The 40,952-nt window shown below is 48.9% G+C and carries 32 protein-coding genes and 1 tRNA gene; 19 read left to right on the top strand and 14 right to left on the bottom strand.

Features of this window, described 5'->3' with window-relative positions; translation table 11 throughout:
- Nucleotides 1–166 precede the first annotated feature (166 nt).
- Nucleotides 167–1,114 carry a hypothetical protein gene (locus IM638_12575; protein ID MCA6363866.1) on the bottom strand — a complete coding sequence of 316 codons (948 nt, stop codon included), beginning with the start codon at nt 1,112–1,114 and terminating at the stop codon, nt 167–169.
- 157 nt (nt 1,115–1,271) lie between these two features.
- Here IM638_12575 and IM638_12570 point away from each other — a divergent pair, with 157 nt between their 5' ends.
- The 4 genes from IM638_12570 (at nt 1,272) to IM638_12555 (ending at nt 9,988) form a co-directional block, all read left to right on the top strand.
- Complete coding sequence (locus tag IM638_12570; protein ID MCA6363865.1) at nt 1,272–2,093, top strand: phytanoyl-CoA dioxygenase family protein; 822 nt, start codon at nt 1,272–1,274, stop codon at nt 2,091–2,093.
- 240 nt (nt 2,094–2,333) lie between these two features.
- The gene (locus IM638_12565; GenBank protein MCA6363864.1) at nt 2,334–4,094 is read left to right on the top strand and encodes a T9SS type A sorting domain-containing protein; all 1,761 of its coding nucleotides are present in this window, start codon (nt 2,334–2,336) and stop codon (nt 4,092–4,094) included.
- A gap of 657 nt (nt 4,095–4,751) precedes the next feature.
- Entirely contained in the window at nt 4,752–5,564 is an 813-nt protein-coding gene (locus IM638_12560) for a lectin ESA-2 (protein ID MCA6363863.1), read from the top strand.
- Nucleotides 5,565–6,058: 494 nt separating this feature from the next.
- Nucleotides 6,059–9,988 carry a hypothetical protein gene (locus tag IM638_12555; protein ID MCA6363862.1) on the top strand — a complete coding sequence of 1,310 codons (3,930 nt, stop codon included), beginning with the start codon at nt 6,059–6,061 and terminating at the stop codon, nt 9,986–9,988.
- Nucleotides 9,989–10,289: 301 nt separating this feature from the next.
- Here IM638_12555 and IM638_12550 read toward each other — a convergent pair.
- The 3 genes from IM638_12550 to IM638_12540 form a co-directional block, all read right to left on the bottom strand.
- Nucleotides 10,290–10,361, bottom strand: a tRNA-Glu gene (locus IM638_12550).
- Nucleotides 10,362–10,472: 111 nt separating this feature from the next.
- Nucleotides 10,473–11,171, bottom strand: coding sequence for a hypothetical protein (locus tag IM638_12545; GenBank protein ID MCA6363861.1), 699 nt, complete (start codon nt 11,169–11,171; stop codon nt 10,473–10,475).
- A 229-nt stretch (nt 11,172–11,400) separates the two neighbouring features.
- On the bottom strand, nt 11,401–12,876 hold the full coding sequence (locus IM638_12540; GenBank protein MCA6363860.1) for a proline--tRNA ligase: 1,476 nt from the start codon (nt 12,874–12,876) through the stop codon (nt 11,401–11,403).
- 416 nt (nt 12,877–13,292) lie between these two features.
- On the opposite strand from IM638_12540, the gene IM638_12535 reads away from it, so the two are divergent.
- The 4 genes from IM638_12535 (at nt 13,293) to IM638_12520 (ending at nt 19,875) form a co-directional block, all read left to right on the top strand.
- Entirely contained in the window at nt 13,293–15,101 is a 1,809-nt protein-coding gene (locus IM638_12535) for a Na+:solute symporter (protein MCA6363859.1), read from the top strand.
- Between the two features lie 171 nt (nt 15,102–15,272).
- The gene (locus IM638_12530) at nt 15,273–16,118 is read left to right on the top strand and encodes a hypothetical protein (GenBank protein ID MCA6363858.1); all 846 of its coding nucleotides are present in this window, start codon (nt 15,273–15,275) and stop codon (nt 16,116–16,118) included.
- A gap of 20 nt (nt 16,119–16,138) precedes the next feature.
- The gene (locus IM638_12525) at nt 16,139–16,567 is read left to right on the top strand and encodes a hypothetical protein (GenBank protein MCA6363857.1); all 429 of its coding nucleotides are present in this window, start codon (nt 16,139–16,141) and stop codon (nt 16,565–16,567) included.
- A 164-nt stretch (nt 16,568–16,731) separates the two neighbouring features.
- Nucleotides 16,732–19,875: an ATP-binding cassette domain-containing protein gene (locus tag IM638_12520; protein MCA6363856.1), complete on the top strand. Its 3,144-nt coding sequence runs from the start codon at nt 16,732–16,734 to the stop codon at nt 19,873–19,875.
- A 77-nt stretch (nt 19,876–19,952) separates the two neighbouring features.
- On the opposite strand, the gene IM638_12515 is transcribed toward IM638_12520, so the two are convergent.
- From IM638_12515 to IM638_12500, 4 genes are all read right to left on the bottom strand, one after another.
- On the bottom strand, nt 19,953–20,333 hold the full coding sequence (locus tag IM638_12515) for a DUF1987 domain-containing protein (GenBank protein MCA6363855.1): 381 nt from the start codon (nt 20,331–20,333) through the stop codon (nt 19,953–19,955).
- A gap of 18 nt (nt 20,334–20,351) precedes the next feature.
- Entirely contained in the window at nt 20,352–20,915 is a 564-nt protein-coding gene (locus tag IM638_12510; GenBank protein MCA6363854.1) for a hypothetical protein, read from the bottom strand.
- A gap of 132 nt (nt 20,916–21,047) precedes the next feature.
- Nucleotides 21,048–21,854: a hypothetical protein gene (locus tag IM638_12505; protein MCA6363853.1), complete on the bottom strand. Its 807-nt coding sequence runs from the start codon at nt 21,852–21,854 to the stop codon at nt 21,048–21,050.
- Between the two features lie 128 nt (nt 21,855–21,982).
- A complete protein-coding gene (locus tag IM638_12500) occupies nt 21,983–23,389 on the bottom strand; it encodes a M20/M25/M40 family metallo-hydrolase (protein ID MCA6363852.1) in 1,407 nt (468 codons plus the stop codon).
- Nucleotides 23,390–23,505: 116 nt separating this feature from the next.
- Between IM638_12500 and IM638_12495 the strand changes: the two genes are divergently transcribed.
- Both IM638_12495 and IM638_12490 read left to right on the top strand, forming a co-directional pair.
- Nucleotides 23,506–24,807 carry an NAD(P)/FAD-dependent oxidoreductase gene (locus IM638_12495; protein ID MCA6363851.1) on the top strand — a complete coding sequence of 434 codons (1,302 nt, stop codon included), beginning with the start codon at nt 23,506–23,508 and terminating at the stop codon, nt 24,805–24,807.
- Nucleotides 24,791–25,369 (top strand): hypothetical protein, encoded by a 579-nt coding sequence (locus tag IM638_12490; protein MCA6363850.1) that lies wholly within the window; start codon nt 24,791–24,793, stop codon nt 25,367–25,369. Before IM638_12495 ends, IM638_12490 begins: the two co-directional genes overlap by 17 nt.
- Nucleotides 25,370–25,389: 20 nt before the next feature.
- Here the strand turns inward: IM638_12490 and IM638_12485 are convergent, their stop codons facing one another.
- The 5 genes from IM638_12485 to IM638_12465 all read right to left on the bottom strand — a co-directional run bounded on the left by IM638_12485 (nt 25,390) and on the right by IM638_12465 (nt 28,992).
- A complete protein-coding gene (locus IM638_12485) occupies nt 25,390–25,824 on the bottom strand; it encodes a GNAT family N-acetyltransferase (protein MCA6363849.1) in 435 nt (144 codons plus the stop codon).
- 4 nt (nt 25,825–25,828) lie between these two features.
- Entirely contained in the window at nt 25,829–26,734 is a 906-nt protein-coding gene (locus tag IM638_12480) for an outer membrane beta-barrel protein (GenBank protein ID MCA6363848.1), read from the bottom strand.
- Nucleotides 26,735–26,819: 85 nt separating this feature from the next.
- On the bottom strand, nt 26,820–27,902 hold the full coding sequence (locus IM638_12475) for a CoA transferase (protein MCA6363847.1): 1,083 nt from the start codon (nt 27,900–27,902) through the stop codon (nt 26,820–26,822).
- Nucleotides 27,899–28,240: a translation initiation factor gene (locus tag IM638_12470; protein MCA6363846.1), complete on the bottom strand. Its 342-nt coding sequence runs from the start codon at nt 28,238–28,240 to the stop codon at nt 27,899–27,901. Before IM638_12470 ends, IM638_12475 begins: the two co-directional genes overlap by 4 nt.
- 77 nt (nt 28,241–28,317) lie before the next feature.
- Nucleotides 28,318–28,992, bottom strand: a complete 675-nt coding sequence (locus IM638_12465) for a DUF5011 domain-containing protein (GenBank protein ID MCA6363845.1) — start codon at nt 28,990–28,992, stop codon at nt 28,318–28,320.
- A gap of 144 nt (nt 28,993–29,136) precedes the next feature.
- On the opposite strand from IM638_12465, the gene IM638_12460 reads away from it, so the two are divergent.
- The 8 genes from IM638_12460 to IM638_12425 all read left to right on the top strand — a co-directional run bounded on the left by IM638_12460 (nt 29,137) and on the right by IM638_12425 (nt 37,615).
- Entirely contained in the window at nt 29,137–29,469 is a 333-nt protein-coding gene (locus IM638_12460) for a hypothetical protein (protein MCA6363844.1), read from the top strand.
- A gap of 153 nt (nt 29,470–29,622) precedes the next feature.
- Complete coding sequence (locus tag IM638_12455; protein ID MCA6363843.1) at nt 29,623–29,877, top strand: hypothetical protein; 255 nt, start codon at nt 29,623–29,625, stop codon at nt 29,875–29,877.
- A gap of 185 nt (nt 29,878–30,062) precedes the next feature.
- On the top strand, nt 30,063–32,063 hold the full coding sequence (locus IM638_12450) for a dehydrogenase E1 component subunit alpha/beta (GenBank protein MCA6363842.1): 2,001 nt from the start codon (nt 30,063–30,065) through the stop codon (nt 32,061–32,063).
- Nucleotides 32,064–32,074: 11 nt separating this feature from the next.
- The gene (locus IM638_12445; protein ID MCA6363841.1) at nt 32,075–33,790 is read left to right on the top strand and encodes a glycosyltransferase family 39 protein; all 1,716 of its coding nucleotides are present in this window, start codon (nt 32,075–32,077) and stop codon (nt 33,788–33,790) included.
- Between the two features lie 65 nt (nt 33,791–33,855).
- Complete coding sequence (locus IM638_12440; protein ID MCA6363840.1) at nt 33,856–34,545, top strand: hypothetical protein; 690 nt, start codon at nt 33,856–33,858, stop codon at nt 34,543–34,545.
- 451 nt (nt 34,546–34,996) lie between these two features.
- Nucleotides 34,997–36,037 carry a histidine kinase gene (locus IM638_12435; protein MCA6363839.1) on the top strand — a complete coding sequence of 347 codons (1,041 nt, stop codon included), beginning with the start codon at nt 34,997–34,999 and terminating at the stop codon, nt 36,035–36,037.
- Nucleotides 36,034–36,804, top strand: coding sequence for a response regulator (locus IM638_12430; GenBank protein ID MCA6363838.1), 771 nt, complete (start codon nt 36,034–36,036; stop codon nt 36,802–36,804). Before IM638_12435 ends, IM638_12430 begins: the two co-directional genes overlap by 4 nt.
- A gap of 16 nt (nt 36,805–36,820) precedes the next feature.
- Nucleotides 36,821–37,615 carry a hypothetical protein gene (locus IM638_12425; GenBank protein MCA6363837.1) on the top strand — a complete coding sequence of 265 codons (795 nt, stop codon included), beginning with the start codon at nt 36,821–36,823 and terminating at the stop codon, nt 37,613–37,615.
- Between the two features lie 15 nt (nt 37,616–37,630).
- On the opposite strand, the gene IM638_12420 is transcribed toward IM638_12425, so the two are convergent.
- Nucleotides 37,631–39,871, bottom strand: coding sequence for a TonB-dependent receptor (locus tag IM638_12420; GenBank protein ID MCA6363836.1), 2,241 nt, complete (start codon nt 39,869–39,871; stop codon nt 37,631–37,633).
- A gap of 83 nt (nt 39,872–39,954) precedes the next feature.
- On the opposite strand from IM638_12420, the gene IM638_12415 reads away from it, so the two are divergent.
- A complete protein-coding gene (locus IM638_12415) occupies nt 39,955–40,611 on the top strand; it encodes a metal-dependent transcriptional regulator (GenBank protein ID MCA6363835.1) in 657 nt (218 codons plus the stop codon).
- The last annotated feature ends 341 nt before the right edge of the window (nt 40,612–40,952 follow it).

Raw genomic sequence — 40,952 nt, 5'->3', positions numbered from 1 at the left:
TGAGATTTGTTATGAGTTCATTTTTTCTCAGACAAGGCGGGGTTTGCAGCAGATACTTGGAGAGTATCAGCAAAAACTCCAACGAAGGATGAGATAAAATGAGACATAACAAAGCCGAAGGATAAAATTTGGACAGCTTCTAAAGGAAACCTCATTTAACGGGTGCTTATTCTCCCGCCGTCTCTTTAATTTCTTTGCGGAAGTTGACTAATTTTTTCAGCAACTGAAACCAGAACGGTGAACCCATTGAAAGTAACAACGCGGTAACAACCCAGCCAAAAGGTGTGGTCCAGCTCAGGTCGTTGTCGTTAATATAATCGCTGAGGTTGTGATGTACGTCAGCGTTGGGCTTTTCCCAGCCAATGGGTAAATCAAAAATGTCAAGTTGAGTAAAAGTATTGTCAACCTGACTAATCATTTTACCCAGCGAGTCAGGATGATTCGCCATACTATCGTGTGAAGCGATGAACTGATTGGCTGCTTTTGTAATTTGTGATGCCAGCATATTGTCGTGCTGCAGTTCTTCAAGCAGGCTGAAGGTATCGGTGTTTGAAAAAACAGCTATGCCAAGCCCGATGAAAAATAACATGCGCTGAATGCGTTGTTTGTACCAGATTGAAACGCTGAGCATATACTGATCAAACCATTTACCAATGTTTTCAATAAGTTGCTCACCGTTATCGGAGAACTGAGCCAGATTCTGTAAAATGAGTTTCGTATCGCCTTCAGGCATGGCTGTTACAGCCTTATTGAATTGTTCAAACGCATTTGTTTCAGCTGTTTCTGTTCCTGATGTTTGGCTTTCCTGAGCAGGTAGTGTGGAATTAACAGCATCAGTAAGTGCAATTGAAAAAACAGATGTAGGAATATGTGAAGGCTTCCGGCCTTTGGCGCTGATAAGTGATTTGACCTGCGGATGCGAATATATTTTATCCAGCAGCGTATTCCCTGCAGATGTATTGCCCAGTAAGCTGGTAATTCCATTCACCAGAAACTTGCTGCGCAGTTTAAACAGATAAACAATAATCTCATTGATTGCTGATGTAGCTACCGAAAGAAGAAGCAGAATAAAAAGAAAGGAAATGCCGAGTTCGATGTAGCCTGATTCTGTCATGATGCGCAGTTTTTACAATTTTATTGCGTGAGACTCATTCGTAAGTAAGTATAATTGCCTGAATTTTGAGCGATCCTGTTTTTTGCAGGTAATGAGTGATACATTTAACGACTGTTTGCTTTTGCAGAAAACGGTTTAATCTATATCCTGCTAATTTATGTTTGAGACTCCCCGATTACTTGAAGCGGAAGAACTTGCACATTTTCATGCGCAAGGCTGGCTTCGCCTTTCGGGATGTGTAAATCGTGAAAAGCTCGAACAACTTGGCAGTGCGGTGGATGCACTTTGCCGCAATCCCGAAAATCAGAACGAGTGGGCCATTGTACAGGGGCTGCATGGAAAAGAGTATGTGATAGGAATAAACAGCATAGTCCCCAAATCAGCGCCTGTGTTTACTGAAGTACTGGCATCGGACTGGCTGCGCGGCATTGCGCAACGTATTTGCGGCGACGATTTTTTTCTGGTGCAGGATTTTGTGGTGGTCAAAAATATTGGCGATAATTCGCCTGTAAACTGGCACCAGGACGTGGTTTCGCCGCATCCCGGCAAAGCAATTATGATTGGCATTTACCTCGATGCGTCTGACGATGACAACGGTGCACTGCGCATTATTCCGCAAAGCCACCTCAGCAAAGTCAGCATCTGTGAACTGGAAAAAATGCCTTATCAAAGTTTGTGCATGCAGCCCGGTGATGTACTTGTACATGATCTCATGCTGGCGCATAGTTCGGGTGTGCTTACCACACAGCCGCAACGCCGTGTAGTGTATTTCGAATTTATGAGTGCGCAGTATGCGGTGGAGCAGGGCATTTACCCGCCATTATTTGTTGAGCAGCGCAGCCGCGTAGTGCCTGCATCCATGAAAGCCGCGCAGGGCGATGCGGCCGCAATAAACGAATTGCAGCAGGTGTATGAAAAAAAACTCAAGGTAAAAGCCGCGTCCTATTGTTTTGAGGCATTTACAGATGTAATGCGATAGGCCGTAGTATGATTGGTTTTCGTAATTTAATGGTCGCAACCATTCAGCCGGTTCATCATGCGTCTCCTTGTTTCTCTTTGTATTTTACTCGCCCTTCCGCTCGCCGCGCAAATTTCGCCGCAAGCTCAGTTGCAAATTAATAGTCAGCTGACTGAAGGTTTTACCCGCACGATTGCTGCTCCTTCATCACCTTCATCTGCACAAACGAATTATATGCCTGTGTGGGAAAAATCGCGGCAAATGAAGGCATTATCCCCCGAAGCATTTATCGCTGCACAGACTCCGCAGCAGCTGCTAAGCACCGATACACTTATCGTAGGACTTGTGGCCAACGACACGCTGGTGATAACCGGAAACTGGACACATACCGGCCCGATCTGGGTGTTTAATGACGGGGTACTTATATTTAATAATGCCACAGTTTCGGATACCGGCGATATTTACGTGTGGGGACAGGGAAAACTGTTTGCACAAAATTCCACACTCAGTTTTCCGCAGGCTTTTTTCTACGAACGTGGTATGTATGCCTTTCAGCAGGGCGAAATTCATTTGCAGAATTGTTCGCTCAACTACAGCGGTATGTCGCACTACCTCGGCCTGGCGGGCAATGTGGTGCTGGAATGGAACAATGTGCACAATACCGACTGGACCACCGCTTCGGTTGTAGGGCAGTCAACAGTAAACATCAGCGGCAGCAACCTCACCGGCGAATACATTTTGCAGGACAGCATCAATGTGCAGTTTACGCATGCCGATTCGGTGATTCTCTGGCACCAGTTTCCGCCCGGCGCGGTAATCAATTACAGCTTTCCGCCCGGCGATACACTTTATAACTACGTATTCAACAATACGCTGCCGGGCATTTCAGGCATAAACTACAACGCCGCTGCCGACTCGTGTACCAATGTACTGTGGGCACTCATGCCGGTAAACGGATCGGATGTCACCATCAGCAATTCCGATTTGCGCCTCATTGGCTGCTGGTTTCAGTATGGCGATACGGCGCTGGTACAAGGCATTTTCAATAACACAAACTACAGCAGCTACACCGCGCCGCTGGCCGACCGCAATCTCCAGCTCAACAATACTTCAGTAGAAACATGGAGCATGTATGTGTTCGATTCGTCGGCTGTGCTTATTGACAGTTGTGTGCTTGGCGAAGTAGGCGCGCAGCAGCATGCCGCTATTCAGGCCGGTAACACGGTGGTTGACGGCAGCGGCGGCTATTTCTGGTCAACCGATTCGACTACGGTCTTTGGCATTGGTACAATCTGTTATACCACCTGCCGCAGCGAAAAACAATCGACCTTTGTGCTGGGCTACAGCTGGCTGCCGTTTTTACCGCCCACGGCTGTGCAGCAAAGCACACTCATAGCCGTGCAAAACAACCTGGCATTTGATCCGCTGCCCTACAACGGCGGCGTGGTGTGGATGGCCGCCCTTGAACAGCCCGACACTGCCGCTGTAAACATGCAACTGCCCGTAACCGGCTCGGCCTGGATTGATCAGGGCCCCGACGGAAATCCCACCGCTTTCGGCAGCTACAGCCTGGCGTATCAGTTCCCGGCACAGTCGCTGCAATGGAACGCCATCACCACCAACATAGCTACCGAAGTACGTCACGCCCCGCTCGCCGTGTGGAACACCACAGGGCTGCAGCCCGGCACTTACGTGCTCAAACTCACGCTCTACACCGCCGCCGGCGACAGTGTGGAAGCGCTCAATCCCATTGTGCTTTTAGCTAATCCGCTTTCGGTGCCGCAAACTGATGCGGCCGCAACCACAGTGTATCCGAATCCGGCGCAGGATATTGTCTGGCTTACCACTGCAACACCGGTTGAAGCCGGATTTCTGCGTGTGTATGATGTGCGCGGACGCGAGGTGCATGCACAGGCATCAGGCAGCGGTACACAGTTTTCTGTTAATCTCGGTGCGCTTGAGGCGGGTGTGTATTTTATCAGGCTGAGCAATGCGGGCTTTGTGCGGGTGGTGAAGGAGTGATAAACCTGTAGCTATCCCAAACACGCCGTTTGCATTGATTTGTTTCACACTTTATGTATAGATAATATGCACATGAAACATGCTGCATGAATTCTTCTTCCCTAGCTAACTCTGGATTCCCGTTATCTGGTTCAGCCCGTTGAACGTCTTTCTTGACCGGCTTTGTGTTGCTTTAACGCACCATTTCAAGCATGAATTGATTTGTTGCTTACAGGCGGCTCTAAGTATTTATGCCCGTTTTCTTGAGTTCATTTTTGGGCTTTTTTCCACTCAGGTTGTATAAATCAGCAAGGTTGAAATTTGCTGGTTTTACGCCTGTTTATGATGCTTTTTGCTTTGTTGGATTGTATGATTTTGGGTGAATAGTGGTTTTTTCTCCTGCGTATTCGGTAATAATCTTGTCATGTCAATTTTTTCATCACCACAAAAACAGTCTCTCAGGCTGATAGAATTTTTCTAAAGACGCTAATTGCTTCCGGTATTTCTCAAGCGGTTCATTTTCCGAAGGTTTTCGGGGCGGAAGAATATTGCCAGAAATAAAGCACGTGCGGAATCGTTTGCCGCCTGGTTACAAACGAATCGGGGCAGTGCCGGTAAACAACACTGCGGCGGTTTCCGAAAAGCCTGCGAGTAGGAATCATTTAATTCATCAAACCCATGTCAACCAACAAATCAAACAACAACCTGCACCTTGTACAGAACCAGTGGGGTGGTTCTTCAGCTCCGTGGAATCCGGGCGGAATTTTCCTGATCGGTTCAAGAGATGGTCAGAATGTGGTAGCACTTAATGTGACCTCAGCCGATGGTGGCAAAACACTTACAGGCACCATGACGTATGCCAGAGAAGGTCAGATCGGGTTCCGGGCCACCATGACGCTGTGCAACAATTATGCAGTGGAAAACCAGTGGGGCGGAAGTTCCGCACCGTGGAATCCCGGTGGCACCTTCGTACTCGGAAGCCGTGGCAACCAGCGTGTGGTAGCCATCAACATCAGTTCTGCCGACAACGGCAACACCCTTACGGGCAGTATGACGTATGCCGGCGAAGGCCCGATCGGGTTCAAGAGTCAGCTTGTGGATGGCGGTGCCTATTCGGTGCTCAACTCCTGGGGAAGTTCAAAAGGTAATCCCGGCGGTATTTTCATCATGGGCGGCCGCGCCGCTCAGAATGTGGTGGCCGTAAACATATCGTCAACCGATGGCGGCAATACACTTTCCGGCACCATGACATACGCCGGCGAAGGTCCGATCGGTTTCACCGGTAAATTGTATGGCGCTAATAACTACGTAGTGGAAAACTCGTGGGGCGGTACATCCGGTCATCCCGGCGGCACATGGCTCATCGGTAGTCGCGAAAGCCAAAACGTGGTGGCCCTGAACATCAGCTCTTCCGACGGCGGAGCCACACTCAGCGGCGATATGACCTATGCCGGCGAAGGTCATATCGGGTTTATCGGCAACCAGCTGTAAGCAGTTTATCCGATGCACCAGCTCCCGAAACTAAACATCGGGAGCTGGTGTTTTTTTGGATATAGGTAAGTATGAAAATTCTCTAACAGTTACTCAGAAGGTATGTGCGTAGATGGGAAATCGAGTGATTATTTGCCTGCTTCAAAATTATCGCCGATGTGTTAACCGATACGATTATTACGCCGAAAATTTCCTGGGTTTCGTTCAACTCGCTTGCACAATTATTCTCGTGCGGGAATTTTGAGATAGGTGCTGGTTATTGCGTTGGTGTAAGTTAAAGATGGGCGAAAAATGCTTGTTGCGTGTTTTAATTGCGGGCTTTTATGTTTGTGGTTTTTGGGGGGCGTATTGGTGATGCTTAGTAATTAAGGATTTGTACCTCCGCAGAGATTGGGAAATTGAGGTTTATCGTAAATCAGTTTTAAGTATTATTTTTGAAGACCCCATCTTTCAATTATATGACACCCCACAATTATATGACACCCCTCAAGTATATGACACCCCTCAAGTATAGCCTGTCAATTTTATTTATGGTCGTGTATTATCTGGCTTATTCCCAAACTCAGTTTTGGGGAACCACAAGCAGAGGAGGCGAGTCAGGTACCGGTACTATTTTTAAAACCAATAACAATGGTAATGCACATACCAGAGCCTATAGTTTTAATGTGCAAAACGAAGGGTTTAACCCACAGTACAATACTTTGCTAAACGGGCAGAACGGTAAGCTTTATGGAATGGTGCCAGCGGGTGGTGCTTACGGTATCGGGGTATTGTATTCATACAATCCAACAGATTCTACATATCAGAAACTACACGATTTTTCAATTAATGACGGATACGGTCCTCAGGGTGCATTGGTACAATTGCCAAACGGGTTGATTTATGGTTTAACCAACAATGGCGGGGCAAATTCACTCGGTACTCTTTTTAGTTTCAATCCGGCCACCTTAACCTACACAAAGTTGCACGACTTTACTGGATTAACTACAGGCAGCAGACCTCAGGGCGGTTTATTATACGCATCAGACGGAATGCTTTATGGTGTTACCAGAGAGGGGGGAACTAGTAACATTGGCACCATTTTCCAGTTTAACCCATTAACAAATGTATTTACCAAGAAATACGATTTTTCAAATACTACCGGTTCCTCCCCCATGGGGACTTTAACTCAGGGAACAGATGGTAATTTATATGGAACTACCCAGCAGGGCGGTCTTTCTTTTACAGGAACTATTTTTAAGTTCGATCCTGTAACATCTGTTTTTACCCACATTACATCGTTTAACGGTGCTTCAAATGGTGCTTTTCCTTACGACGGGATGATTCAATTGCCAAATGGATTATTTTATGGGTTAACTCAAACCGGTGGTGTTAATGGTGCCGGAGCAATTTATCAGTTCAATCCTACTACTCAAACCACTACGCTGTTGTATAGTTTTTCTATTCCCGGAGGTGGTGGTAACATGCCCATGGGCAAACTTATTTTGCATACAAATGGGAAACTTTATGGCACTACGGGAACCGGAGGTGCAAACAATAACGGGACAATTTTTGAATTTGACCCCGTGACGCTGATTTACACAAAAATTGCTGATTTTAACGCCTCTGTAATCGGTAAAGCTCCGTTAACAGGACTTACAATTGCCAATAATGGATTGTTGTATGGAGTAACCAGTGTCGGTGGATTTTATGATTTTGGTGTTTGCTTCAGAATTAATCCAACCACACAGGTGTTAAATAAATGTTTTGAATTCGGACAAATTCACAACGGACGCAATCCTACAGGGTCGTTATTATATGCGTCTGATGGAATGCTTTATGGAATGACTGAAAGCGGCGGTACAAACAATGCAGGTATTATTTATAGGTTTAATCCCGGAACCAATCAGTTTACCAAACTTTTCGATTTTAATCCGGTTGTTTCAGGTAAAACACCCACTTCTTCACTAATACAAACTCCTGACGGGAAATTGTATGGTATGACAAGGCGGGGCGGAAACAACGATTTGGGTGTATTGTTTCGGTTTGACCCGGTAACACTTGCTTATTCAAAACTCGTTGATTTTTCGGGAACCAGTAATGGTGCTTTGCCTTCCGGATCGCTGCTACTTGCTTCCAATGGACGATTGTATGGCACAACAATACAAGGTGGAACTAATAACCGTGGAGTACTCTTCGAATATAATCCTGCAAATAATTTATTCACAAAACGCTGCGATTTTGGCACACCTGCAGTAGTTGGAACCGGCCCCAGAGGAACACTTATTCAGGCATCAAACAACAAACTCTATGGAGTAACTTCCGGAAGTTTTTCAACCATAAATACAGGATATATATTTGAATTTGATTATTTGACTAATTCCTATACTGCCTTGTATCAGTTTCCATTATCTACATTTTTTATGTCTCCCGCGCCTATTCTATCTCAGGCACCCAACGGAAAATTTTATGCTCTCACTGCCACTGGCGGTTTATACGGTAACGGTACTTTATATGAATACAACCGTACCACCAATACGTTAAATTTTAAGCATGATTTCTTTACCCCTGATTCGGGTAATGAGCCAGACGGCGGTTTGATGCTGGCCAGTAATGGTAAATATTACGGAATAGCGTCGAAGGGGGGAAGTGCCCAAAATAATACATTTGGAACTTTATTTGAATATGATTATCTGAGCGATACATTAATTGTAAAACATGTTTTTGAGGGACCAGACGGGGCATTTCCCGGCTATCTGAAATTGGTTGAAATTCCTTTTGTATTCTCTGTCGGAAATATTCCTGCTTCAATTTGTGCAGGAACTACTACCGCTTTACCATTCTTTCTTAACGATAGTTGTGATGCGGGAAACTCCTTTACTGCTCAGCTATCCGATTTAAACGGCTCTTTTGCTTCACCAATAAACATAGGCTCACTGAGTGGTCGTACATCCGATACTATTCAGGTAACGATTCCCGCCAATATGCCTGCAGGAAATAACTACCGGATTCGAGTAATTAGCTCTATCCCTTCTATGATAAGTGCTGTAAGTTCAACTCCTTTATCAATTTTACCTCAACCGCTTTTAACCGTTTCAAACAATATTTCAATCTGTAGTGGCGACAGTGCCCTGCTTGTTGCCAGTTCGTCTTTAAATAACTTTGTATGGCAACCCGCAATAGGACTAAACACAGTCACCGGCGATTCTGTAATTGCATTCCCTCTCAGTACTACCAGTTATTCGGTTTCGGTAACAGATAATAATGGATGCACAGGAGTGAGAACACTGAATGTTACAGTTAATCCTTTACCCATAACCATAGTACCCGATACATTTATATGTGCAGGCAGTTGTATTAGCTGGAATGCCAACGGTGCCAGTACTTACAGTTGGACTCCCGCTACAGGGTTAAGCAGTACTACTTCTGCCAGTCCGCTTTGTTGTGCCAATGTAGCAGGTATTTATTTTATTACAGGTACAGATAGTTTGGGCTGTAGTTCAGTTGACACGGCCACACTGGCAATTAGAGCCATTCCCTCTGTTCAGGCCGGAAGTGATACCACAATTTGTGAGTTTCTGTCTGTACAGTTACAAGGTAACGGAGGAATTAGTGCAAGCTGGTCGCCATCATCCACTCTCAGCAATCCGCTGGTTTTTTCTCCGTTTGCTTCGCCTTCTGTAACCACTACATATATTCTTACGGTTACCGGCAATAACTCTTGCACTAATATCGATTCAATAACCATATTTGTAAATCAGGCTCCCGCTGTTTTTGCAGGTGCCGACACGGCTGTTTGCTTTGGTCAAAGCGTGCAATTAAACGGAAGCGGAGGCATAAGTTGTATCTGGCAACCTTCCAATACGCTTAATTCGGCCACACTTTACACTCCAGTTTCAACGCCCATAAATACCACAAACTATATCTTATCGGTTACCGACAGTATAGGTTGTTTTAATTCGGATACGGTAAGTGTAACAGTAAATCCATTGCCTCCCGTACCAACTATTACTCAATTCGGCCCCACTCTTTTTTCTTCCGCATCATCAGGAAACCAGTGGTACCTAAACAGCAATTTGCTTGCAGGTGCAACTAATACTACTCTTGTTCCCCAAACAAACGGCAACTACGAAGTAGTTGTTACCGACAGTAATGGCTGTATGAGCCAGTCTGGAATATATTTTTTCGGATCGGTTTCTGTGGCTAATCACAATCCACCTGCGCAAACCATACTTTTCAAAGATGTGGAAGGAGGAAATATTGTGATTAATTCACCTTTGGCAGAATCGGGTGTTTTGAAAATTTATGATTTTACAGGTAAGCTTGTGTTTCAGGAACATATTGAAACGAATAATCAGATTTTCAGGTATTATCTGCCCCAGTATTGCAGGGTGGGTTATATTGTTAATTGGTGTGATTCGGGTGGGAGTTGGAGCGTAAAGTAGTTGGGTAATTAGAAACTGTTTAAGAATTATCCTTCGGACATCTGTAAAATCAGTTACACGATCAATGCAATTGAAAGCTACCACCACATTGTACGTAAAGTAACTGAAGTTAATGTGAACACCATTTGGTAAGGAAAAATGTTTGATAAACAAAATCAATTAGCTTCACTCATGACAGAAAACTGAGCCTCTAAATCCGACTGTCAGATCAAGTTCCACCCATAACAAATAATCTTACTGAGAAAACAGCTAAAAACAAAAAGAGAAACAACGCTTTCGCTCTGTTTCTCTTTCTGTTCCGTAGCCCGTAGGGGAATCGAACCCCTGTTACCAGAATGAAAATCTGATGTCCTAACCCCTAGACGAACGGGCCATTTGTTCATTTGGGAGTGCAAATGTAAAACCGATTTCGAAATCTCCAAAATCTTTCACCAAATATTTTTACTTTTTTCTGGCTGTCAGGCTTTTAGAGATTATTTTGGTTTCAGTAACCAATGTAATCCGTATCGGCCTGGAAGCGGAAGCCTAAGCGTTTGCCGGTTTTCAGGCTCATCATGGAGCTGTCTTCCTGTACCTGGCCCAGCGTAATCACCTTCACCTCGTCAAACGGCGGGGTAAACAGGTCGAAATCGAGGCAATACACCACGCTGCTTTCCACAATCTGGCGCAGGCCTTCGGGGCTTATTACCGAGTTGGCAAAGTCGTTGTACAAAAAGCCCAGCTGGCGTTTGCCTTCCACAAAAAAATGCCGCTCGTTGTTTACAAAAATGCGGGCAATCAGGTAGCCCAGGTCGTTCAGGCGCTGGTACTTGAATGAGTCGGCCAGGAAGTTGTACACGTTTATCACCCCGCAATAGCTGCGGCCGGGGTTTTCCTTTACATAGCCGGTTTTCCAGATGTGGTGGCTCGTGTCAAACTCAAACACATTGGTGTGCATGTGAAAAAGCAGCACATCGCCGGCCACGCGCAGCTCAATTTCGTAAGCGTTGCGTTCGCGGAATTCCACCACTATGCGTTTGTCAATGGCTTCGGCCAGCGGCTTCAGGTCGTTGGCTACACTGCGCACCACTTCCTTGAGTTGGTTAAACAGGTCAATGGTGGTGTAAAACACATCCTGCTTGAGCGATGATTTTTCGCGCAGGAGTTGCAGAATAATGTCGCGGCTGTTGCTGTTTTCACTCATGTGCGGGTCGTTGTAGTATTGGCGCTGTTTGTTGGCAAAAGGGTTTGCATATAAACAGCAGAGTGGCTTCTTTCGTTGAATACCGTGCTGAAATTTAATTAGTGGGCATCTCTAAAAACTTGAAAGATTGAGGCGGGCGAAAGAGCGAAAACCGGAGTTTACTTGTGTAAATGAGGATTTTTGCGATGAGCCCAACGAAGAGGTTTCGAGTTTTTAGAGATGCCCTTTTTTAATAGGCGCGGGCAAACACCACGCGCTGGGCTGAGGGCTGCCCGCTCAGTATGCATACACCGGCTTCCTGCGGGTTATTAAGCGGAATGCAGCGTATGGTGGCTTTGGTTTTGTCTTTAATCTTCTGCTCGGTTTCGGCGGTGCCGTCCCAGTGGGCATATACAAAGCCGCCTTTGTCAAGCGCAGCTGTAAATTCATCCCACGTGTTTACATGGTGGCTGGCGGCAGCACGGCGCTCCTGTGCTTGTTTATACAGGTTGTCCTGTATTTCGTGCAGCAGTTTTTCAATGTGGTCGGCCAGTCCGGTTTGCGACACAGCGCCTTTCGTAAGCGTGTCGCGGCGGGCCAGTTCCACCTGGTTTGCCTCAAGGTCTTTGGGTCCAATGCCAATGCGCAGGGGCACACCGCGCAGTTCGTACTCGGCAAATTTCCAGCCGGGGCGCTGCGTATCGCGGTTGTCAAACTTCACGCGTATGCCGCGCATCACCAATTGCTTTTCAATTTCGGCCACACGCTCGGCAATGCGGGCGCGTTCTTCGTCGGTGCGGTATATGGGCACAATTACTACCTGCGTGGGCGCCAGTTTGGGCGGCAGCACAAGGCCGTTATCGTCGCTGTGGCTCATTACCAGTGCGCCCATCAGGCGGGTCGATACGCCCCAGCTTGTGGCCCACACGTGTTCCAGCTTGCCGTCTTTGTTGGCAAACTGCACATCAAACGCTTTGGCAAAATTTTGCCCCAGAAAGTGCGATGTGCCTGCCTGCAGTGCCTTGCCGTCCTGCATCAGTGCTTCAATGCAGTAGGTTTCTTCGGCACCGGCAAAGCGTTCGCTGGCGGTTTTTATGCCTTTAATTACCGGCACGCCCATGTAGTTTTCTACAAAGTCGGCATACACATGCAGCATGCGCTCGGTTTCTTCTATGGCTTCGGCTTTGGTGCTGTGTGCGGTGTGGCCTTCCTGCCACAAAAACTCGGTGGTGCGCAAAAACAGGCGGGTGCGCATTTCCCAGCGCACCACGTTGGCCCACTGGTTTATCAGCAGGGGCAGGTCGCGGTAGCTTTGTATCCAGCCCCGGTAGGTATTCCAGATAATGGCTTCCGAAGTGGGGCGCACAATCAGTTCTTCCTCCAGTTTCGACTCAGGGTCCACCATCAGTTTACCCGGATTGTCGGGGTCATTTTTCAGGCGGTAATGTGTCACTACCGCACATTCCTTGGCAAATCCTTCGGCGTGGCCTTCTTCCTTTTCCAAAAAACTTTTTGGCACAAACAGCGGAAAATAAGCGTTCACGTGTCCGGTTGCTTTAAACATCCGGTCAAGCACATCGCGCATGTTTTCCCAAATGGCATAGCCATACGGTTTAATTACCATGCAGCCGCGCACGTCAGAGTGTTCTGCCAGATCGGCTTTTGTTACAATGTCCTGATACCACTGGGAATAATCTTTCTCGCGTGTGGTTAAGTCTTTGGCCATAATTTTGAAGTAAATTGTAAGGACGGCAAAGATAGTTTTTTTGCGCGGCTGCACCTCCACACCTTCCTTGTCTAAAAATACATCGCAGGGGTGGAGGAAATGGTTTTTGTTTGAGGTAATTGAAACACATTGTGTCAAACTATTTTTCAGGAGCACAGTTTAAGGCGCATCAAATAACCACCTGTCCCGCCTTCCGCTATACTCCTCGTCGCACCCACAAAAAAGTGGGTACTCCTGCGGGGTGCCGCTCCAGTCGGGGCTAAGTGCAAACCGTCAGGTGCATTTCAAAATCACACATTGGGCACGTCATTCACATCCGCCTGTTTATCAATTCCTGCCGCAGAAGGGCATAGGCCGCCCGTAACACGTAGCTTTACCCAAAGCCACACAGCAGCTTTCCATTCAACCACTACAGCATGTTAGCACTTATCGACTACATCATCATCGGCGCCTACCTTTTGCTTTCACTCGGCATTGGTCTTTATTACCGCGAGCGGGCGGGCAAAAGCCTGGGCGAATTTTTTCTCGGCGGGCGTTCGCTGCCGTGGCACATTGCAGGCATTTCCATGGTGGCCACCACCTTCGCGGCCGATACGCCGCTGGCCGTAAACGAACTGGTGGTGCAAAAAGGCATTGCCGGCAACTGGCTCTGGTGGTGTGCGCTTTTTGGCGGCATGCTCACCACGTTTTTCTTTGCGCGTTTGTGGCGCCGCTCAGGTGTGATGACCGAAGTGGAGCTTACCGAACTCCGCTACGGCGGCAAACCGGCTGCCATGCTGCGCGGCTTCCGTGCGGTTTACCTCGGCGTGTTTATGAATGTGCTTATACTCGGCTGGGTAAACTTAGCCATGATCTCCATTTTGCAGGAGTTCTTCGGCCTCAGTGCACAAACAGCGCTTATGTGGACCGGCGGCGTCATGCTGCTTACCGCGTTGTATTCGTCCGTGTCGGGGCTCATGGGTGTAGCTATTACGGATATGGTGCAGTTTATTATTGCCATTGCCGGCTGCATTATTCTGGCCATTCTGGTGGTCAATTCGGCTGAGGTGGGTGGTATTGAGGGTATGAAGGAAAAGCTGGCCGTGTCGCATCCGGGCAGTTTGTCGTTTTTCCCAAAACTGGGCAGCAGCGGCTCGGTAGCGGGCGAATTTACGCTCGGCATCGGTGCCTTTCTGGCCTTTGTGGGCGTGCAGTGGTGGGCCAGCTGGTATCCGGGTGCCGAACCCGGCGGCGGCGGCTACGTAGCGCAGCGTATGATGAGTGCAAAAAACGAAAAGCACGCCATCTGGGCCACCCTGTTTTTTCAGGTGGCGCACTATTGCCTGCGTCCCTGGCCGTGGATTCTGGTAGGCCTCTGCTCACTCATTCTTTATCCTGATCTTACTGAGGCTACCGCCCGCATGGGCTACGTGCGCGCCATGAAAGATTATCTGCCCGTGGGGCTCAAAGGCCTTATGCTGGTGGCTTTTCTTGCGGCCTACATGAGCACCATTTCCACGCAGCTCAACTGGGGCGCCAGCTATTTAGTGAATGATTTGTACAAACGTTTTCTCAAACGTCCAGCGCAGCTTGGCAGCAATGAAAAAGCCGAAAAGCATTACGTATCGGTTTCGCGCCTCATCACCATCCTCACCATGCTGCTTTCGCTGGCTGTAACACCCATGATTACGTCTATTTCGGGCGTGTGGAGTTTTATTATGGAGTGTGGCGCAGGGCTGGGGCTGGTGCTCATTCTGCGCTGGTACTGGTGGCGCATCAACGCCTGGAGCGAAATTACGGCCACGCTGGCGCCGTTTGTGGTTATGGGCGCGCTGGCGGTTATGCGCAGCGGTCTGGCGGCTGATGCCGTATTGCCGTGGTGGGCCGAATTTCCGGGCAGCTTTTTCCTCACGGTGGGCGTAACCACGGTTTCTTGGCTGGCGGTTACTTTTCTTACAACGCCGGAGAACATGGGCACACTCAACCAATTTTACACCCGTGTGCGCCCGGCCGGCGGCTGGAAACCGGTGCGTGTGGCCCTGGGTATGGCCCCCGAAAAAACGCCGATACTCGGCCTGCTGGTGTGCTGGCTCAGCGCGGTTATGTTTACCTACAGCCTGCTGTTTGCCACCGGTTCACTCATTTTGCACGAGTGGGTAAATCTGGGCTGGTATGCGCTCAGCGCAGGCATGGCATTCGGGGTTTTCAGGTATGCGGTGGGCAAAACCAATGTGTTTGCCGACTAAGCGTAAACCGGCTTCATGCGAAAGGTGTAAATTACGGGGCCGTTTGCGTGCTGCTTCGGCATTTTTTCGTTTATTTGCATCAAATTTCAGCACACCGGATTTAACTTAAACCCATCAATGATTTTCAACGGTTTCCCTGTTCGCTTGTCGGCTCTTTTTCTCGGGGCTGCTATGCTTGTTGCCGCCGGTTGTTCCGATACCCCCGAGGGTGGCGAAAACAATGGCAACGACAAAGATTCGCTGAATGTTCCCAGCAACAACCTGCAACTCAAAGGGCAAAACTTCATGGTGCCCTCGCCCGTGCAAATTGCCGGTATGATCAAAAGCAGCGGAGCGTTGTACAATAAGGAAATGCTCAACCCCGCGTCCAATCTCTCCCGTTATTCCGACGATACCAAGCGCGCCCTCAATCTCGGCATTTACGGTGCCGATCTGGGCTATGTGTCCATATACGAAAACTCATCAGACGCACTCGGCTATTACAAAACCGTAATGACGCTTGGCGAACAGATGCGCATTACTGCCAGTTTTGATAAGCAGTTGCTTGAGCGTTTCAGCGCCAACATCGGCAAAAAGGATTCGATCATGAAAATTGTGGGCGAAAGCTACCGCCGCAGCGACGAGTTTCTGAAAGAAGGCGATCGTGAGCATGTGGCCGCGCTCATTCTGGCCGGTGGCTGGATAGAAAGTATGCACTTCGCCCTCAGCGTGTATAAGCAAAAGCCTGATCCCGCCATGGCCGTGCGCATCGGCGAACAGAAAAATACCTGCGCAGGCATCCTCAAGCTGCTTGTCGATCAGGAAAAGCCCGAGTTTGAGCCGCTCATTAAACTTTATCAGGAGCTCAACGGCGCTTTCAGCAGCATCGAACTCAAATACACCTACGCCGAGCCGGTTACCGACAATGCCAACAAAATTACCACCATCAACGGCAAAACCGAGGTAAACATCACACCCGAACAGCTTACCGCACTTACCGAAAAAGTAACTGCACTGCGCAACTACATCATTAATTAATCCCTACGGCAAGTAAGTTTATGAAAAAGCTTCTCACCCTTCTTGTGCTCACCGTTGCGGCGCTGGTGTTTGGCCAGAGCAAGGCTGTTGCGCAATGCGACTCGACCACCAAAATGATTACCCGCCACATTGTGCCGCCCTTCGTAAGCGACGGGCAAACTTACCGTGCGCTGGTGCTCTCCAACCAAACCGCCGAGTTTCAGGCCACTTTCTTTGCTGGATCTACCTACCGCATTGCTGCGGGTACCGGAACTTCCGACGGAAACCTCATTTTCAGTGTGTACGATCAGGATCATAACCTGCTCTTTACCAATAGCCAGCACAGCAATGCGCCCTACTGGGATTTCCGCGTAAACACTACTGTAAACGTAATTATCGAAGCCACACTCAATCCGGCTGCCGGAAAAGAATCGGGCTGCGCTATTCTGCTTATCGGCTTCAGACCGTAAAACCCGCTCAGTATTTCGATAAAGCAACCGGTTTCAGCGATGAGACCGGTTGTTTTACTAATGGGTAATTTGATTGTAAAATTCGCATTGCTGTGTTGCGGATTTGACTATTTTTAGGCCTTCCAAACGTTTACCCAAGCCCAAACAAACAACTACCGCAACACATGAGTGAACGAATTTTGCGGGCCCTGATGCAACTCTTTGCCATCATCGCCAAGGTTGACGGAGTCACCACCGACAGCCGGGCAGTGGTAGAGTCGTTTCTGCGTCAGCAACTCAGCCTCGATCTGGTTGAACAGTATCTCGCCATTTTCGACGAGTATCTGGAGCAACACCATCAGGTAACCAAGCGCAAAGATGGCTCGGCCAAACGTACTTCGCTCAATTCAGTGAAAGTACTTCGCATCTGCACACAGATTAACGAAGAACTTACGCAGAAGCAGAAAGTGGTTGTACTCATCCGCCTGCTCGAATTCATTCATTCCAGCTACGAAATTTCGGAGCAGGAACTTGAGTTTGTGAAAACAGTTTCCGAAACCTTCAACATCGAAGAAGGTGAGTTCGACCGCATGCGGGCTTTTGTTGAAGAAGACATTGCCGATATGCCCGATATTGCCGAACTGCTGGTGGTTGACAACGGGCAGCCTGTTTACAACCAGGCACATCATATTTATTCTGATTCCATTGGAAATGGCCGTGTGTGCGTGCTGCATGTACCCAGCGTGGGTATGTATGTGGTGCGCTATTTCGGCGAGGGCGAACTCAACCTCAACGGGCAGGCCATGTTTCTCAACAAGGTGTATATTCTTACACCCGGCTCGTCGCTGCGTAGTTCTAAAGTGCAGCCCATTTATTACAGCGATATTATCAGCGCGTTTCTCAGCAGCAAAACCAAAACGCGTATCACATTCAGCGCACAAACCATTTCGTACAAATTCAAAGGCGGAAAACTTGGCCTGCGCGATGTGAGCATACACGAAGAATCGGGCCGCCTTATTGGCATCATGGGCGGTTCAGGTGCAGGTAAGTCCACACTGCTCAACGTACTCAACGGAAACGATACGCCCACCTCCGGTGCGGTAATGATAAACGGACTCGATCTGCACCGCCAGAAACAGGAGCTTGAAGGGGTAGTAGGGCATATCTCGCAGGACGATCTGCTTATTGAAGAACTTACCGTTTTTCAAAATCTTTACTACAACGCCAAACTTTGTTTCGGAAACCTCAGCGACAGCGATATAACCCGCACGGTGGATGAATTGCTGGCCGATCTCGGGCTTTATGAAGCGCGTGACCTGAAAGTGGGTAGTCCGCTCGATAAAAAGATCTCGGGCGGTCAGCGCAAACGCCTCAACATTGCGCTCGAACTTATCCGCGAGCCTTCGGTGCTGTTTGTGGATGAGCCCACATCGGGCCTTTCCTCGCGCGACTCGGAGAATATCATGGACCTTCTCAAGGAACTTGCGCTTAAAGGCAAGCTCGTGTTCGTGGTTATTCACCAGCCCTCGTCAGATATTTTTAAAATGTTCGACCGCCTGCTTATTCTTGATAACGGCGGTTTTCCCATTTACTACGGCAACCCGGTTGATGCCGTGGTGTATTTCAAAAAGGTAGTCAATCACGTAAACAGCGACGAGAGCGAATGCCCGGCCTGCGGTAACGTAAATCCCGAACAGATATTCAGCATCATCGAAAGTAAGGTGGTGGATGAATACGGTAACCTTACACGCAACCGCAAAGTATCACCGCCCGAGTGGAATTCGTATTACAAAGCCAATATCGAAGCGCGCCTCGAAGCGCCGGCTCCTTCGGCCGATAATCCGGAAAGCACATTCAACATTCCGAACAAGCTCAAGCAGATGCGTGTGTTCATCACCCGCGATGTACGTTCGAAGCTTACCAACCGGCAGTACATGATTATTAACCTGCTTGAGGCTCCGGTGCTGGCGTTTATTCTTGCGTTCCTTGTTCGTTTTTACAATACCGATGTGTCGAACAAAATAGGCTACATCTTCCGCGAAAACGAAAATATTCCGGCCTACCTGTTTATGGCTGTAGTGGTGGCGCTGTTTATCGGGCTCACCGTATCGGCCGAGGAAATTATACGCGACCGCAAAATTCTCAAACGCGAATCGTTCCTCAACCTCAGCCGCTCAAGCTACCTCTGGTCCAAAATCCTCATCATGTTTGTGCTTTCGGCCATTCAAACACTCACCTTTGTGGTAGTGGGCAATTTGCTGCTGGGCGTAAAAGGCATGATGGCTGATTACTGGCTGGTGTTGTTTACCACCTCGTGTTTTGCCAATCTGCTCGGACTCAATATTTCTTCGGCTTTCAACTCGGCAGTAACCATTTACATCCTCATTCCCTTCCTCATTATTCCGCAACTGTTGCTGAGTGGTGTGATTGTGAAGTTCGACAAACTCAATCCCACCATCACCTCGCAGGAAACCGTGCCCGTGGCCGGCGAAATGATGGCCTCCCGCTGGGCATTTGAAGCACTTGCTGTTAACCAGTTCCGCAACAACAAATGGCAAAAACAGTTTAACGCCAGCGACGAACTTACCAGCATTGCCGATTACAAAAACAACTACTGGTTGCCACAGCTTCGCGGTAAAATAGATAAGTGCGAGACCTCGGCCAACAACGGTAAAAAAGGGCCTGATTTTGTATCCGATGTTCAACTGCTCAAAAACGAAATTGCCACCGACCGTGAACGCCTCTTCGAACTCAGCCGCCGTGGTAAAATAAGCCGCCTCACCCAAAAACTCACGCAGGAACTCAACCGCCTCAGCACTTCGGTGGCAGGCATCAATCCCGGGCAGTTTGCCAAACCGCAGGCCGATGATATGCGTTCGTACCTCGATATGGTAAACTCGGTGTACAAAACGGTTTATCAGAAAGCGGTCGATAATCACGACAAACAGGTAAACAAACTTGAAAAAGAGCTTGGCCCCGAAGGCGTGATGAAACTCAAAAACGATTACCTGAACGAAAGCCTCAGCGATCTGGTGCGTAATGCCAATGAGTTCAACAAACTCATTGAAATTGACGGAAAACTCATCCAGCATTCAGATCCCGTATTCAGCGAAGCCTGGCAAACCAACCTCGGTAACGCACATTTCTTTGCACCGCGAAAAAAAGTGTTTGGCGCCTACATCAATACCTTCTGGTACAACATTATGATTCTCTGGAGCATGACCGCCGTAATGATCTTTACGCTGTATTTCGATCTGCTCCGCAAACTCATTGAAGGGCTGGGTAATATTACCGAGCGTTTCCGCAAAACACCACCACGCGCCGAGTAAACATAGCATTTCCGCAAAATAAGCAAGGGCTGACTTCGAAAGAAATCAGCCCTTGTACGTTATGGTGTTGAACAACCTTAGTCGTTCACTTCAATCATTTTAAAAGGCACATTGATAATGGCCTGATAGTCTTCGCCGGCTTCGAGCATATCTTCATCGTCCTGCTCGTAGTACCAGTTAATGGTAATCTGGCTGCCGCCTTTGGCAATGGTTTCGAGCTTTTTGAATACATCAAGAATACACTTCGACGAGCTGGTGTTGAAGTATTCAAGCTGAATATTTACGTTGGTTTCACCAAGCGGTTTCTGGGCATAACGCTCAAGATGTTCTACAAGCGGCTTGTAAAACTCAATTGAATTTTCGGGAATAGAGCGGCCCTTAATTTCGAGCAGCCCGGTATTCATATCGAAATTAATTGTGGGCGTTTTGGGTGTTCCTTCAATAACGATGCGTTCCATGTTCCCTTCTGTAGTTGTTTATTGTGCAATTTTGATGTTCAGGCTGAAAAACGAATGCTGTTCATCAATCTGCATGAAATGATAATTCAGTTTCTGACCGGTTTTGCGGGCAATGTCAATCATACCCAGTCCGCCGCCGCCTTTTTCAGAAATCTCGCCGTTGTTGAGCACGGCTTTGTAATAATCTTTCAGTTCTTCTTTCGAAAGTTTATTGATCTCGTCGAGGCGGCTGCGCAATCCTTCCACATTCTGTGTGCGGATGTAATTGCCGGTAATAATGTTGTATTGGTTGTCAAGTTTACCAATCATAAAGATAGCCGAGCGCGAATTTTCACCTGTTTCCGGATTCACACTGCCCATTTTGGGAATATCATCCATGTGGTGGTAAAGATTCTGGAGGCATTCTACAAGTACGTTGTAAACCTTCTTTTTGGTTTTGGGCTCTTCCTGCATATTATCGAGCTTGGTTTCCATAATCTGCAGGATCGAGGTCAGCAACTCTGAGGTCACATCGCCTTTGAAGGAGAGCATAATGTTATTACGCTCCATCTTGTCATAAAAATCGTAGATGTCGACCATCATAAGGTGAGCAGAGGGCTGTTCTCAGGTTGAATGCGAACAAATATAACCGGTTTTTCAAAAAAACAAAAAAACCAATAGTGTAACGCAAAAAAGAAAGCCGGGGTTACCCGGCTTTCTTAAAATTAATTAAGCTTATTGAAGGGTTACGTTGTAACTGATTCCATTGATAGTTACAGTAGCCCGATTATCGCAGGTGCCGCTTCCGAAGTCGATGGTGCGTGTGGGTTTACCTTCCGGCGTAAGTTCAACACGCCCCTGTTGGATCCATGAGCAGCCCATATTCCGGATTACCGGCGAGGTAATGTTTGCCGAAAATGTTTTTCCATTGCGGTCTGTGCCCGAGTTGCTGCCGGTAACCTGTATCACATCGTCTTCCTGTTGTGAAGTGAGATACCCCTCCGTCCATTCTACGGTGCGGTTGCAGTTCCAGAGAATTTCCCAGGGGTTTGTACCGGTTTTCGAGCATTTTCCGTTGTTTACCGTCGTGGTGTACTGGCGCTGGCCGGAGTGGGTAATTACCGCATTCCCCTCAAAGTGAATGTTGTTTACGTAGAAACTGTCGAGGGTAATGTTAATGGAAGAGCCGATATCATCCCACGGGCCACTGAACACGCAGATGTAACGTCCGGCACGTATTTTACCGTCAACCGCATCCGTACAGCCCGAACCATAGTCGATATACATGGTTACCGGAAACTGGCCGGGGTTTACCACCGTAACCGTAGGGCACGAAAGCACGTTGCTACCGGCCGGCACGCGGTTTACTCCGGGCTCATCAACCGAAATTTTGTTAACCAGCGGCATTATACGGGCAAATTCGTTTTCGCAAAGGTTATTATCGGTAGCAGAGGTGGTTTCAGAATCCTGCACTTCATCGCGGCAACCGCCGAAACCAAGCACAAAGGCTGAAAAGAGCGCAGGCAGGATTATTTTTTTCATTTGACTAAGGTGTTAAACGTTCCGGGTTTTGACTAAAAATTTATGCATGGGTTTAATCAAATCTAATGCTTCTGATTAAAATGTACAATTCCCGGTTTTATACGGGTAAATCAGATGCAGGTTTTGACTCAGATCCCATATTTGTCGATGAGCCATACCAGACTGCACATACCGGCCGCGCCCAGCAGGAGTTCGCGGCGGTTTACGGCGCTGAATATGTCGGTTTGGGCGTGGTGGTGATCAAAATAGCGTTGCTGGTCGGGTTCAAGGCCAATCAGCGCGGTGCCCAGCGTGTCCAGCGGCCCAATATCGGCTCCGCCGCCGCCGGGATGTAAGTCGCCCACGGCAAATTTTTCGAGCAGGGGCTTCCAGCGCATGAAATTGGCCGTTTGAGACGCACTGCCGCTTATTCCGAATCCGCGCGGACTAAACCCGCCGGCATCGCTTTCAATGGCGGCTATGTGTTTTTCGGGGCTTTTCATAGCCCAGTTGGCGTATGCATGACCTCCGCGCAGGCCGTTTTCTTCATTCATCCACATTACCACCCTTATGGTGCGGCGCGGGCGGAGTTGTAGCGCCTTCATAATGCGCAGCACTTCCACCGCCTGCATGCATCCAGCGCCATCATCGTGTGCGCCTTCGCCCAGATCCCAGGCATCAAGATGGCCGCCAAGCACAATTACTTCATTGGGCAGTTCGCGCCCGCGCAACTCGCCGATTACATTGTACGAAAGTACATCGGGCAGCTGGCGGCAGTTAAGTTCCAGCTTAAAACGCAGGTTTTTATCGGTTGCAAGCCGCGCACTCAGTTCGTCGGCGGCCTTGGTACTGAGCGCGGCACTGGGAATATGCGGCTGCAAACTGTCGAAACGCGTGTTGCCGGTGTGCGGATTATTGTCGTGCGCATGCGTCATTGAACGCACCAGTACCGCTGCCGCTCCAAGTTTCTGTGCCGCCGCCGGTCCGCGCGTGCGAAAACGGGCCGCCTCGCCATACGCATCAAACGGCGAAATCAGCTCGTCGATAAACGGATGATTGAAAAACACAATACGCCCCTTCACGCCGTTTTCGCCCAGCTTTTCGAGTTCCTCAAATGTGCTCACCTGTACCACGGGTGCAAGCAGTCCGCCGGCGGGTGTGGCGGTAGAATTGCCCAAAGCACACAGCTTTACCGGTTTGGCGCTTTTGCCGCTCACAATGCTGCCGCGCTCCACATTGCCACGCTCCCAGTGCGGCACCATGCAGGGCTGCAGCCACACGGTATCCAGCTTCATGTCGAGCATCAGCTTGCGGCAGAATTCAACCGCACCCGCTGCTCCGGCCGAGCCACTGAGCCGTTTCGGATATTTTGCGCACAACTCACCCAGTTGTGTGTAGGCCTGCCCGTTTCTTAATGCTTCGCTGTAAATGCGGCCCAGCATGGCCGAATCGTTTTGAACGTTTGCTTCAGACGCAGGTGCAGCAGCGCCTGAAAAACTCAGCGAGAGTATGCCGGTGAGGGCAAACAGCGGAAAAAGAAATAAGACTTTTTTCATGGGGGGAAATTGGACAAACAGGCCAAAAATACTATTTCCCTGCACAGTATTCATATTCACTTTAATTACACTTTTCGCAAGCCGCCTCACATAAACTGGCTAACTTTGCTCCACTTATGCATATTGATATTCCCAACGTAAGCCTGCCCCGTGTAGTGATTGTGGGAGGCGGTTTTGCCGGATTAAGGCTGGCGCGAAAACTCCGCAACCGCTTTCAGGTTGTACTGATTGACCGGAATAACTACCATACGTTTCAGCCGCTGCTTTACCAGGTGGCCACGGCCGGCATCGAACCGGATTCTATTGTTTTCCCCATCCGGAAAATTTTCAAAGGCATAAAAAACTTTCACTTCCGCATGGCGGAGGCGCAGGAAGTGAAAACAGCAGAGCGTTTACTCGTCACCAGCATTGGCGAAATTGAATACGATTTTCTCGTTATCGCTACCGGATCCGATACCAATTATTTCGGCATGCAGCGCCCGCAGCGGTTTGGTATGCCTATGAAATCAGTGCGTGAAGCACTTGACCTGCGCAGCTGCATACTCGAAAATTTCGAGCAGGCCATTACCACCGCCGATCTTGTGGAGCGCGAGGCACTTATGAATTATGTAATTGTGGGTGGCGGTCCTACGGGCGTAGAACTTGCAGGCGCACTTGGCGAACTCAAACGCCATGTACTGCCCAACGATTATCCCGAACTCGATTTCCGCCGCATGCAAATTCACCTGATCGACAGTAACGAAAGGTTGCTGAGCGGCATGGAAGAAAAATCGTCGGAAAAATCAAAACGTTACCTCGAGCAGCTTGATGTGCATGTGTGGCTTAACCTGCGTGTAACGGATTACGACGGACGCCTGCTTACCACCAACACACACGAAACCTTCCGCGCAGCCACCATGATCTGGGCAGCCGGTGTAAAAGGCGAATTTATTCCCGGCCTCCCCGCCGATAGTATTTTACGCAACGGCCGCATCAAAGTGGATGGCAGCAACTGCGTGGAAGGCCTCAACAACGTATTTGCGCTGGGCGATGTGGCTTACATGACCAGCGATGCGGCTTTTCCGCAGGGACATCCGCAGGTGGCGCAGGTAGCCATGCAGCAGGGCGATTTGCTCGGACGGAATTTACTGCGTGCGGCAGAAAACAAAACCGCTTGGAAAACTTTTACCTACAACAACAAAGGCTCAATGGCTACCATTGGCCGTAACCGTGCCGTGGCCGAAATAGGCAAATTCCGTAGCCAGGGCTTTGTAGCATGGATGCTCTGGTTGTTTGTCCATCTCATGTCGCTTGTAGGTTTCCGCAACCGCCTTGTGGTGCTTTTCAACTGGATCGTCAATTACATCAATTACGATCGCGGCATGCGCTTAATCATCCGTCCGTTTAAAACTGCTTCGCGCAATGGCTCAGAAAATTGAAAGCATCAGCCCGCGCATGAGTGTGGTGAAAGACGAACAGGAACTCAGTGTTGTGATTGCCGCTGCATTGCCCTCGCGTAAAGTAACCCTTTCCGGACTGCTGCTGCTGGTGTGGATACTGAGCGGTGTGGCGGGCATCTGGTATTTTTTCGAGTTAACTGATTCTGCACAACGCACCTACATGCTGGTGTGGCTGGGATTCTGGATTTATTTTCTGTACATCCTTGCCCGCGCGTGGAGCTGGTGGAAATTCGGCAACGAGGTAATTAAAGTCAGAAACGGCCGCCTGCTTTTAAAGCGCGATGTACGTGGCCGCGGCTATGTTCACGATTACAAACTGCAGTCGGTAAAAAACATCCGTGCGGGAGTCGATAATACACCCAACTGGATTAATCAGATTGGCGGTAACTGGTGGAGCACTGATGCTGTTTCCGTGTCATTCGAAGCAGGTGATAAAGAAGTTACGCTCGGCTATCAGCTTAGCACGAAAGAGCGCGATCAGCTTATGAGCTTGCTTAGACAGTATCAGAAAAAGCAGGTCGAAAACAACACCAAACAATAAGAACCGGTTCTAAAGCACTTTTAAAGTGCTTTTTCCATTTTATAGTGCTGGATAATATCCCAGAGTTTGAAGCTGGCTCCTGTATTTGTATAACCTTCAGAAAGGTAAAAGGAAAGCGCATTTTCGCGGGCCTGAAGCACAATGCGGATTAATCCTTGTTGTTTTGCTTGCTGTTCGAGATGCCGCAACACTAATTTCCCAAGTCCTTTTCCCTGCCACTGCGGATGCACCGCCATAAAACGGATTTGTCCTTCTTCCGCCGTGTTTTTCTGAAGCCGCCCCACGGCAATGCAGTTTCCCGCATCATCAATGAGCATGGCGTGTGTAGCCTTGTCTTCGTCATTATCTTTTTCGCTTCCGCGCGGTTGTTGCCAGGGCGCACGAAGCACATCGAAACGTAAAGAATAATAACGGTTGAATTCCTCCGGTGTGGAAGGCGAGATAACGCGGTACATCCGGTCAGAACTTGGATTTGGTGCGGCGGAACCGACCAATTTTGTAGTTTACGGTAATGTGCGCAAACAGGTAGGAATCGTTGTCTGACGAATCGCCGCGCTGCTGACCAATACCATTGGGCTCAAAGCCGGGAGGGGCTTGAATTAATCCAAGTGAAGGATCGGCAAAGTAACCGGCTGCAGGGCCAAATGCGGCTGCAATAAGGTTCTTATCGTAATAAGTGGTACTTACATCATCAATGTAATCGGTAAATGTTTTTCGGATACCCAGCTCAAGGCCTATACTCCAGCGGCGGTTAATAGCGTTTTTGATACCAATACCGATAGGAACAGCTACACTTACCCGGCTGTATTTTTTTGTACCCGGTTTAAGGGTCTGACCTTCAGTAGCAAGGGGTTGCAATGCATACCAGGTCCCGTTGTAATTGGCTTTGGGATTAAACCAGAATGCACCTACACCCATAAAGGCATAAACCTGCATATCCACATTTTTCCAACCGGTTACGCCTTTATACCTGTAAAGGTGACCGGGGCGTTCTTTGGTAAAATAAAATTCAAATTGTGTGCTGAATTCGAAAATGTTTGATTTGAAATGCAGGTTGCGGTTGTTGCGGTAAGGCTCGGTGGTGAGACCATCGTAGCCGCTAACCTTGCCATAGGCAAATGCTACACGGTAACCAAAATAACGGGCTTTGCGGTAACGCAGAAAAGCACTGAATGAAGGGCGTGTAAGTGATAATTCCAGGTCTTTCAGGCCATTGGTGCCAATCTGGTTGGCTCCGCCCAGATCACCAAGAAAATTGGAGGCTCCAAGTCCTACGCCAACCTCATAACGGTAGCGGCTTTTACGCTGAGCCTGCGCCAGAAGCGGCAACATGATCAACAACAAAACAAGGAAACGCTTGGGCATCTTGAATTTAACTGGGTTTTGGAGGTCTTCTACAAAGCTACGCAAAATCTTATTTGATTCCATGCTTATACGCATGAAGCCTGTTTTAGGTTTTTGTCAAATTGAACACCACTGTGCGTACAGCATGTGCATTTTTGTTTTCAATGCTCTGATGATCAATGAGATGTGTTGTTTTTTCGTTTTCCATTACCTCCGCCACATCCTGAATAATTGCAGCCGGAACCTGATTTTGTTCCAATAACGGGATAATTTCTGCGGCGGTGTGTAGTGCAAAGAATGGCTTTACAAGTTCAACCAGTGCGGCACGGTTGGCCACGCGGCTGCTGTTGGTATGGAAGCGGGGGTCAGTTTGCAGGTGTGGCATTTGGCAGGTCTGGCAAAAGCCGGCATATTGCCTGTCGTTGCCGGCGGCAATCACAATGAAGCGGCCATCGCGGCAACGGAAAGTCTCGCCGTAGGGAGCAATGTTTGGATGCAGCGAGCCTTGTAAGCCGGGGTTGTGTCCGGCCATGAGCCAGTTTCCGGCCTGATTGGCCAGCGAAGCCACGGCTGCATCAAATAACGATACATGTACATAGCTGCCGCGCCCGTGCTGCATGCGTTGCAGCAAAGCCACCAGAATACCTTCCTTAAGCTGATGCGCGGCCAGCAAATCAATAAGTGCCACGGGCATTTTGAGCGGGCCGCTTTCGGGTGTGCCGTTCATGCTCATAAAGCCTGTTTCGGCCTGCAGCACCAGGTCGAAAGCGGTGCGCGGGTTATTGGTGCCGTAGCCGGTTATGTGCCCGTAGATGAGTTTGGGGTAGCGTGCGGCAATTTCGGTATAGCCCACGCCGAATTTGGCATCATCGCCGGGTTTGAAGTTCACCAGCAGCACATCGGCCTCATGCAGCAGGTTGTGCAGGGTTTGTTGTCCGGCATCGGTGCCGAGATCGGTAAACACTACTTTTTTGCCCTGATTTACGCTGGCATAGTATGCAGAGAAGGGATGCTCCGGCGGTTCGGAGGGCAGCTTCCAGCTACGGGTTACATCGCCGCCGGTGCGCGGGTTTTCGAGCTTCACAACCTCCGCACCCAGTTCGGCAAAAAAGCGTCCCACAGCCGGACCGGCCAGCACCGTAGCCAGTTCCACCACCTTCAGCCCGGCCAGCAACGATGCATTGCTCATCCGCCCGCCTTTTTGGTTTGATAGCCGGCTTTCAGCAAAAGCTGCAGTATTTTATCGCGGTGATCACCCTGTATCAGTATGTCGCCGTCCTTTACCGATCCGCCTACGCCGCACTGCTGCTTAAGTTTCTTGCCCAAAGCCTCCAGATCGGCTTCCGGCCCCACAAAGCCGGTAACACGGCTCACCAGCTTGCCACCGCCCAGCCGGTCGAGATGGATTCGCAAACTTTGCTGCTGTGGCGGCAGCGAAACGGACTCATCCTGTGCTTCCGGCTCCGGCTTAAAGTCGGGATTGGTGGAATACACGAAGCCGTTTTCGTTTCGGGTTTTCTTCGACATGGGGCAAAGATAGGGGAAAGGGAAAAAGAAAGAGGCTGCCTTTTCGGGCAGCCTCTTTGAAAATCATGCAGAACCGATTACTGGTGGTTCATGGTTGAGGTACAGGTCTCATTAGCAGAACCATCGTTCCATGTGTAGATCATGGTGATGCTTACGGGAGTCTGGGTGAAAGTACCGTTAACAGCAATCAGTGAACCAAGTGTACCAATTGTTTGGGGTACAGGAACAGTGAAAGTGGTGCCAGAACCCATAACAGCGTTGATGTTAAGGTTGAGGCTGGCGCTGTTGAAACCACCGAAGTTGTTGATTACCATTTCTTTGTTCACTGAGGTTGAAACGGTAATGTCGTTGGTGTAGGGAGCAACCCATGACACCTGACAGGTATCGTCAGAGTTGTAAGCACCGTCGAAGAACTGAGCTTCGTTAACGATATTTACGGTTACGGTTTCAGTAGCCATGTTGCCGGCAGCATCAGAGCAGGTGTAGGTGAGGGTGTAGGTGCCAGCCAGGTTCGGGTTCACGGTGCCAGATACGTTGATAGCGGTGATTTCACCATCCTCGTCGTCGGTAGCAGTTACAGTGGGGTTAGTCCAGGTACCTGCACCAGCAGTAGCAGGAAGGTTCTGGGTGATGCTGTTACCGCCGGTTACGGTGATTACAGGAGCCACAGTGTCTTCTTTGGCGCAAGAGGTGAAGGTTACGGTGCCGGCGATCATTGCTACGGCAGCCAGGGCAAAAAATTGCTTTTTCATGAGTGAATGAAAATTAGTTGGTTTTGGTGAAGTCCAAACAAAGTTCGTGCAAAAGTAGTCAGTATTGTTAAAATCACAAAAATTTTTGTGTGTGTTAAAATAATTCTACTTTTGCACCCGGTTAACCAACTATCACAACCCAAAATGAAAAAAGTTCTCTTTTTTGCAGCTGCCGCAGCCATGACTGCCTTCGCAGCTTGCGGCGGTGGCGACGAAGCTGCCAAAGAAAAAGCACGTCAGGATTCAATCCGTAACGCTGATTCTCTTGCTGCTATCGCAGCTAAAGAAAAAGCTACTGCTGATTCAATCCGCATGGCTGATTCAATGAAAGCTGTTGCTGAACAAGCTAAAGCTGATTCAGCCCGCATGGCTGATTCAATTGCTAATGCCAAGAAAGGCACCAGCAAGCCCAAGGCGAAACCGGCTCCCACCACCGCTCCCCCGCCGAAAGTTGGTGGTAAGCGTGGTGGCAACTAATCAGCCTCCAAAAGCTAATAATAAAGGCAAATCCTTACGGGTTTGCCTTTATTGTTGATTATGTGTTAAAAAAAAGTACCAAAACTTGCGAGTGAAAGAAAAAACGCTATATCTTTGCGCCAGTTTTAACCAAAACAACCAACAACAACCAAAATGAAAAAGGTTTTCGCCTTCGCTGCAGTTGCCGCTATGATCTCTCTCGCTTCTTGCAGTGGTGCAGCTGACGCTGCAAAAAAACTCGCTGATTCACTTGCCAAAGTTGATTCAATGATGAAAGAGCAAGCTAAAATGGATTCTGCTAAAGCTGCTGATTCTATTGCTAACGCTGCTAAAATGGCTGCTGATCAAGCTAAAGCTGATTCTGCCCGCATCGCTGATTCAATCGCTAACGCTGGTAAGAAGAAGTAATCTTCTTTTTTCGAAGTGAGAGGGGAGCGGGTTGCGCTCCCTTTTTTTGTTTCGTATTTTGCCATATTGTGGCTTTGATGCGCTGATTCCTCCGGGTTTCGGCGCTTTTTATTTCATGCCAATTTCATTTGCACATGCCCTTTGCCCGACAAAACCCGTAATTTTGCCACGCTTAAACAATTTGCATGATTACTGCTCAAACACCGGTTCGTTTTGAACGTGAAACACTAAGCAACGACGAGTTGCTTACCCTTTACAAGGCGCTGATAAAGCCGCGCATGATAGAAGAAAAAATGCTTGTGCTGCTTCGTCAGGGGCGCATTTCAAAATGGTTTTCAGGTTTCGGGCAGGAAGGGACTTCGGTGGGAGCGGCTATGGCTATGCTGCCTGCGGAATATATTTTACCCATGCACCGCAACCTGGGTGTTTTCACTTCGCGCGGTATTCCGCTCAACCGGCTTTTCTCGCAGTTTCAGGGTAAGGAAAACGGCTTTACCAAAGGCCGCGACCGCTCCTTTCACTTTGGGGCAAAAGACTATAACATCGTGGGCATGATCTCGCACCTCGGCCCGCAGCTGGGTATTGCCGACGGTATTGCACTTGCACACAAACTCAAAAAAGAAAATCACTGCACACTGGTATTTACCGGCGACGGCGGCGCCAGCGAGGGCGATTTTCATGAGGCACTGAACACGGCTGCCGTGTGGGAACTGCCCGTTATTTTTGCCATCGAAAACAACCAGTGGGGACTTTCCACACCTTCGTCGGAGCAGTTCCGCTGCAAGCAGTTTATTGATAAAGGCATTGGCTACGGCATGGAAGCGGTGCAGGTTGACGGTAACAATGTACTTGAGGTTTACCACACCGTGCGCCGCATTGCCGAAGATATACGCCGTAACCCGCGTCCGGTGCTGCTGGAGTGTGTAACCTTCCGTATGCGCGGCCACGAGGAAGCTTCGGGCACCAAGTATTATCCGGCCGGACTGCAGGATACGTGGAGCGTGAAAGATCCGGTAACCAACTACGAAAGCTGGCTCACCGGCACCGGTATTCTGAACGAAAACCTGCGCGAGGAAATCCGTGCAGCGATAAAAGCCGAAATTGACCAGGGCCTCGAAACGGCGTTTGCCGAGCCGCGTCCGACAGCCGATACTGCCCGCGAGTACCGCGATTTGTTTGCCCCGCACAATGGTGAAGCTGTAATGCCCGCCACAAATGCCTCAAGCGAAAAACGTTTTATCGACGCCATTTCCGACGGCTTGAAAACCGCCATGAAAAAGCACCCCAATCTGGTACTGATGGGGCAGGATATTGCCGAATACGGCGGCGTGTTTAAAATTACCGACGGCTTTGTGCAGGAATTTGGCAAAGACCGCGTGCGCAACACACCGCTTTGCGAATCGGCCATTGTGGGAACGGCGCTTGGACTTTCCATCAGTGGTATGAAAGCCATGATGGAAATGCAGTTTGCTGATTTTGTGACCGAAGGCTTTAACCAGATTGTAAACAACCTGGCCAAAATTCACTGGCGCTGGGGACAAAATGCCGATGTGGTGGTGCGCATGCCCACAGGGGCCGGTGTGGCCGCAGGCCCTTTCCACTCTCAGTCAAACGAAGCATGGTTTTTTCACGTGCCCGGACTGAAAATCGTTTATCCGTCGAACCCGCACGATGCAAAAGGGCTGCTGCTGGCGGCGTTTGATGATCCCAACCCGGTGATGTTTTTCGAGCACAAGGCGCTTTACCGCAGTATCTCAGCACAAGTGCCGGATGATTATTATACAGTAGAAATTGGCAAGGCCGCGCGCGTAGCCGAGGGGACGCAGCTAAGCATTATTACCTACGGCTATGGCGTACACTGGGCGCTCGACGCGTTGAAAAAACACCCTGAAATAAGCGCCGATGTAATTGATCTGCGCACACTGCTTCCTATTGATACAGCTACGGTGTTTGAAAGCGTGCGTAAAACAGGTAAGGCACTTATTCTGCACGAAGACACACTTACAGGCGGCATTGGCGGCGAGCTTTCGGCGCTCATCAGCGAACATTGTTTTGATGTGCTTGATGCGCCGGTAATGCGTGTGGCCAGCCTTGATACGCCGGTGCCTTTTGCAGCCGAGCTGGAGCAGAATTTCCTGCCGCAGCAGCGCTTTGAAGAAAAACTTCTGCAACTTCACGCCTGGTAGCTGCCACGCTCATGAGCCTCGAACTGAATCCCCGTCACCTCATCCTGTTCATTGCCGCCTTTGTGCTGGTGTTTGCTGCGGCTTTGCCGGTGGATGTGATGGACGTGGATGCAGCGCAGTACTTCGGCATCTCGCGCGATTTACTGAGCTCTGATAACTGGCTGCACATCAAAGATCGCGGGCATGATTATCTCGACAAGCCGCCGCTGCTGTTCTGGGCTTCGGCGCTGAGCTTTAAAATTTTCGGCGTAAGCAACTGGGCGTATAAATTTCCTTCGTTTCTGTTTGCGTTGCTGGCCATTTATTCAACAGTAAAGCTGGGGCAGTTGCTTTACGACCGCAAAACAGGACTGGTAGCCGGACTCATGCTGGGCTCTTGTCTGGGTGTGTTTATCATTACCAATGACATTCGTACCGACACTATTTTGCTGGGCTCGGTGAGTTTTGCGGTGTGGCAGTTGATATTGTTTCTCAAAACAAAACGCTGGCTTAGTCTGGTGGCCGGTTTTGCCGGTGTGGCTGCGGCCATGCTCACTAAAGGGCCGCTGGGGCTGGTTATTCCGGCACTTGCACTGAGCAGCGAGTTTGCCTACAAACGGCAATGGAAAAACTTTGTGCGCTGGCAATGGCTGCCCGGACTGGCTATTGTGGCGCTGCTGCTTACGCCCATGTGTATTGGTCTTTACCAGCAGTTTGATCTGCATCCCGAAAAGGTGGTAAACGGGAGCACGGGCGTTTCGGGGCTTAAGTTTTATTTCTGGACACAGAGCTTCGGCCGCATTACCGGCGAGAGCGACTGGGGAACTAAATTCGACAACGGTGCCGGGCCGTTCTTTTTCACACATACCTTTCTCTGGGCTTTTTTTCCGTGGGCTCTGCTTGTGCTGGGGGCGTTAATTAAAACCACGCTTAAACTCATACGCAGTCGTTGCAAACCGGGCTATGTACCCGAAATGCTTTCGTATGGCGGCTTTGTGCTGGTGTTTCTGGCCATGTCGGCCTCAAAGTATAAACTGCCGCATTACATCTATATTACATTCCCGTTTGCGGCACTTATGGCTGCGCGCTTTTTTGTGCATGATGTGTTTTTGCCGCGCAAACGTATAATTCTTTACGCATCCATAGTGCTGCACATAATTTTTTATATTGCACTGGCCACTCTTGTTGTATTGTTACTTTTCTATAGTTTTCCCGATGCTTCGTGGCTCACCATTTCCATTGCATTACTATGGCTTATTGCCGGTGCTGTTATGGTATGGAAACTTACTGAGCCTGGTGCCAAATTACTTTATCCGCTGTTGTGTGCCATGCTGGCCGGTTATTTTACAGCTAATGTGCATTTTTATCCGCATCTTCTTTCCTACCAGACTACCGCACAGGCGGGAAAGAAAATTGCCGCAATGGGTATCACACAACAACGCTATTTCTACTATCATGATTTGTTTCAGTTTCCGGGCGATGCGTACAGTGGTTTTGCGGTAAATTATATTTATGCCAATCAGTTCGACTCAACTCTTAGTGCACAAAAAACAATCTGGATTTACACCGACGAAGAAGGTGTAAACGAATTGAAAGATGCCGGTTATGCCATTCAGCAGCTGCAAGTTCTGACCGATTTTCCGGTGCAGTTTCTGAAGCTACAGTTCTTCGTACCCGAAGAAAGAAGCCGTGTAACCCGCACGCGTTACCTGCTTGAAGTGGGAAAACGCAATTATTCTGCGGAGTGAACACACCACGGGGTAAATTTTCTCCGGCACAATATCCTTTCTGATTTATCGTATTTTAGAACTGTATGAAACGAACAGGCCGGTTGCTGTTTTGGTTTATCGTGTTGCTTGCCGTGCTGGCTGGTGTGCTTTGGTTTACACCTTTGCGCAAGGCCGTTGTTTCCACACCTTCAAAATCATTTACCGAATCTGAATACCGCGCTGCCTGCGATACTGTAAAGCAAAATGCCCGTAAAGGCAGCGATGAACTGCGCCGAAAGATCTTACGGCGGGCTATTTCACATGATATTTTTCAATACTGGGAAGGCACAAAGTGGGGATTTCATGGAACCACTGAAGTACCTGGAAAAGGTAAGATTGCCTGCGGTTATTTTGTAACCACCGTGCTGCGCGATTGTGGTGTGCCGCTGCAACGGGTAACGCTGGCGCAGCAGGCTTCGGAACAGATTATTAAAAAGCTGGTGGCCGAAAAAAACATTCGCCGTTTCAGCCGCATTCCGCTCAAGGATTTTGTGAAAGCCATAAAAGCCAAAGGCAACAACGCCTACATTGTAGGGCTTGATACGCACGTGGGCTTTTTGGTGTGCGAAAACGGCGAGGTGAGTTTTGTGCATTCGTCGGGCGCATATCCGTGGCAGGTGGTGAAAGAGCGGGCAGAAGAGTCGGCAGTGCTGGAATTGTCGAAGTATCGTATAACAGGATGCATAACGGCCGATGAAGGTTTTATGCAGCGCTGGGAGGATGCGTTGAACTGACCAAACGTTATGAATTCACGCATGCAGCTTCACACCGGCACGTGCAGTTTTCGAATGAGTGGTAAACTTTACTCACGACAGGAATTGAAATTCCGGCAAGGGCTTGTAAATTGTCAAGCCTGTTAGCTTATACCATCTAGCATTACCGTTCCTGTGCGCATTGTTTAACAGTATTGATAAATAAAGTCAATTGTCGGGCAATTGGTGTTTGGAATTACCTGTTTGCACATAACGCTTACCTGTATTGAACTACATGAATTTGTGTATGCGCAATGCGCTGACGGAGTTAAGGAAACCGCATATAAATATATATCTGAAGCCGAAATGCGGATTGGTGTTTTTTCAATTGTCTGTGCAGTTATATTTGCAAACCCTGCGACTTTTCATGTAACAGTCAGCTTTGTTCCCCAGGCATAGCGTGGCTGTTTAAAAGACCTTGAAACAGTCGTGTATGTTTAGAAACCTATCAGCCAGACAGTGGTATTGGTTACTTCAGGTGACTGCCTGGTCAGTTTTTTTCTTTCTGGAGTTACTAGTATATACACGTGATCAGCCAATTACGCTGAGAATGTGGATAAATGCATGTATCAATATAGGTTTGTATGTAATGCTTACCGATGCATGCCGGCTAATTCTGGTGATTACCGGAGCGTTGCAGTTGCGTTTGCGTAGCCTGTCATTGCTGGTGCTGTTTCTGGTGCTTTTAGTGGCCCTGCCGGTAGCTTTGCTCAATGTACCGCTTGATAACTGGACGTTTGAGCGCCTTCGGCATCGGGCGTTTTCGGGATGGGTTTTTTACGATTATTATTTGCACGTAGTAAAAAATCTGTTGCCGTGGTTTGCCATTTATCTGTTGTATGTGTATCAACAGCGTATGCGCAGGTATGAGGTAGCACGTGTGAATTTGCAGATGCACGTGCGTGAGCAGCAGAACCGGTCGTTGCGGAGCCAGCTGAATGCGCATTTTCTGTTCAACGCGCTCAACAGTATTTCCACACTCACGGGTAAGGATCCGGAGCAGGCGCGAAAAGCTATAGGCAGGCTTTCGCGTTTGTTGCGACGCACGCTCGACTCACAGGAAGAAAGTCTGATTCCGTTTGCTGATGAATGGAGCCTGATTGAAGATTATCTGGCACTGGAAAAAATGCGTTATGAGGAACGGCTGATTCTGCATACGGATATTGATCCGGCTGTGAAGAGTGTTTCTGTGCCGCCCATGCTTTTGCAAACACTTGTAGAAAATGCCATAAAACATGGTATAGCACAGCAAATAAACGGCGGCGAGCTGCGCATTACTGCCCGACTGATAAATAAACACCTTGAAGTAAACGTAATTAATCCCGGCCGGTTTGAAGTGAAAGAGGATGCGCAGGGAACAGGTTTGCTTAATGTACGTCGTCGTCTGGTACTCATGTTTGGAGAGGAAGCAGGATTGATGATACGCAACAGAGATAATCAGGTAATCACCGAAATAAGAATACCCGCAGAATGATACGTGCATTTATTGTAGATGATGAGAAACTGGCTCGCGAAGGACTTATCGCGCAGCTTACAGCTTTTCAGGATGTGGAAATTGTTGGTCAGGCTGCCGATGCGGTGGCTGGTATTGATGGTATAAATACATTTAAGCCTGATGTGGTTTTTCTTGACGTATCGATGCCGGTAACCGATGGTTTCAGGATGCTTGAACAGTTAAAGAATCCGCCTTATATAATTTTCACCACGGCTCATGCCAACTATGCGTTGGATGCCATACGTGCCGATGCGGTTGATTATCTGCTCAAGCCCATTGAAAGCGATGATATCCAGCGTGCGCTGGAGCGTCTTCGCCGCCGCACCAATTCGCCGGAGAAAACCATTCAGACCTTGCTGCGTCACATAAAGCCGGTAGAGAAGCCTATGCAGGAACCGGCAGGCAATTACCGCCGCAAGTTTCTCCTGCGCGAAGGATCACGTTTTCATCCGGTAACGGTTGAAGATGTGGCTTACTTTTTTGCCGAAGAAAAAAATGTGTTTGTTCAACTCCGCGACGGACGCCGCTTTGTGTGGGACGAGTCGCTTGAGAAGCTGGGCGAGCAGCTTGATCCTGCGCATTTCTACCGGGTAAACCGTCAGCTTGTGGTGGCGCATGCAGCAATTACAGCTGTGCAGGTGTGGTTTAAAGGCAAACTCAAATTGCAGCTCAATCCGCCTTTTCACCGCGAAGCTGTGGTGAGTGCCGAAAAAGCCTCGGCATTCAAAACCTGGCTCAATCAGTAAATATTTAAATTGCAGAATGAAAAGGCTTTTCATTATTTGCATTTTACATCTTACTCTGATTATTTCATCACGCGCACAACAGCATATTCAAATTCCCGACTCACTGGTTGAGCGGGTTGCGTGGAACTATTGTGATATACTCCGCGACGATATTTACAATACGAAAAAATGGCACTTCACTTTTTTCAGTACATCGGTTATTGATTACAGCTTTTCTAACAGAAGCTACCGGAGTGCGCTTTATGATCTTCAACAATTATATCCCCGGCAAAGTACAAAATGGCTTAAACAGGAGTTTTATTACGGAACAATCAATTATCTGTACAGCCACTGCCGGCCGGATACCCTGTATATTACAGACAGTATAATGTCTTTTTACTGTAACGTGCTTATGGATTCTGCTGTAGCAAAAGACCTTCAGCTTTGGTCTGTGCGCTATATGGAAGGACTTATTCAGCAAAATAAAACAGATTCCTTACAAGTTTTTTTCGATAGTCTGTCGGTGTTTACACGTCATAAACCGATGCTGGCCGAGATGGGAAAAGTGATGCTTAACAGTGAAGTATGGTCTTCGTCTAAAATTGTAAAGGAGACGGCCACAGCACGTATAATGAGTATTACCGTTTATCAGGATAAGCGGAAATTATATGAGGCAGAGCTGGTCTTTAATAAGCATGATGCCTTTGCTGTTGTTCAGTCTGCCAGGATCATAAAGTATGGCAATTGGATTAAGCCGCCCCCGATAAAACGTATTGGCTATCCGCCGCCACCACAACCACCACCTCCGCCACCACGAAAGCCCAAACAATGAGGTGTATTGAACTGGTCAGCGGATTGTCCACCTTAAACCTGCAAATCCGCGTATGCCCTGCACCGGCGCGTAGGTGTAGGAAGGGTCAAATGTGTAGCCGTTGGGATTATTTACCGGATCATTCACCGTGCGGTCGAACGGATCGAACGGACGCATGATCGGGTTTTGCGGCAGGAAGTTGAGCAGGTTGCGCACACCGGCATATACTTCGAAACCATGCGTCAGGGATTTGCGCAGTTGTATGTTGAGCATACAAAATGCGGGCGAATATTCGGGACGGAAGTCGTTGGGCAAAACGGGCAGGCGCATGGGCCCAAGCCAGCGGCCTGTGACATCAATTGTAAACAGCTTTTTCAATTCATAGCTTGCGTTGAATGTGCCCGACCAGCGCGGGGCGTGGAGTTGCTGTGTACGTGTGGGTGCGCCTGTTGAATCGGCAGAAATTAATGCCACATCCATATATGTGATTCCTGCCGAAAGGGTGAGCGGAAACGTAAACTCTGCGTCGGCATTGAGTGCAAGGCCTTGTGTAACGGCGTGGCCACGCAGGTTGGCGTAACGTATTTCGTTTGGGTTGCTGTCGTAATCGGCTACAATTTTGTTGCTGAATCGGGTGAAGAAGGCCGAAGCATCAAACGTAAGGGAAAGATGTTTGAGAAAAAACTGCCGGTACAGGTTTGCGTTGAAACTGACTGAACGTTCAGGCCGCAGTGTTTCGGTAATAATTACATTGCGTGCGCCGCTGAGTGCGGCATGGTCTTCGGCAAACAGATTAACCACACGATAGCCCGTGCCTGCAGCCAGACGTACGGTGGTAAATGCGCTTGGTTTCCAGCGCCAGGCAAGCCGGGGCGAATGGACAAAGCCGTGATTGCGGTCGTAATCGCTGCGCCAGCCCAGCAGCATGCGGTGCTTTGGGTTCAGGCTTATTTCGTCTTGTGCAAATAGTCCGGGCAGCGGGCTTTGCATAGGGCTGTTGCGTGTACCGTTTTCGGCCAAAGTGGCTGGCGTGTTATCGTCGTAATGTGTGTAGCGCAACGCTGCACCGCCGAGCAGGGCATGCCGGCCTTTGTTTTTTTGCCACACCAGTTGCGTGAACCCCACGGCTTGCTGTGCAAAATAAGGTGTAGTGCCGTACCACGAATTTTGTGCATGTGTGTTGAACGAAAACTGCAGCATAAGATTTTCGTGCAGCGGATACATGCCCAGCAACTCGGTGCGGCGGGTGGAAATACTTTCGCCATACACCTGATCGGAGCCGCGTAGCGAAGGTGTAAAGTTCATTTGCCCGCCGTTGCGTTCTTCAAGCACCACACGTGCAGCCAGTGTGGCCTTGCGGTTGCGGCGCAACGAAAAACTGTATTTGTTGAAAACAGAAACACGCTGCTGCAGGGTCATATCCATAAACCCGTCGGCATTATGATCATACGGGCGTGTGTAGTTGAATGCATTTACACCCAGCAGCGCATGCACGTTTTTTTTACCAAACGAAGCCGCCGCATCGCCCGAAAATTCCTGCCAGCTTGTGCCCGATACATCAATGCTGAGTTTAGGTGCACAATCAGGGTCCCGGGTAATGATATTGATGATGCCGCCCATAGCTTCGCTCCCGTAAAGCGAGGAGGCCGGACCTTTCATTACCTCCACACGCTCAATCAGACTCACCGGAATACCGTTTAATCCGTACACCGACGAAAGGGCACTCACAATAGGCATTCCGTCTATGAGTACGAGCGTGTAGGGACCTTCCATGCCATTTATGCGTAAATCGCCGGCATTGCACACATTGCAGCTCACTTGCGGCTGCACGCCGTTGAGCATGCCCGCTGCATCAAACAAACACACGGCGGCGCTGCGTGCAAAAAGTTTGGGTGTAATTACATCAACCGCCACCGTACTCTCGCTGCGCGTTACCGGTTTCAGGGTGCCTGTAACTACTACCGTGTTCATTGTATTCTCGTTGCGGCGTAATGAAACGGTATAGCTGGGCTTTTGCTGAGATACGGCAATAGTATCGTTGATGTAGCCGAGCCTGCTCACTACGAATGCCGGTTCGGGAGTTCCGGCGGGCAGCTGCAAACTGAAAGAACCATCGGCCTGTGAGTATGCTCCGGCGGATGTGTGTAAAATGCGGATAGCGCACCACGGTAATGGCTGACCGTTTTCGGCATCAGTTACTGTGCCGCTTATTTGCTGCGCAGCCATAGTAAACGGACACAGGGTAAACGATACAACGATATAAGTGAACAGACGCATGCAAATGAATAAGTATGACAAAAGTATGAAATTAGATTAGTCTAACAAATTAATTTTCGTGGCCAATCACTTATCTTCGGTAAATGAATTCCCAAACCGAGGAGAACTACATCAAAGCCCTCTTTAATCTGGCCAATGAAAAAGGCGAGGTAAGTGTAAACGAGCTGAGCAAAAGTCTCGACATTAAAATGCCAACGGTTACCAGCATGATGAAAAAGCTGGCGGCCAAAAAGTTAGTGCATTACGAGAGTTACAAGCCGCTGCGTTTAACCGAAAAGGGCCGCCGGGAGGCGGGGCTGATTATCAGAAAGCACCGTTTAACGGAAATGTTTCTGGTAGAGAAGATGGGTTTTGGCTGGGAAGAGGTACACGAAATTGCGGAGCAGGTAGAGCATATTAATTCGCCCTTGTTTTTTGAGAAAATGGATGAGTTGCTCGGCCATCCGAAAACTGATCCGCATGGTTCACCCATTCCGGACGTGAACGGGAAAATAGAGTGGGTGGTGTATGAAAAATTAAGTGCGTGCAAAACGGGTGATAAAGTGCGTATTTGCGCGGTGCTGCATTCTTCGGCCGAGTTTCTGAAGTTTCTCAATAACCGCGATTTACGGCTTGGTCTGCAACTGCGTATAAAAAATGTGGAAGCATTTGACGGAAGCATGCAGGTAAGCTATGGTAAACACAGCGCAGAAACGTTGAGTTTAACAGTGTGTGAGCAATTGCTGGTGGAGAAAATGTAGTGTTGATTTCCTCAGCATTTGCAGCAACTGAATACGGTGGTTTCGACAAGCTGAACCACCAGGCTTATTTCACACAACGAAAAGTATTCCTGGCACTATTCCTGCCGAAGCCGCAGTGTGCGTATGTTTCCCACGGAGGCTGAGCTTATCGAAGCCGCAGTGTGCGTATGTTTCCCACGGAGGCTGAGCTTATCGAAGCCGCAGTGTGCGTATGTTTCCCACGGAGGCTGAGCATGTCGAAGCCGCAGTGTGCGTATGTTTCCCACGGAGGCTGAGCTTATCGAAGCCGCAGTGTGCGTATGTTTCCCACGGAGGCTGAGCTTATCGAAGCCGCAGTGTGC

It is taken from the genome of Bacteroidota bacterium (assembly GCA_020402865.1).
In the GTDB taxonomy this organism is placed as follows: Bacteria; Bacteroidota; Bacteroidia; order Palsa-965; family Palsa-965.
This window is presented reverse-complemented; position numbering and strand designations above follow the sequence as displayed.

Excerpts from the sequence above, each read along its gene's own strand:
- IM638_12455 (MCA6363843.1), top strand. The coding sequence starts at position 29,623 with ATGAAAAAGGTTTTCGCCTTCGCTGCAGTTGCCGCTATGATCTCTCTC.
- IM638_12495 (MCA6363851.1), top strand. The coding sequence starts at position 23,506 with ATGCATATTGATATTCCCAACGTAAGCCTGCCCCGTGTAGTGATTGTG.
- IM638_12430 (MCA6363838.1), top strand. The coding sequence starts at position 36,034 with ATGATACGTGCATTTATTGTAGATGATGAGAAACTGGCTCGCGAAGGA.
- IM638_12560 (MCA6363863.1), top strand. The coding sequence starts at position 4,752 with ATGTCAACCAACAAATCAAACAACAACCTGCACCTTGTACAGAACCAG.
- IM638_12425 (MCA6363837.1), top strand. The coding sequence starts at position 36,821 with ATGAAAAGGCTTTTCATTATTTGCATTTTACATCTTACTCTGATTATT.
- IM638_12465 (MCA6363845.1), bottom strand. The coding sequence starts at position 28,992 with ATGAAAAAGCAATTTTTTGCCCTGGCTGCCGTAGCAATGATCGCCGGC.
- IM638_12480 (MCA6363848.1), bottom strand. The coding sequence starts at position 26,734 with ATGCCCAAGCGTTTCCTTGTTTTGTTGTTGATCATGTTGCCGCTTCTG.
- IM638_12490 (MCA6363850.1), top strand. The coding sequence starts at position 24,791 with ATGGCTCAGAAAATTGAAAGCATCAGCCCGCGCATGAGTGTGGTGAAA.
- IM638_12450 (MCA6363842.1), top strand. The coding sequence starts at position 30,063 with ATGATTACTGCTCAAACACCGGTTCGTTTTGAACGTGAAACACTAAGC.
- IM638_12565 (MCA6363864.1), top strand. The coding sequence starts at position 2,334 with ATGAAGGCATTATCCCCCGAAGCATTTATCGCTGCACAGACTCCGCAG.
- IM638_12530 (MCA6363858.1), top strand. The coding sequence starts at position 15,273 with ATGCTTGTTGCCGCCGGTTGTTCCGATACCCCCGAGGGTGGCGAAAAC.
- IM638_12575 (MCA6363866.1), bottom strand. The coding sequence starts at position 1,114 with ATGACAGAATCAGGCTACATCGAACTCGGCATTTCCTTTCTTTTTATT.
- IM638_12510 (MCA6363854.1), bottom strand. The coding sequence starts at position 20,915 with ATGATGGTCGACATCTACGATTTTTATGACAAGATGGAGCGTAATAAC.
- IM638_12460 (MCA6363844.1), top strand. The coding sequence starts at position 29,137 with ATGAAAAAAGTTCTCTTTTTTGCAGCTGCCGCAGCCATGACTGCCTTC.
- IM638_12540 (MCA6363860.1), bottom strand. The coding sequence starts at position 12,876 with ATGGCCAAAGACTTAACCACACGCGAGAAAGATTATTCCCAGTGGTAT.
- IM638_12420 (MCA6363836.1), bottom strand. The coding sequence starts at position 39,871 with ATGCGTCTGTTCACTTATATCGTTGTATCGTTTACCCTGTGTCCGTTT.
- IM638_12445 (MCA6363841.1), top strand. The coding sequence starts at position 32,075 with ATGAGCCTCGAACTGAATCCCCGTCACCTCATCCTGTTCATTGCCGCC.
- IM638_12435 (MCA6363839.1), top strand. The coding sequence starts at position 34,997 with ATGTTTAGAAACCTATCAGCCAGACAGTGGTATTGGTTACTTCAGGTG.
- IM638_12555 (MCA6363862.1), top strand. The coding sequence starts at position 6,059 with ATGACACCCCTCAAGTATAGCCTGTCAATTTTATTTATGGTCGTGTAT.
- IM638_12520 (MCA6363856.1), top strand. The coding sequence starts at position 16,732 with ATGAGTGAACGAATTTTGCGGGCCCTGATGCAACTCTTTGCCATCATC.
- IM638_12545 (MCA6363861.1), bottom strand. The coding sequence starts at position 11,171 with ATGAGTGAAAACAGCAACAGCCGCGACATTATTCTGCAACTCCTGCGC.
- IM638_12440 (MCA6363840.1), top strand. The coding sequence starts at position 33,856 with ATGAAACGAACAGGCCGGTTGCTGTTTTGGTTTATCGTGTTGCTTGCC.
- IM638_12570 (MCA6363865.1), top strand. The coding sequence starts at position 1,272 with ATGTTTGAGACTCCCCGATTACTTGAAGCGGAAGAACTTGCACATTTT.
- IM638_12535 (MCA6363859.1), top strand. The coding sequence starts at position 13,293 with ATGTTAGCACTTATCGACTACATCATCATCGGCGCCTACCTTTTGCTT.
- IM638_12515 (MCA6363855.1), bottom strand. The coding sequence starts at position 20,333 with ATGGAACGCATCGTTATTGAAGGAACACCCAAAACGCCCACAATTAAT.
- IM638_12505 (MCA6363853.1), bottom strand. The coding sequence starts at position 21,854 with ATGAAAAAAATAATCCTGCCTGCGCTCTTTTCAGCCTTTGTGCTTGGT.
- IM638_12485 (MCA6363849.1), bottom strand. The coding sequence starts at position 25,824 with ATGTACCGCGTTATCTCGCCTTCCACACCGGAGGAATTCAACCGTTAT.
- IM638_12475 (MCA6363847.1), bottom strand. The coding sequence starts at position 27,902 with ATGAGCAATGCATCGTTGCTGGCCGGGCTGAAGGTGGTGGAACTGGCT.
- IM638_12525 (MCA6363857.1), top strand. The coding sequence starts at position 16,139 with ATGAAAAAGCTTCTCACCCTTCTTGTGCTCACCGTTGCGGCGCTGGTG.
- IM638_12470 (MCA6363846.1), bottom strand. The coding sequence starts at position 28,240 with ATGTCGAAGAAAACCCGAAACGAAAACGGCTTCGTGTATTCCACCAAT.
- IM638_12500 (MCA6363852.1), bottom strand. The coding sequence starts at position 23,389 with ATGAAAAAAGTCTTATTTCTTTTTCCGCTGTTTGCCCTCACCGGCATA.
- IM638_12415 (MCA6363835.1), top strand. The coding sequence starts at position 39,955 with ATGAATTCCCAAACCGAGGAGAACTACATCAAAGCCCTCTTTAATCTG.